This window comes from Pseudonocardia sp. ICBG1142, from assembly GCF_020496255.1.
Classification (GTDB): domain Bacteria; phylum Actinomycetota; class Actinomycetes; order Mycobacteriales; family Pseudonocardiaceae; genus Pseudonocardia.
Genome location: NZ_JAHLJC010000030.1, coordinates 1,577,458 through 1,633,060, shown reverse-complemented (window position 1 = coordinate 1,633,060; position 55,603 = coordinate 1,577,458). Strand labels below are relative to the sequence as shown.

The 55,603-nt window shown below is 71.8% G+C and carries 59 protein-coding genes and 2 pseudogenes (2 of these 61 running past the window's edge); 7 read left to right on the top strand and 54 right to left on the bottom strand.

Annotated features, from left to right (window positions below; translation table 11 throughout):
* From KPL59_RS22090 to eccCa, 8 genes and pseudogenes are all read right to left on the bottom strand, one after another.
* Positions 1 to 61 carry the start of a hypothetical protein gene (locus KPL59_RS22090; RefSeq protein ID WP_226351469.1) on the bottom strand. It extends 215 nt beyond the left edge of the window, so the window shows 61 of its 276 coding nt (coding positions 1-61); it begins with the start codon at positions 59 to 61; its stop codon lies beyond the left edge, outside the window.
* 146 nt (positions 62 to 207) lie between these two features.
* Entirely contained in the window at positions 208 to 1,545 is a 1,338-nt protein-coding gene (gene glmM / locus KPL59_RS22085) for a phosphoglucosamine mutase (protein WP_075310174.1), read from the bottom strand.
* An 11-nt stretch (positions 1,546 to 1,556) separates the two neighbouring features.
* The gene (gene rpsI, locus KPL59_RS22080) at positions 1,557 to 2,123 is read right to left on the bottom strand and encodes a 30S ribosomal protein S9 (protein WP_043277021.1); all 567 of its coding nucleotides are present in this window, start codon (positions 2,121 to 2,123) and stop codon (positions 1,557 to 1,559) included.
* A 29-nt stretch (positions 2,124 to 2,152) separates the two neighbouring features.
* Positions 2,153 to 2,596 carry a 50S ribosomal protein L13 gene (rplM, locus tag KPL59_RS22075; RefSeq protein WP_020622762.1) on the bottom strand — a complete coding sequence of 148 codons (444 nt, stop codon included), beginning with the start codon at positions 2,594 to 2,596 and terminating at the stop codon, positions 2,153 to 2,155.
* A 234-nt stretch (positions 2,597 to 2,830) separates the two neighbouring features.
* Complete coding sequence (locus tag KPL59_RS22070) at positions 2,831 to 3,121, bottom strand: WXG100 family type VII secretion target (protein WP_226361844.1); 291 nt, start codon at positions 3,119 to 3,121, stop codon at positions 2,831 to 2,833.
* 14 nt (positions 3,122 to 3,135) lie between these two features.
* On the bottom strand, positions 3,136 to 3,438 hold the full coding sequence (locus tag KPL59_RS22065) for a WXG100 family type VII secretion target (protein WP_226351467.1): 303 nt from the start codon (positions 3,436 to 3,438) through the stop codon (positions 3,136 to 3,138).
* A gap of 156 nt (positions 3,439 to 3,594) precedes the next feature.
* Positions 3,595 to 5,052, bottom strand: a complete 1,458-nt coding sequence (locus KPL59_RS37090; RefSeq protein WP_226361843.1) for a type VII secretion-associated protein — start codon at positions 5,050 to 5,052, stop codon at positions 3,595 to 3,597.
* Positions 5,049 to 8,914: pseudogene (gene eccCa / locus KPL59_RS22055) on the bottom strand (type VII secretion protein EccCa). The gene KPL59_RS37090 and the pseudogene eccCa overlap by 4 nt, the downstream one beginning before the upstream one ends.
* Positions 8,915 to 9,032: 118 nt before the next feature.
* On the opposite strand from eccCa, the gene eccD reads away from it, so the two are divergent.
* Together eccD and mycP are read left to right on the top strand one after the other, a co-directional pair.
* Positions 9,033 to 10,427: a type VII secretion integral membrane protein EccD gene (eccD, locus tag KPL59_RS22050; RefSeq protein WP_226361842.1), complete on the top strand. Its 1,395-nt coding sequence runs from the start codon at positions 9,033 to 9,035 to the stop codon at positions 10,425 to 10,427.
* Complete coding sequence (gene mycP / locus KPL59_RS22045) at positions 10,424 to 11,827, top strand: type VII secretion-associated serine protease mycosin (protein ID WP_226361841.1); 1,404 nt, start codon at positions 10,424 to 10,426, stop codon at positions 11,825 to 11,827. Before eccD ends, mycP begins: the two co-directional genes overlap by 4 nt.
* 179 nt (positions 11,828 to 12,006) lie before the next feature.
* On the opposite strand, the gene eccB is transcribed toward mycP, so the two are convergent.
* The gene (gene eccB / locus KPL59_RS22040) at positions 12,007 to 13,437 is read right to left on the bottom strand and encodes a type VII secretion protein EccB (protein WP_226361840.1); all 1,431 of its coding nucleotides are present in this window, start codon (positions 13,435 to 13,437) and stop codon (positions 12,007 to 12,009) included.
* Between the two features lie 117 nt (positions 13,438 to 13,554).
* A complete protein-coding gene (locus KPL59_RS22035) occupies positions 13,555 to 14,457 on the bottom strand; it encodes a metal-dependent hydrolase (RefSeq protein ID WP_226361839.1) in 903 nt (300 codons plus the stop codon).
* 133 nt (positions 14,458 to 14,590) lie between these two features.
* On the opposite strand from KPL59_RS22035, the gene KPL59_RS22030 reads away from it, so the two are divergent.
* Positions 14,591 to 15,244: a TetR/AcrR family transcriptional regulator gene (locus KPL59_RS22030; protein ID WP_226351461.1), complete on the top strand. Its 654-nt coding sequence runs from the start codon at positions 14,591 to 14,593 to the stop codon at positions 15,242 to 15,244.
* Between the two features lie 3 nt (positions 15,245 to 15,247).
* On the opposite strand, the gene KPL59_RS22025 is transcribed toward KPL59_RS22030, so the two are convergent.
* From KPL59_RS22025 to KPL59_RS22015, 3 genes are read right to left on the bottom strand one after another with little or no spacing between them, the layout of a single operon-like run.
* On the bottom strand, positions 15,248 to 15,691 hold the full coding sequence (locus KPL59_RS22025; protein ID WP_226351460.1) for a nucleoside deaminase: 444 nt from the start codon (positions 15,689 to 15,691) through the stop codon (positions 15,248 to 15,250).
* A 10-nt stretch (positions 15,692 to 15,701) separates the two neighbouring features.
* Positions 15,702 to 16,631, bottom strand: coding sequence for an isopenicillin N synthase family oxygenase (locus KPL59_RS22020; RefSeq protein WP_226351459.1), 930 nt, complete (start codon positions 16,629 to 16,631; stop codon positions 15,702 to 15,704).
* Positions 16,628 to 18,037: a cytosine permease gene (locus tag KPL59_RS22015; RefSeq protein ID WP_226351458.1), complete on the bottom strand. Its 1,410-nt coding sequence runs from the start codon at positions 18,035 to 18,037 to the stop codon at positions 16,628 to 16,630. Before KPL59_RS22015 ends, KPL59_RS22020 begins: the two co-directional genes overlap by 4 nt.
* Positions 18,038 to 18,164: 127 nt before the next feature.
* Between KPL59_RS22015 and KPL59_RS22010 the strand changes: the two genes are divergently transcribed.
* Positions 18,165 to 18,635 carry a hypothetical protein gene (locus KPL59_RS22010; RefSeq protein WP_226351457.1) on the top strand — a complete coding sequence of 157 codons (471 nt, stop codon included), beginning with the start codon at positions 18,165 to 18,167 and terminating at the stop codon, positions 18,633 to 18,635.
* 49 nt (positions 18,636 to 18,684) lie between these two features.
* Here KPL59_RS22010 and truA read toward each other — a convergent pair whose 3' ends face one another.
* The 36 genes and pseudogenes from truA to rpsL all read right to left on the bottom strand — a co-directional run bounded on the left by truA (position 18,685) and on the right by rpsL (position 41,373).
* Positions 18,685 to 19,491 carry a tRNA pseudouridine(38-40) synthase TruA gene (gene truA, locus KPL59_RS22005; protein ID WP_226362128.1) on the bottom strand — a complete coding sequence of 269 codons (807 nt, stop codon included), beginning with the start codon at positions 19,489 to 19,491 and terminating at the stop codon, positions 18,685 to 18,687.
* Between the two features lie 305 nt (positions 19,492 to 19,796).
* Positions 19,797 to 20,300, bottom strand: a pseudogene (gene rplQ, locus KPL59_RS22000) (50S ribosomal protein L17); the annotation flags it as partial.
* 2 nt (positions 20,301 to 20,302) lie between these two features.
* Positions 20,303 to 21,355 carry a DNA-directed RNA polymerase subunit alpha gene (locus KPL59_RS21995; protein ID WP_020622913.1) on the bottom strand — a complete coding sequence of 351 codons (1,053 nt, stop codon included), beginning with the start codon at positions 21,353 to 21,355 and terminating at the stop codon, positions 20,303 to 20,305.
* Positions 21,356 to 21,445: 90 nt separating this feature from the next.
* Positions 21,446 to 22,051: a 30S ribosomal protein S4 gene (rpsD, locus tag KPL59_RS21990; RefSeq protein ID WP_043277188.1), complete on the bottom strand. Its 606-nt coding sequence runs from the start codon at positions 22,049 to 22,051 to the stop codon at positions 21,446 to 21,448.
* Between the two features lie 17 nt (positions 22,052 to 22,068).
* Complete coding sequence (gene rpsK / locus KPL59_RS21985) at positions 22,069 to 22,476, bottom strand: 30S ribosomal protein S11 (RefSeq protein ID WP_020622915.1); 408 nt, start codon at positions 22,474 to 22,476, stop codon at positions 22,069 to 22,071.
* Positions 22,476 to 22,856, bottom strand: a complete 381-nt coding sequence (rpsM, locus tag KPL59_RS21980; RefSeq protein ID WP_020622916.1) for a 30S ribosomal protein S13 — start codon at positions 22,854 to 22,856, stop codon at positions 22,476 to 22,478. Before rpsM ends, rpsK begins: the two co-directional genes overlap by 1 nt.
* Before the next feature lie 175 nt (positions 22,857 to 23,031).
* Positions 23,032 to 23,145 (bottom strand): 50S ribosomal protein L36, encoded by a 114-nt coding sequence (gene rpmJ, locus KPL59_RS21975; protein ID WP_020622917.1) that lies wholly within the window; start codon positions 23,143 to 23,145, stop codon positions 23,032 to 23,034.
* Between the two features lie 61 nt (positions 23,146 to 23,206).
* On the bottom strand, positions 23,207 to 23,428 hold the full coding sequence (infA, locus tag KPL59_RS21970; RefSeq protein WP_010228514.1) for a translation initiation factor IF-1: 222 nt from the start codon (positions 23,426 to 23,428) through the stop codon (positions 23,207 to 23,209).
* Positions 23,429 to 23,714: 286 nt separating this feature from the next.
* On the bottom strand, positions 23,715 to 24,560 hold the full coding sequence (gene map / locus KPL59_RS21965) for a type I methionyl aminopeptidase (RefSeq protein ID WP_020622918.1): 846 nt from the start codon (positions 24,558 to 24,560) through the stop codon (positions 23,715 to 23,717).
* Positions 24,561 to 24,614: 54 nt separating this feature from the next.
* The gene (locus KPL59_RS21960; RefSeq protein WP_043277190.1) at positions 24,615 to 25,172 is read right to left on the bottom strand and encodes an adenylate kinase; all 558 of its coding nucleotides are present in this window, start codon (positions 25,170 to 25,172) and stop codon (positions 24,615 to 24,617) included.
* Between the two features lie 129 nt (positions 25,173 to 25,301).
* Entirely contained in the window at positions 25,302 to 26,612 is a 1,311-nt protein-coding gene (secY, locus tag KPL59_RS21955) for a preprotein translocase subunit SecY (RefSeq protein ID WP_075310158.1), read from the bottom strand.
* 280 nt (positions 26,613 to 26,892) lie between these two features.
* A complete protein-coding gene (gene rplO, locus KPL59_RS21950) occupies positions 26,893 to 27,333 on the bottom strand; it encodes a 50S ribosomal protein L15 (RefSeq protein WP_043277202.1) in 441 nt (146 codons plus the stop codon).
* 17 nt (positions 27,334 to 27,350) lie between these two features.
* Complete coding sequence (gene rpmD, locus KPL59_RS21945) at positions 27,351 to 27,536, bottom strand: 50S ribosomal protein L30 (protein ID WP_020622922.1); 186 nt, start codon at positions 27,534 to 27,536, stop codon at positions 27,351 to 27,353.
* A gap of 5 nt (positions 27,537 to 27,541) precedes the next feature.
* Positions 27,542 to 28,177, bottom strand: coding sequence for a 30S ribosomal protein S5 (gene rpsE, locus KPL59_RS21940; protein ID WP_020622923.1), 636 nt, complete (start codon positions 28,175 to 28,177; stop codon positions 27,542 to 27,544).
* Between the two features lie 34 nt (positions 28,178 to 28,211).
* Positions 28,212 to 28,580, bottom strand: a complete 369-nt coding sequence (rplR, locus tag KPL59_RS21935) for a 50S ribosomal protein L18 (RefSeq protein ID WP_164514875.1) — start codon at positions 28,578 to 28,580, stop codon at positions 28,212 to 28,214.
* Between the two features lie 44 nt (positions 28,581 to 28,624).
* On the bottom strand, positions 28,625 to 29,164 hold the full coding sequence (rplF, locus tag KPL59_RS21930) for a 50S ribosomal protein L6 (protein WP_020622925.1): 540 nt from the start codon (positions 29,162 to 29,164) through the stop codon (positions 28,625 to 28,627).
* 17 nt (positions 29,165 to 29,181) lie between these two features.
* The gene (gene rpsH, locus KPL59_RS21925; RefSeq protein ID WP_020622926.1) at positions 29,182 to 29,580 is read right to left on the bottom strand and encodes a 30S ribosomal protein S8; all 399 of its coding nucleotides are present in this window, start codon (positions 29,578 to 29,580) and stop codon (positions 29,182 to 29,184) included.
* 121 nt (positions 29,581 to 29,701) lie between these two features.
* A complete protein-coding gene (locus KPL59_RS21920) occupies positions 29,702 to 29,887 on the bottom strand; it encodes a type Z 30S ribosomal protein S14 (RefSeq protein WP_020622927.1) in 186 nt (61 codons plus the stop codon).
* Positions 29,888 to 29,891: 4 nt separating this feature from the next.
* A complete protein-coding gene (gene rplE / locus KPL59_RS21915) occupies positions 29,892 to 30,455 on the bottom strand; it encodes a 50S ribosomal protein L5 (RefSeq protein WP_020622928.1) in 564 nt (187 codons plus the stop codon).
* 1 nt (position 30,456) lies between these two features.
* On the bottom strand, positions 30,457 to 30,783 hold the full coding sequence (gene rplX / locus KPL59_RS21910) for a 50S ribosomal protein L24 (RefSeq protein ID WP_043277204.1): 327 nt from the start codon (positions 30,781 to 30,783) through the stop codon (positions 30,457 to 30,459).
* A gap of 13 nt (positions 30,784 to 30,796) precedes the next feature.
* Positions 30,797 to 31,165, bottom strand: coding sequence for a 50S ribosomal protein L14 (gene rplN / locus KPL59_RS21905; RefSeq protein ID WP_010228481.1), 369 nt, complete (start codon positions 31,163 to 31,165; stop codon positions 30,797 to 30,799).
* Between the two features lie 8 nt (positions 31,166 to 31,173).
* Positions 31,174 to 31,461 (bottom strand): 30S ribosomal protein S17, encoded by a 288-nt coding sequence (gene rpsQ, locus KPL59_RS21900; protein WP_020622930.1) that lies wholly within the window; start codon positions 31,459 to 31,461, stop codon positions 31,174 to 31,176.
* Positions 31,458 to 31,703, bottom strand: coding sequence for a 50S ribosomal protein L29 (rpmC, locus tag KPL59_RS21895; RefSeq protein ID WP_020622931.1), 246 nt, complete (start codon positions 31,701 to 31,703; stop codon positions 31,458 to 31,460). Before rpmC ends, rpsQ begins: the two co-directional genes overlap by 4 nt.
* The gene (rplP, locus tag KPL59_RS21890) at positions 31,703 to 32,122 is read right to left on the bottom strand and encodes a 50S ribosomal protein L16 (RefSeq protein WP_020622932.1); all 420 of its coding nucleotides are present in this window, start codon (positions 32,120 to 32,122) and stop codon (positions 31,703 to 31,705) included. Before rplP ends, rpmC begins: the two co-directional genes overlap by 1 nt.
* 3 nt (positions 32,123 to 32,125) lie before the next feature.
* The gene (gene rpsC, locus KPL59_RS21885) at positions 32,126 to 32,971 is read right to left on the bottom strand and encodes a 30S ribosomal protein S3 (RefSeq protein ID WP_020622933.1); all 846 of its coding nucleotides are present in this window, start codon (positions 32,969 to 32,971) and stop codon (positions 32,126 to 32,128) included.
* Complete coding sequence (gene rplV / locus KPL59_RS21880; protein ID WP_043277206.1) at positions 32,971 to 33,387, bottom strand: 50S ribosomal protein L22; 417 nt, start codon at positions 33,385 to 33,387, stop codon at positions 32,971 to 32,973. Before rplV ends, rpsC begins: the two co-directional genes overlap by 1 nt.
* A gap of 37 nt (positions 33,388 to 33,424) precedes the next feature.
* Positions 33,425 to 33,706 carry a 30S ribosomal protein S19 gene (gene rpsS, locus KPL59_RS21875; RefSeq protein ID WP_020622935.1) on the bottom strand — a complete coding sequence of 94 codons (282 nt, stop codon included), beginning with the start codon at positions 33,704 to 33,706 and terminating at the stop codon, positions 33,425 to 33,427.
* Between the two features lie 15 nt (positions 33,707 to 33,721).
* Complete coding sequence (rplB, locus tag KPL59_RS21870; protein WP_226361837.1) at positions 33,722 to 34,555, bottom strand: 50S ribosomal protein L2; 834 nt, start codon at positions 34,553 to 34,555, stop codon at positions 33,722 to 33,724.
* Between the two features lie 16 nt (positions 34,556 to 34,571).
* On the bottom strand, positions 34,572 to 34,871 hold the full coding sequence (gene rplW, locus KPL59_RS21865; RefSeq protein WP_020622937.1) for a 50S ribosomal protein L23: 300 nt from the start codon (positions 34,869 to 34,871) through the stop codon (positions 34,572 to 34,574).
* On the bottom strand, positions 34,868 to 35,542 hold the full coding sequence (gene rplD, locus KPL59_RS21860) for a 50S ribosomal protein L4 (RefSeq protein WP_020622938.1): 675 nt from the start codon (positions 35,540 to 35,542) through the stop codon (positions 34,868 to 34,870). Before rplD ends, rplW begins: the two co-directional genes overlap by 4 nt.
* A complete protein-coding gene (gene rplC, locus KPL59_RS21855) occupies positions 35,539 to 36,225 on the bottom strand; it encodes a 50S ribosomal protein L3 (RefSeq protein WP_051050086.1) in 687 nt (228 codons plus the stop codon). The genes rplD and rplC overlap by 4 nt, the downstream gene beginning before the upstream one ends.
* A gap of 16 nt (positions 36,226 to 36,241) precedes the next feature.
* On the bottom strand, positions 36,242 to 36,547 hold the full coding sequence (gene rpsJ, locus KPL59_RS21850; RefSeq protein WP_003938093.1) for a 30S ribosomal protein S10: 306 nt from the start codon (positions 36,545 to 36,547) through the stop codon (positions 36,242 to 36,244).
* A 490-nt stretch (positions 36,548 to 37,037) separates the two neighbouring features.
* Entirely contained in the window at positions 37,038 to 38,231 is a 1,194-nt protein-coding gene (tuf, locus tag KPL59_RS21845) for an elongation factor Tu (RefSeq protein ID WP_020622940.1), read from the bottom strand.
* A 146-nt stretch (positions 38,232 to 38,377) separates the two neighbouring features.
* The gene (gene fusA / locus KPL59_RS21840; protein WP_308187930.1) at positions 38,378 to 40,480 is read right to left on the bottom strand and encodes an elongation factor G; all 2,103 of its coding nucleotides are present in this window, start codon (positions 40,478 to 40,480) and stop codon (positions 38,378 to 38,380) included.
* A gap of 48 nt (positions 40,481 to 40,528) precedes the next feature.
* Positions 40,529 to 40,999, bottom strand: coding sequence for a 30S ribosomal protein S7 (rpsG, locus tag KPL59_RS21835; RefSeq protein ID WP_020622942.1), 471 nt, complete (start codon positions 40,997 to 40,999; stop codon positions 40,529 to 40,531).
* Complete coding sequence (rpsL, locus tag KPL59_RS21830) at positions 40,999 to 41,373, bottom strand: 30S ribosomal protein S12 (RefSeq protein WP_020622943.1); 375 nt, start codon at positions 41,371 to 41,373, stop codon at positions 40,999 to 41,001. The genes rpsG and rpsL overlap by 1 nt, the downstream gene beginning before the upstream one ends.
* Before the next feature lie 579 nt (positions 41,374 to 41,952).
* Here rpsL and KPL59_RS21825 point away from each other — a divergent pair.
* Positions 41,953 to 42,912 carry an alpha/beta hydrolase gene (locus KPL59_RS21825; RefSeq protein WP_226361836.1) on the top strand — a complete coding sequence of 320 codons (960 nt, stop codon included), beginning with the start codon at positions 41,953 to 41,955 and terminating at the stop codon, positions 42,910 to 42,912.
* A gap of 160 nt (positions 42,913 to 43,072) precedes the next feature.
* Here the strand turns inward: KPL59_RS21825 and KPL59_RS21820 are convergent, their stop codons facing one another.
* Positions 43,073 to 46,984: a DNA-directed RNA polymerase subunit beta' gene (locus KPL59_RS21820; RefSeq protein WP_020622235.1), complete on the bottom strand. Its 3,912-nt coding sequence runs from the start codon at positions 46,982 to 46,984 to the stop codon at positions 43,073 to 43,075.
* Between the two features lie 47 nt (positions 46,985 to 47,031).
* Entirely contained in the window at positions 47,032 to 50,541 is a 3,510-nt protein-coding gene (locus tag KPL59_RS21815) for a DNA-directed RNA polymerase subunit beta (protein ID WP_075310144.1), read from the bottom strand.
* Positions 50,542 to 51,055: 514 nt separating this feature from the next.
* Between KPL59_RS21815 and KPL59_RS21810 the strand changes: the two genes are divergently transcribed.
* Positions 51,056 to 52,027, top strand: coding sequence for a cyclase family protein (locus KPL59_RS21810; protein WP_226361835.1), 972 nt, complete (start codon positions 51,056 to 51,058; stop codon positions 52,025 to 52,027).
* Positions 52,027 to 53,694, top strand: coding sequence for an AMP-binding protein (locus KPL59_RS21805; protein WP_226361834.1), 1,668 nt, complete (start codon positions 52,027 to 52,029; stop codon positions 53,692 to 53,694). The genes KPL59_RS21810 and KPL59_RS21805 overlap by 1 nt, the downstream gene beginning before the upstream one ends.
* A 66-nt stretch (positions 53,695 to 53,760) precedes the next feature.
* On the opposite strand, the gene rplL is transcribed toward KPL59_RS21805, so the two are convergent.
* From rplL to KPL59_RS21790, 3 genes are all read right to left on the bottom strand, one after another.
* The gene (rplL, locus tag KPL59_RS21800; RefSeq protein ID WP_020622231.1) at positions 53,761 to 54,150 is read right to left on the bottom strand and encodes a 50S ribosomal protein L7/L12; all 390 of its coding nucleotides are present in this window, start codon (positions 54,148 to 54,150) and stop codon (positions 53,761 to 53,763) included.
* A gap of 40 nt (positions 54,151 to 54,190) precedes the next feature.
* Positions 54,191 to 54,757, bottom strand: coding sequence for a 50S ribosomal protein L10 (gene rplJ / locus KPL59_RS21795; protein ID WP_020622230.1), 567 nt, complete (start codon positions 54,755 to 54,757; stop codon positions 54,191 to 54,193).
* 321 nt (positions 54,758 to 55,078) lie between these two features.
* Positions 55,079 to 55,603 carry the 3' portion of a nuclear transport factor 2 family protein gene (locus KPL59_RS21790; protein WP_226361833.1) on the bottom strand. 297 nt of this gene lie beyond the right edge of the window, so the window shows 525 of its 822 coding nt (coding positions 298-822); its start codon lies off the right edge, out of view; its stop codon occupies positions 55,079 to 55,081.

Here is a 55,603-nt window from a genome sequence, read left to right as displayed (position 1 = left end):
CCGCCAGCCCGCGGGCCGCGCGGTCCAGCGCATCGGGGTCCCGCCGCACGTCCGGTCGCATCGCCCCAGCATGGCGACGGGCCCGCGCCGGCAGGCCCGGACGCGCGGATCCGGTTCGCCATCGCGAACCGGTGTCGCGGCAGGCCGCACGGACGACGTCGGGGCCGCCACCCGGTGTGGGTGACGGCCCCGATCGGCGTGCGTCGGTCAGCGCGCGGCGGCGACGATCTCGGCCAGCCGGCCCGCGACGGCATCGGCCTCGTCCTCGCTGGGCGCCTCGACCATCACGCGGACGAGCTGCTCGGTGCCCGACGGGCGCAGCAGCACCCGGCCGGTGTCGCCCAGCTCCGCCTCGGCCTTCGCGACGGCCTCGGCCACGTCCGCCGACGCGGCGACCGCGTCCTTGTCCGCGACGGGCACGTTGCGCAGCACCTGCGGCAGCACCGTGACCACCGAGGCCAGCTCGGCCAGCGGGGTGCCGGTCTGCGCGACCCGCGACATCAGCCGCAGGGCGGTGAGCAGACCGTCGCCGGTCGTGGCGTGGCCCGGCAGCACCACGTGCCCGGACTGCTCGCCGCCGAGGGTGAACCCGCCCTCGCGCAGCCGTTCCAGCACGTAGCGGTCGCCGACCTTGGTGGTGTCCAGGGTGATCCCGGCCTCGCGCATGGCGATGTGCAGGCCCAGATTGCTCATCACCGTGGCGACGAGCGTGTCGTGCGCGAGCTCGCCGGCCTCGCGCATGGCGAGTGCCAGCACCGCCATGATCCGGTCACCGTCGACGACCGCACCGGTCGCGTCCACGGCCAGGCAGCGGTCGGCGTCACCGTCGTGGGCGATGCCGAGATCGGCGCCGTGCTCCAGGACCGCGGACCGCAGCAGGTCCAGGTGGGTGGACCCGACGCCGTCGTTGATGTTGAGACCGTCCGGCTCGGCGTGCAGCGCGATCACGTCGGCGCCCGCCTGCCGGTAGGCCTCCGGCGCGGCCAGCGCCGCGGCGCCGTGCGCGCAGTCGACGACCACGCGCAGCCCGGACAGCGAGCCCGGTGCGGCGGACAGCAGGTGCGCGACGTAGACGTCGGTGGCGTCCGGCGCGTCCCAGACCCGGCCGATGCCGTCACCGGTCGGTCGGGCACCGAGACCCTCGGCGAACTGCTGCTCGATCGCGTCCTCGACGTCGTCGGGCAGCTTGTGACCGCCCGCGGCGAAGAGCTTGATGCCGTTGTCGGGCATCGGGTTGTGCGACGCGGAGATCATCACGCCGAGGTCGGCGCCGGTCTCGGCGACCAGGTGCGCGACGCCCGGGGTCGGCAGCACGCCGACCCGGATCGCGTCCGCACCGGCCGAGGTGAGCCCGGCGACGACCGCGGCCTCGAGCATCTCGCCGCTCGCGCGGGGGTCGCGTCCGACGACCGCGAGGGGCCGGCGGCCGGAGCCGTTCGAGAGCGTGCGGGCGGCCGAGGCACAGACACCAACGGCGAACTCCGGAGTGAGGAGTTCGCCGTTGGCCAGGCCCCGGACGCCGTCGGTTCCGAAGAGACGAGGCATCCGGTGTGCGATCAGCGCTTGGAGTACTGGGGCGCCTTACGGGCCTTCTTGAGGCCGTACTTCTTGCGCTCGACGGCGCGGGCGTCACGGGTCAGCCAGCCGGCCTTCTTCAGGGGCGGGCGGTCCTCGGAGTCCAGCTCGACCAGCGCACGGGCGATCGCCAGACGCAGAGCGCCGGCCTGACCCGCGGTGCCGCCACCCTTGAGGTTGGCGAAGATGTCGAAGCGCTCGGTCTTCTCGACGAGGACCAGCGGCTCCTTCACGATCTGCTGGTGCAGCTTGTTCGGGAAGTACACCTCGAGCGGCTTGCCGTTCAGGGTGAACCCGCCGGTGCCCGGCAGCAGCCGGACGCGGACGACGGCCTCCTTGCGGCGGCCGACGGTCTGGACCGGGCGGTCGCCCAGCACGGGGGCCTCGGCGGCGAACTCGTCGGCGTCGAAGTCGGCGGCGTCACCGATGGTGTAGTCGACGTCGGCGACCTCGGTGTCGGCGGCCTCGGTCTCGGTCGCCTCGGCGGCCGCACCCTCGGTCTCGACCGCGTCGACGACCTCGTCGGGTCCGTTCTCGGGGCTGGTCACGGGCTGTCCCTCTTCGTTGCTCGGGGTGGTCACTGGCTGACCTGCTTGATCTCGAACGGCTGCGGCTTCTGGGCCTCGTGCGGGTGCGCCGGGCCGGCGTAGACCTTCAGCTTCTTGGCCATGGCGCGGCCGAGGCGGTTCTTCGGCAGCATGCCCTTGATCGCCTTCTCGACGAGGCGGTCGGGCTGGCTGTCGATCATCTCGCCGACGGAGCGCTGGCGGAGGCCACCCGGGAAGCCGGAGTGGCGGTAGACGAACTTGTCGGCCCGCTTGTTGCCGGACACCGAGATCTTCTCCGCGTTCACGATGACCACGAAGTCGCCGTTGTCGACGTGCGGGGCGTAGGTCGGCTTGTGCTTCCCGCGCAGCAGCGTGGCAGCGTGGGTGGCGAGCCGACCGAGGCGCACGTCCTCGGCGTCGATCACGTGCCAGGCGTGCTGGATGTCGCCGGGCTTGGGGCTGTACGTGGGCACGGATCTACCTCGTCGTCGTTCTCGGCTGGTGGGCCGTCCGCACGGGTTCCGGCCCACTCTCTAGTCTCTGGTTCCTCAGCGTGCTGCTGGTGGACGCCGGAGGGACGCTCGATCCCGCCGCTGTCGCCGGAGGACGGCGCCCGCGGGTCTCCACCGCTGCACAACGAGAGCCAAGCGTACCCGCCGGTTCCGGGGGCGGACGCAAGGGGGTCGTCCGGGCCCCCGGACCGGGGGTCAGGCGAACCGGGCCCGGTTCGCCTGCTCGGTGTCGCGGTAGTTCTGACCGGCCTGGCCGACCAGCTTCCCGATGGTGCCCAGCGTGGTGGTCAGCTCGGCCGCCGAGGTGTCCCACTTCTGCTGCGACGCCTGGTAGGTGCTGGCCGCGTCGCCGGTCCAGGCCCCGACCATCGGCGCCAGGTAGCGCCGCAGGTCCTCGAGCTGGGAGTTGATGCGCGCGGTCGTCGCGACGGTGTCGGCCGACGCCCGCTCGAGCGCGCTGAAGGTGACCTTGATCTCGGATCCCACGGTGTAGCTCCCCCTCACCCGAGCACCGACGTGATGGCGGTGCGGTTCTGGTCCTCCTGCTGCTGGTACGTCGTCGCCGTGCCGCTGAGCTGCTCACCGATCGCGCCCAGCGCCTCGTTCAGCCGCCGCGCCTCGGTGTCCCACTTGGCCATCAGCTGGGCGAACGCCGTCGCCGCGCTGCCGGACCACTGGCCCTGCAGCGGCCCCAGCTGGCTGCGCAGGCGGGCGAGCTCGCCGTTGACGGCGTCGCTCACCGCCCGCACCTGGCCCGCCGCGCGCACCATCTCCTCGGTCGTCGTACCGAACCCGTCGGCCATGGACCCCACCTCGTCCCCGTCCCGTCGCCCGGCCGGTCGGGTGTCCGGCGACCGGGCCCGGGGACGCGGTGTCCCCGGCCCGCGCACAGTGGCAGGGCGGCCGGGCCGCCGTGGCCGAACGGCGCGGACCGTTCGCGACCGGGAACGCCGCCCGGGTCACCGCACCCGGTGCAGCGAGGCGACGACCTCGACGCAGGCGGGCGCGACCGGGGCGGCGGCGGGCCTGCGGCACCCGGCGACGAGCTGGTCGGAGCCGTCGAACACGACGTGCCAGTCGACGACGGTCCCGTCGCCGGGGTCCTCGCTCCACCGCAGGACCGGCCGCCCGCCGACCGTCGCGCTCGCCGGGCCCTCCCCGTCGACCAGCGCGGCGAGCTCGCGACGGGCACGGTCGGGCTCGCGTCCGGCGTCGTAGCCGAGCGGGCTGCGCTCCAGCACGAGCAGGTCGGCACCGTCGGGGCCGCCGACCGGGGTGAGCAGCACCCGTCGACGCTGCGGGTCGCCGCCGGTGTGCTCCCAGCCGGTGGGCAGGGTGGCGGCGTAGCCGTACTGGACGACCGTCGCCCCGGCCGGTGGCGCCGGGTGCGGGCCCGCCAGGAGCAGCCCGGCGCCGAGCAGGACCGCGCCCAGCGCCCCGGCGACGACGATCGCCGCCCGGGCCCGGTCCGGGCCGTCCGCGAGCGGGGTGGCGGGGACGGGCGCCCCGGCCGGTCCCGGCTCCGCCGGGCCCGCTCCCGCGCCGGGGTCACCGGGCCAGGGGGCGGTACGCCCGGCGCCCGGGCCAGGACCGGGGCCGCCGCCGGGGGCCGGTCCGGGCTCGGTGCCCGGCCCGAGGCCCGGCTCGGTGACCGGCCGTGAGCCCGGCCAGGTGTCCGGCCCGGTGTCGGTGGACACACCGGCCCCGAGCACGGCCGCCCCGACCACCGCCGCCACCTCCGGACCCCAGGGCTCGCCGCCGGCGGGACGCAGCCCGGCGACACGCACCGGGCAGGGCAGCACCGGGCGGGGCAGCCGGGATCCGGCACGATCCGCGGGCCGCGCCGGGTCCCGGCCGTCCGCGCACCCGGCCGTCCCGGGGCCCGGCCCACGGTCGTCCCCCCGACGGTCCGGGCAGGCACCGGACCCGGCGCGCCGATCCGGGGCGTCCGCCACGAGGAGCGGGCCGACCGTCCCCGCGACCACGACCAGCTCCGCACCGGTCGCCCGCACGAGCGACGCGAGACCCCCGGGGTCAGCGAGGTCCGAGAGGTCAGCGAGGTCCGAGAGGTCGGTGCCCGGCTCCCCCACCGGCTCCGGCACCCCGTCGCGCACGAGGGTCGCGCCGTCGTCGTCGACGACCAGGACCGGCCCGTCCGGCAGCTCCGGTTCGGCCGCGAGCACCGCGACCGAGGCCGGGACCACCAGCACCCGCGGACCTCCGGGGAAGGCACCGCCCGCCGTCGTCCCGACCCGGACGACTACGCCGGGCGGATCGTCGCCGAAGAAGTCCGCGACGGCCGTCGCCGGGGGTGTGCCGGGTGGAGCCGCGGCGACCAGGCGCAGCCCGCCGGCGTCGGCGGCGGCGAGCAGCACCGCGTCGCGGCAGTCGTGCACGGCGACCGCGACGCCGCTCACCCCGGCTCGGTCCAGGCCAGCTGCACCCGGCGCGCCCCGGCCCGCCGGTCGACCAGCACGGCCCGTCCGGGCGGCATCGGCCCGGGGCGGACCTTCTCCAGCAGCGCACCTTCGTCGGGGCTGCCGGAGCCGACCAGGCCGGGGGCGCCGAGCTCGCGCAGCCGCCCGAGGACCGGGTCGAAGAGCGCCCGCCCGGCGCCGCCGGTGCGCCGCGCGAGGACGACGTGCAGCCCGACGTCGCGGGCCTGCGGCAGGTACTCGGCGAGCGCGAGCAGCGGGTGCGTCCCGGTCGACCCGGCCGCGGGGACGACGAGGTCGTAGTCGTCGACGAGCAGCCACACGTCCGGTCCGCTCCACCAGGACCGTTCCCGCAGCTGGGCCGGGGTGACGTCCGGACCGGGCAGCCGCCGTCCGAGGGAGCCCGCGATCTCGGCGCAGGCGTCGGTGGTGGCCTGCGCGGTGGAGGTGTGCGCGAGCAGGTGGCTCTGCGGGATCCCGCCGAGCAGCGTCCGCCGGTGGTCGACGACGACGATCCGCGCCCGGTCGGGCGTCCACCGCGCGGCGATGCCCTGGGCGAGGGTCCGCAGCAGCGTCGTCTTGCCGCCACCGGAGTCGGCGAAGCAGAGCAGGTGCGGCTCGTCCGGGTCGAGCTCGACGGTGGCGAGCCGGTCCTCGTCGACGCCGAGCGCGGGCCCGCGGCCCGGTCCGGGCGGGAGCTCGGCGACCTCGATCCGGGCGGGCAGCAGCCGCACCGGGCCGACCGACGGGCCGTCCCAGGCGTCGTCGATCGCCCGGGCGGGGTCGGTGCCGGGTACCAGGCAGGGCGCGGCGAGGACGGTGGCCTCGCCGTCGGCGGACAGGCCCTGCCCGGGCAGCGCCGGCACGGCCGCGGCACGACGCCGGTCCACCTCGGAGTCCGACGGGTCACCCAGCCGCAGCTCGACGCGGCTGCCGAGCTGGTCCTTGAGCGCCGGCCGGATCTCGGCCCAGCGGGCCGCGGACAGCGCGAGGTGCACGCCGTAGGCGAGCCCGCGGGCGGCGAGCGCGGTCAGCTTCTCGTCCAGGTCCTCGAACCCGGCGCGCAGCGCCGCGTAGCCGTCGACGACCAGCAACAGGTCGGTGGCGGGCACCTCGGCGAAGCCGCCCGCGGCGCGCCGGGCCCGGAACTCCTCGATCCCGGCGACGCCGTGCGCGGCGAACAGCTGCTCGCGCTCGTCGACGGCGGAGACGGTCTCGGCCACCACCCGACGCACCAGGTCGGTGCCGCGACGGTCGGCGACGGTCCCGACGTGCGGCAGCCCGGCCAGCGGTGCCAGGGTCCCGCCACCCAGGTCGAGCACGTGCACGCCCAGCTCGGCCGGGGTGTGGGTGAGCGCGAGCGCGGTGACGACGGTGCGCAGCGCGGTCGACTTCCCCGACCGCGGCCCCCGACGACGGCGAGGTGCCCGGCCGCGCCGGACAGGTCCAGCACCAGCGGGTCGCGCCGCTGGGCGTAGGGCCGGTCGACCAGACCGATCGGCGCGGCGAGCCGTCCCACCGGCCCCGGCGCGCACAGCCCCCGCCCGGTCCGGACCAGCGGGTCGCCCAGCACCACCGGCAGCGGCGGCGGCTCCGCGAGCGGCGGCAGCCACACCCGGTGCGCGCGCGGGCCGGGCCCGGACACCGCCTCGGCGATGCGGTCGAGAACGGTGCCGGTGGGGGCCGGCGCGGGGTCCGGCGCCGGGAGCTGCACCGAGGCGGGCAGCGCCACCGGGCCCGCGCGGAACGGCAGCGCGACCCGCGGCGCCCCCGGGGCCCGCCGGCGCGCGGGGCGCGGGGTGTCCGGGCCGGAGACGTAGGCGGCCCGGAAGCGCACGAGCTCGTCGGTGCCCGCGGACAGGTACGCGGCGCCGGGCGTCGGCGGGAGCAGGTGCGCGTCGGGCACGCCCAGCACCGCGCGGGACTCCGCGGCGGAAAACGTGCGCAGCGCGATCCGGTAGGACAGGTGCGACTCCAGGCCGCGCAGCCGGCCCTCCTCCAGGCGCTGCGAGGCCAGCAGCAGGTGGATCCCGAGAGAACGGCCGAGCCGGCCGATCGTCACCATCAGGTCGATCATCTCCGGCCGCTGGGCGAGCAGCTCGGAGAACTCGTCGACGACGACCAGCAGCGACGGCAGCGGGTCCAGCGGCGCCCCGTCCCGACGCAGCGCGTCGTGCTCGGCCAGCGACGACAGGTTCCCCGCGGCGCGCAGTACCTCCTGGCGACGGGTGATCTCCCCGGCGAGCGCGTCGGCCATCCGGTCGACCAGGGTCAGCTCCTCGGCCAGGTTGGTGATCACCGCGGAGGTGTGCGGCAGCCCGGCGAGCCCGAGGAACGTCGCGCCGCCCTTGAAGTCGACGAGCACCAGGTTGAGCTCCTCGGCGGTGTGCGTCGCGACCAGCCCGAGGACCAGCGTGCGCAGCAGCTCGCTCTTGCCGGAGCCGGTCGCGCCGATGCACAGCCCGTGCGGCCCCGCACCGCCCTGTGCGGACTCCTTGAGGTCGAGCAGCACCGGTCGGCCGCCGCCGTCGGTGCCCAGCGGGACCCGCAGCCGCTCCGCGGGGCCCCGTCGCGACCGCAGCACCGCGACGCCGCCGGGGTCCGTCGTGGACAGACTGAGCAGCGACGGCAGCCCGGCCGCCGAACTATCCACACCGGACGCGACGACGTCGGCGGTACCGTCCGGGCGGTAGCGCGCGAGCCGCCGCGCCAGCGCCAGTGCCTCGGCGACGACGAGCCCGTCGGGGACACCGACCTCCCGGCCGCCCGGCCCGCCGCGGCGCAGCGTGCGCACGCCGTCGGGCCCGGTGCCGGCGGCCAGACGCAGCACCGACGCCGCGGGTCTGCGCCCGCCCGCGGGCCCCAGCCGCAGCACCGTGACGCCGGGCAGCCCGGCCCAGGCACCGGGGGTGTCGGCCGCCCCGTCCAGCACGACGAGCAGGTGCTGCTGGGCCGCGGACGGCTCGTCCACCCACCAGCGCCGCACCCGGTCCGGGTCGTCGGTGATCATCCGGACCGGCCCGACGGCGTCGGTGCGCCGCGGATGCGCCACGTGCGGCAGCCACTTCGCCCACTCCCAGCGCGCAGCCGCACCCCCCGGTGCGACGACGGCGAGCCGCGCGTCGTCGGGACCGTGCCAGGTGACGTACTGGGCGACCAGCGCCCTGGCGAGGTCGAGCACCGGTGCGGCGTCCGGGTCCGGCTCGAGCCAGATCGTCGCCGACGCGCGGGTGTCGACGGCCACCGGGAGATCGTCCACCGTGGACCAACGGCGCAGGAACCGGCGCAGCGCCAGTGCGGACAGCGGTTCGAGTGTCTCCATCGGACCGGTGTGCGGCGCGGTGAGCCGGGTGGCGAGCCGCTGCGTGCCGCGCCCGGCCCGCAGGCGGCCGAAGTCGTCGTCGCCGGGGCGGCGCTCCCACAGCCGATCCGCGGCGAGCACGTCCGGCCAGGCTGCCGGGTCGGGGTGCACGGTCTCCAGCGCGTGCCGCTGCTCGGCGGCGATCGCGCGGGCCCGCCCGCCGAGGACGTCGAGGTAGCGCAGGTAGTCGCGGCGGTCCTCGTCCATCGTCGCGGTGCGTGCTCCGGCGCCGCGGCCACCGCCGGCCAGCATGCCCAGCGCGGACAACGCGAACATCCCGCCGAACAGCCACGTGCTCGTGTCCCCGCGCCCCAGCACGACGAACAGCAGCGCGCCGCCGACCATCGCCAGCGGCAGCAGCCGTTGCACGAGGCCGCCGGGGACCGGGCGCTCCGGCTCGGGCGGCGGTTCGAGCACCAGCTCGCCGCCGGGCAGCTCGGGCACCGAGCGCCGCGGACGTCGCATCCCGACGGTTCCCGCCATCGCCTGCCTCCCGTTCACGGTTCTCCCGAACGCCCACGGCGGCACCGCGGCCGTCGGATACTCGCAGCCGCCCCGGGCCCGCCGGGGCCGTTCGGAGAGATCCGTCAGGGAGCCGCTCGTGACCTCCGTCCTGCCCGTACCGGCCGCGACCGACCCCGGCGACGCGACGTCCGCCGACACGGCCGGGCCCGTGCCCGGCCGTTGGACCCGGGTCGGGGTGCACACCCCACGCGGGCGCCTCGACGTGGCGCTGCCCGCCGACGTCGCCGTCGCCGAGCTGGTCCCGATGGTGCGTGAGCTGCTGGGCCGCGCCACCGCGGACATCCCGCAGGCGTGGCGGTTCACCGGGCCCGCGGGCGGACCGCTGCCCGCGGCCGCCACCCTCGACGAGCTCGGCGGCCGCGAGGGCGAGCTGCTGCACCTGGGCCCGCCGCGCCCGGCACCCGCGCCGCCCGTCCTCGACGACGCCGCCGAGACCGTCGCCGGCGCGGTGCGCGAGGCGGCCGACGCCGCCGGGACGGCGCGCTGGTCCGGCACCGCCGCGGCGGCCCTGGCGACGGCCGCCGCGGGCGCCGTGCTGTCCACCGTGGACGGACCGTGGCGGCCGTGGGCGTGCGCACTCGCCGCCGCGGGCGCCGTCGGTGCGCTGATGGTCGCCCACCGCGGCCGCTACGACGACCGGCTCACGACCGCCGCCGCACTCTGCGCGGTTCCCGCCGCGGCGACGGCCGGGCTCACCGCGCTGCCCGGACCGGCCGGGGCGGGAGCGCTGCTGCTCGCCGCGGCCGGGGCCGGACTGGCCGCCGCCGCGGGCCAGGCGATCGCCCGGGCGGTGTCCCCGGTCCTGCTCGCGGTGGCCCTGGCCGCGTCCGGGACCGCCGTGGCGGCGCTGGCCCGGCTCCTGCTGGAGGCCCCGGTGACGGCCGTCGCCGCCGGTCTCGCGGCCCCGGCACTCGCCGCCGGACCGCTGCTGCCGCGGCTGGCGCTGCGTCTGGCCGGGATCCCGGCCCCGGCCGTCCCGACCGACGCCGACTCCGTCGCGGGCGCCGAGCAGGTGCTGCCCGGCGCGGAGCTGACCGCCCGGGCCGGGCTGGCCCGCGGGCTGCACACCGGGACGCTGGCCGGCACCGCGGTCGTCGCCGCCGGGGCGGGCGCCGTCGCCGCGACGGGGGGCTGGACCGGTGGCCTGCTGCTGGTGGTGACGGCGGCGGTGCTGCTCCTGCGGGCCCGTGCGCTCGTCGAGCCCGCGCCGGCCCGCATCCTGACCGGGTCCGCGGTGGTCGCGGTCGCCACCGCCGCCGTCCCGGCGGCGCTCGCGCTGGACCCCGCGCCGCGGCTCGCCGTGGCGGCCGGGCTGCTGCTCGCCGTCGGGCTGGGGGCCGCGGCGGCACGGGCAACGCCGTCGCCGCCGGCCCGCCGGGCGCTCGACGTGTGCGAGCTCGTCCTCACCGCCGCCGCCGTGCCCGCCGCGCTGGCCGCGATGGGCCTGTTCTCCCTGGTCCGCACCCTGTGACCGGACCGGCCCGGCACCCCACTGCCGCCCCACCGACGGCAGCACCGCGGATCGCGCCGCTGCTGGCGGTGCCGCTGCTGGCCGCGTCGGTCCTCGCGCTGCCCACCCCGCCCCCGACGCCCGGTCCCGTCGCCCCCGCCATGTCCTGCGCCGTCCACACCCCCTGTGGGGTCGCCACACCCCGCGCAGCAGGTGTGGGAGCAGGCGAAGGGGTGTGGACGCGGCCGGCCGTCGCGGCGGCCGATCCCGGGCCGCCGGGACCGGCCGACGGGTTGCGGCAGACCCGCGCCTGCACCCCGCCCGGCGACGACGGCCCGGGCGCCGCCCGCGGTGCGGTCCCGCAGCCGCCACCGGGGCTCGCGACCGGCGCGGGGCAGCTCGTCGCCGTCGTCGACACCGGGGTCGCACCGCTGCCCCGGCTGGCCGGACGGCTCGTCGGCGGCGGGGACTACCTCACCGGCGGCGACGGTCTCACCGACTGCGACGGCCACGGCTCCGACGTCGCGCTGCTCCTCGCCGGGGCCGCCGACCCGGTCACCGGGCTCGGCGCGGGCATGGCACCCGGCGCGCGGATCCTGTCGCTGCGCCAGTCCTCTGGGCGGTTCGCCGTGCGCGGCACCGCCGGCGCCGAGCGACCCGCCGGCGAGATCCGCACCCTGGCCGCGGCGATCGACCGGGCCGTCGCACTCGGTGCGAGCGTCGTCAACGTGTCCGAGGTGGTGTGCGTGCCGTCCGCGCAGGTCGACTCCGCGGGGGGCGCACTGCGCGAGGCCGTCGACGACGCCGAGCGGGCCGGGGTGCTGGTCGTCGCCGCCGCCGGGAACATCGACGAGGCGGGCACCTGCACCGGCGACCCGGACCTGCGGCCGCTGCCCGCGTCCTACGACTCGGTCCTCGCCGTCGGGGCGGTCGACGGCGACGACGTCCCCGGCGACTTCTCCGTGCCCGGTCCCTGGGTGGACCTCGCCGCCCCGGGCCAGGACCTGCCCCGCCCGTCCGGACCGGACGGCGCGGTGGTCCGCGGGACGTCGTACTCGGCACCGCTGGTCGCGGGGACCGCGGCGCTGCTGCGCGAGCGGTTCCCGATGCTCACCCCGCGCCAGGTCGCCGACCGGTTGCGTGCCACGGCCCGCCCCACCGCGGGCGACGGCCGCACCGGCCACGGCGTGCTCGACCCCGGGGCCGCGCTGACCGCCGAGCCGCTGCTCCTGACCCCGGACGGTCCCGCCGGTCCCGGCGACCGCGCCGGCTCACCCGGGGCGGGACGGGCGCCGCTGCCGCTCGCGACGACCCCGCCGCCGGACCTGCCGGCGGTGGCCGGGGTCGGGGCGGTCGCGGCGGTCGGCGGGGCGCTCGTCGCGGCGCTGGCGGGGCTGCGGCGCCGCCCCCGGCGCCCCTGACCTCCGGCCTCCGACACTCCTTGCCCTGCACAGCCGCTCGCCCAGCAGCCGCCCGCAGCCCGCCGGTGTCGCCGCCGCCCCCGTGCGCGGCCGCCCCCCTGTGGGGCCGACCCGTGTGGGGGCCGATCCGTGTGGGGGCCGACCTGTATGGGGGCCGATCCGTGCGCGGCGGCGCACGGTCAGCCCGGCAGGTCCGCCACCTCCCTCGCGGCCGCGACGCTCAGCACGCCCGCCCGCGGCAGCAGCCGCACCATCTCCGCCGGAGCGTCCCCCGCCACCCCGATCCCCAGCGCCCGCCCGGTCTCGGCGTCCGCGACGCCGTGCACCGCGCCGGAGGCGGCGAGCAGCAGGCGCGTCCCGCCGTCGCCGTCGCCGGTGTCGGCAGGCCCGGTCCGCAGCGGCCCCGGACCGGTCACCGGCAGCACCACGGTGTCGAGGGCGGGCCCAGCGTCGTCGGCACCGGCCAGGCGCACCCGGACCGCGCCGGGCGCGACCGGCTCCTCGGTCCCCGCGACGAGTGCGCGCCGCCCCTCCCGCCAGGTCCCGCACAACACCGGCGGCACCTCGGTCACGGCGGACACCTCGGCCCGGGCGGCGGGCCACGCCTCGGCACCGGGCACCCGGGTCTGCGGGACGTCGTCGACCAGGCCGGGCGGCAGCGTCGCCGGCTCGGCCTGCCCGGTCCGGGAGCGGACTGCGTCGGCGAGGGTGACCGGGATCCGGGCGAGCCCGCCGTCGACCACCAGGAAGTACGTCGACCCGGCGCCGAGCGACTGGCTGCGCACGACCTCCCCGCTCCGCCCCAGCCCCGCGACGGGAGTCGGCTCCGGCGTGGGCACCTGCAGCGGCGCGCCCTCCGGGATCGCGGAGAGCAGGCCGTCGCCGACCCGGCGGACGGGCGCGCCGAGCAGGCCGAGGCCGTCGAGGGCGTTCCGGTCGGCTGGGTCGAGCCGGTGCCGGGCGCCGTCGTGGACGAGGTAGGTGGCGCTGCCCTCGGCGGTCAGCAGGACGACCGGTTCCGGACCGGCCGGCGCGGGGTCGAGCGACCCCGCCAGCACCGTCGTGGTGCCGGTGCCGGTGCCCTCACCGCGGGTGTCGCAGACCGCCCACGCGGGCGGGACCGGGACCCCGTCGAGCGGGACGCCGACGGTGCCGGGCACCGCGGCGGGTGCGGTGCGCGGCGCCGCGGCCAGCGCGTCGTCGGGCACCGGGACGGGCACGGCGTTGGCGCCGTCGTCGCGTCCGTGCGCGGCCAGGACCAGCCGCCCGGCGACCGGGTCGGGCACCGGCACGAGCAGCTCGGACCGGTCGGGGGCACGGACCACGGCGTAGAGCACACCGCTGCGCTCCCCCTGCACCAGCGCCCGGGAACGCCAGTCGGTGGCCGGGTCGACCCGGGCCAGCAACGCCGCCACCCCGAGCGCGAGCAGCCCGACCAGCACCCCGGCGAACACCGCGCGATGCTGGGACCGGATCTGTTCGTGCCGCGGCACCGGGTCCGCGCGCACCAGGGCGGCCTCCATCCGGCGCACACCGAAGCGGTGGGCGTCGACCTGGTCGCGGGTCGCCGGGGCGCGCTGCACGCGCGCGGGGGCGGAATCGGTGCGCACCGCACGGACGGTAGGACCGCCGCGGCCCGACCGGACCCTATCCGCGGACGCTGCGTAGAAGTACGCCACCTGACCGCTGCGCGCGGCCCGGGCCGGTGCCGCGGCCGTGGGGCCGGGTCAGGCCTCGCGGAGGGGACGGCGCAACTGCTCGGCCAGGGCGCCGTCCTCGCCGAAGAGGGCGTCGCGCCAGCGCTGCTCCAGCTCACGGGTGTCGTGCCGGTCGGGGTGGAAGCGCGGGTGCCCGAAGACGGGCATCCGGCCCAGCACGCGGCGCAGGAACTGGCCACGGCCGAACAACAGGCGGTAGCCCTCGCGCAGGTCCCGCGGCCGTCGCCAGACGCCCTGCTGCACGAGCAGGTACACCCACCCGAACACGACCGCGGGCAGCACGGTGGCGACGACCAGCGGTGCGGCCCGGCCGCGCTCGGGGCCGTCGGTGCCGATGAGCTCGTAGACGTCCCAGGTCACGGACTTGTGCTCGAGCTCCTCGAGCGCATGCCAGTGCCACAGCTCGCGGATGTCGGCGTGCACCCGCTCGGCGAACTCGTCGCTGCCGAGGATGTCCTCGGCCATCACCGCGGTGAAGTGCTCCATCAGCGCGGTGCAGGCGAGCTGCTGACGCGGGGAGGTGCGGTCGAGGACCTTCAGGGCGAGCGCGACCGCGGCCTCCGGCACGTGCACCGGGAAACCGCGGGAGCGGAACGCCTCGTTGAGCCGGTCGTGCTCGCGGCTGTGGATGACCTCCTGCGCGGTGAACCCGGCGACCCTGGCGCGCAGCTCGGGCTCGGTCACCCGGTCCCGGAAGTGGATCACCGAGCGGACGAAGAAGTCCTCCCCCGGCGGGAAGATCGCCGAGAGCATCGCGAGGAACAGCGTCGCGGTCGCGTTGTCGGCGTAGGCCCAGCGGGCCATCTGCTCGGGCAGCCGGAAGTCCAGGTGGCGCGGCGGGATGCCGACGTCGCCGCCGGTCAGCCTGCGCGGACGTGCGCCGGTTCCGTCATTGGTCGCCGTCTCGGTCACGTCGGTCCTCCGGTCGTCGTCGACGAGCGGGTCGCATCTGGTACAGAAAGTATCCCGTACATCGCGTACCCCTTACTGGCCGATCATGGGTGGCGCCGGGCGCGGTGTCAACCAGGAGCGGGATGATGGCCGGGTGAACGGATCCGTGACCCCCGGCGACGGCCGCGCCCGCCGCTGGGCCGGGCAGCGGGCGGCCCGGCGGGCCGAGGTCGTCGAGGCCGCGATGGCCGCGATCGCCGAGCACGGACCGGAGGCCACGACCGAGCAGATCGCCGGTCGTGCCGGGGTCCCCCGGCCCGCGCTGTACCGGCACTTCGACGGCCTGGAGGACCTGCAGGGCGCGATCGCCGAGGCCGCGCTGGGCCTCTACTCCGAGGCGCTCGCACCGGTGTGGAGCCCGCGCGGGACGCCGCGGGAGATGCTCGTCGCCGCCATCGCGGCGCACGTGCGGTGGCTGGCCGCGCACACCGAGCTCTACCGCTACGTGCTGCGCGCCGCCGGGGTCACGACGGCCGTCACCGACATCCGGCACCGCATCGCCGACCGGATGACCGGTCTGCTGACCGGGGGCTACCCCGGGCTGCCCGCGACCGTCGCGGCGCCGCTGGCCGCGGGCGCGGTCGGACTGGTCGACGGGGCGACCGAGCGCTGGCTCTCCTCGACGGACCCGCTGCCGCTCGACGAGCTCGCCGAGCACCTCGCCCGGTGGGTCTGGTCGGTGCTCGACGCGGCGTTGCGCGAGGTCGCGATCGAGCTCGACCCGGACGTCCCGCTCACGGCGGGCTGAGCACTACTCCGCGACGCCGATGTCCTCGTTCCACAGGTCGGGGCGCTCGGCGACGAACGCGGTCATCATGTCCACGCAACGCGCGTCGTCGAGCACCTGCACGCGCACCCCGTGCTCGGCCAGCCAGTCGTGGCCGCCGTGGAAGGTCCGGGCCTCCCCCACGAGCACCGCGCCGATCCCGAACTGCCGGATCAGCCCCGAGCAGTACCAGCAGGGCGAGAGCGTGGTGACCATCGTCGTGGACCGGTAGTCGCGACGGCGGCCCGCGTCGCGGAACGCCGCGGTCTCGCCGTGCACCGTCGGGTCGCCGTCCTGCACGCGACGGTTGTGGCCGCGCCCGAGCACCTCCCCGTCCGGTCCGACGAGTGCGGCGCCGATCGGGATGCCCCCCGAGGCCAGCCCGGCCATGGCCTGTTCCACCGCGACGTCCAGCCAGCTCGGATCCATGCGCGCGAACCTATACCGAGATCGCGTCGAGGCGTTCGCGCAGGAACGGCGCGGACACCACCGGCTCCAGCGCCGTGCGCCCGAGCGGCGGCGCCAGCGGCGTGACGACGGCGTCGTGGTCCAGCTCGAAGAAGAACACCAACGACACCAGGTCCTCGGTCGGCGCGTGGGTCTGCGGCGGCAGCACCCGGTGCCGCCCGGCCCGCCAGCGGTGCCCGGTCCAGTGCGCGAGCAGGTCGCCGACGTTCACCGTCAGCGCACCCGGGGTGTACGGCGCGTCGGTCCAACCGTGCCCCTCGACGTCGACCTGCAGCCCACCCGCCCCGGGCTCCCGGTCGAGCAGGGTGACGGTGCCGAAGTCGGTGTGCGGGCCGATCCGGAACTGACCGGGCAGCGGTGTCCCGGTCTCGGTCATCGGCGGGTAGCGGTTGATGTTGAACGTCCACGTCGGGTGGGTCGCGAGGTCGCGCAGCGTCGACGGCTCCTGCCCGAGCGCTCCCGCACACAGCTCCAGCAGCGCGCCGGCGACGCGGGTCATCGCCGTGCAGTAGGCGGTCACCGCCTCCCGCAGCGCCGGGACCTGCTCCGGCCAGACGTTCGGCGGGAACCACACCGCGTCGACGTCCGGGTCACCGGTCGGCGCGAAGGGCCCCACCGCGAAGGACTCCTTGAGGTCGGGCGGGGAGTCGCCGCCCTCGACGCGGTCGTTGGCCTCGACACCGGGGGGCAGCCATCCCCGTCCGCCGACGCCGACCGCGTAGCCGTGCTTGACCGGCTCGGGCAGCGCGAAGAACTCGCGCGCCGCGGCCCGCACCGCCTGCGCCGCGGCGTCCGGCACACCGTGCCCGACGACCTGCAGGAACCCGGCCCGTTGCAACGCGATGTCCACCGCGGCCGGGGCCGGCGCGGCCAGGTCCACGGTCGGGATGAGCGCGGTCACCGCGTCCCCCCGTGCGTCGCGACGGCGGTGCGGCGCACCAGCAGCGCGTAGAGCCCGGCCGAGAGCACCAGCCCGACCAGGAAGGTCACGTCGCCGATCCCGGGCAGCAATCGCGGCACCAGCCCGGTGAACAGCTCCTGGTTGGCGAACAGCAGCACCGACACGACGACGCCGACGCCGAGCGCGATCGGGCCCGCGTGGTTGCGGTACGTGCGGTCGTAGAGCAGATCGAGGTCGGTCGGGCGCAGCCACTGGTCGGTGAGCACCACGCCGAGCCACGGCCCGACCCAGTACACGACGACCAGCAGGAACGCCTCGTACCCGGCCGCGGCGTCGCCGAGCGCGACCAGCGCGATCACGAACCCGACCGCCCCGAACGCCAGCGCGACGACGGCACGCGCCCGCGCCAGCGGCACGTCGATGCCGAGGGCTAGGAACGCCATCGCCCCCGAGTAGACGTTGAGGACGTTCGCCGCGACCGCCCCGACCGCGATGGCGACCAGGGTCAGCACGGCCAGCCAGCCGGGCAGCAGGCCGGTGTAGTTCGCGACGGGGTTGTCCGAGTCGAGCCCGGCCGCGGCCGCCGCCCCGACCGACGCCGCGCCGACGGACATGAACACCGTGGTGGACAGGAACAGGCCGCCGCCCGCGGCGAGACCGGTGGCGCGCGCCGACACCGAGCGGGGCAGGTAGCGGGAGTAGTCGGCGGCGTACGGGCTCCAGCCCGCCGAGTACCCGACCACGGCGCCGACGGTCAGCAGGAACCCGCCGACCCCGCCCACCCCGTCCGGCGACGCGGCCGCCCCCGGGTCCGACCCGAGGAGCACCAGCACCGCCCCGACCCCGAGCACGAGCGCGAGCAGCGGGAACGCGAGCCGCTCGAAGGCCTGCACCAGGTTGTGCCCGAAGAACGCGACGGCGACCTGGACGACGACCACCGCCACCAGCCACGCGACCGTCCCGCCGCCGGTGATCGCCGACAGCGCGAACGCGGCGCTGACGCTGTTCACCGCGAACCAGCCGAAGCCCGAGGTGATCGTCATCAGGGCGGCGGGCAGCGCGTTGCCGCGGTGACCGAAGGCGAGCCGCCCCAGCACCATCTGCGGCACCCCGGCGGCCGGTCCGCGGGCGGACAGGATCCCGTGGGCGATCGCGGCGAGCAGGTTCCCGACGACGATCGCCGCGATCGCCGCGATCGCCGTCTGCCCGAACGCCGTCACCGACAGCACGCCGACGAAGATCGTCGCGAACTCCAGGTTCGGCGAGGTCCACGTCCAGAACAGCTGGCGCGGCCTGCCGTGCCGCTCGGAGTCCGGTACGGGCTCGGTGGAGCCCGGTTCGACGGCGACGATGCGGTCGCCGTACCCGCGGTCCGCGGCCACGCCGACGGTGTTCTCGGTGGTCATCGGGTCACTCTGACTCCCGGGACACCCGGGACGGAACCTCGGTAACCGACTGTTGACACGGGTTGGGCCGTCCGGTCGGTAGTCCTGCGGATTCCGCCGGCGGGCCCGGTCCGCCACGATCGTCGGCATGCGGACGTACCTGAACGTGGCCCTGCAGGCCAGCGCCCTCCTGGCCTTCGTGGCCCTGCGGTTCACCGCACCGGGCTGGTTCCTCATCATCCTGATCATGACCCTGGTGGGTCCGGCCCTGCTGACGGTGCCGACGGTCCTGTCGCTGACCGTGATCCGACGCCGCGTCCTCACCCCGGCGGTGACCGCCCCGTTCCTCGCCTGCGCCGGCTTCCTGCTCGCCGGCGGGCTGCTGATGCCCGACTTCGGCGACAGCGAGGACTCCGAGCGCGCCCCGCTGTCGGTGCTGCTCGAGTCCGCCGGGCTGTCCGCCGGGCCGACCGAGCCGCTGTACGTCCTCGGCTCGCTGGCCCTGCTCGGCTGGTCGGTGTCGCTGGTGTGGCTGGGCGTGGCCCTGGCGCTCGACGCCCGCCGGACCCACCGCGTCGCCGGGCCGCCGCACCCGGCGTGGGTGCGGCCGATCGGCTGAGGCCGCACGCCCCCGTCCGCGCATCCGGGCCGGTCGCGACGGGGCCTGCTCAGCCCTCGCCCGGCACCCGGATCCGCCGGGTCCGCTCGGCGCGGGCGGCGAGCTCGTCGTCGGCGGGGTAGTCGACGCCGGTCAGCGACAGGCCGTGCGGCGGCGCGACGGTCACCTCGGAGGCGCGCACCTCGCGGCGCAGCAGCCCCGCGGGCCAGTCGACGGGCCTGCGACCACGGCCGACCTCGAACACCGCGCCGACCAGGCTGCGGACCATCGAGTGGCAGAACGCGTCCGCCGAGACCGCCGCGACGAGCACACCCGGCTCACCCGGCGCCGGCGACCAGTCGAAGCGCTGCAGCGCGCGCACGGTCGTCGCGCCCTCGCGGCGCTTGCAGAACGCGGCGAAGTCGTGCTCGCCCAGCAGCAGCGCCGAGGCGGCGTTCATCGGCTCCGGGTCCAGTGGGTACGGCCAGGCGACGGTCTCCCGCGCCCGCAGCGGCTCGGCACCGAACGGGGCCGTGGTGACCCGGTAGCGGTAGTGGCGGCGCAGCGCGGAGAAGCGGGCGTCGAAGGTGTCGGGCACCTGCCCGAGGTCGTGCACCCGCACGTCCGGCGGCAGCAGCCGGTTCAACCGCCGCAGCAGACCGTCGATCTGCGGGGCGAGGGTCGCCGGGAGGTCGACGTGACAGACCTGCCCTGAGGCGTGCACCCCGGCGTCGGTACGTCCGGCGACGGTGAGCCGCAGCGGGGTGCGCAGCACGGTCGACAGTGCCTCGGTGAGCACGCCCTGCACGGTGCGCCGGGTCGGCTGCTGCGCCCACCCGGAGAAGTCGGCGCCGTCGTAGGCGACGTCGAGTCGCAGCCGCACGGTGCCCGGACCCGGAACACCGGAAACGCCGATGAGCCCGCCGTCGGTGACGGCGGGCTCATCGGAGTGGTGCGGACCGATCAGGAGTCGGAACCCTGCTGGGACGCCGGCTTCGCGAAGCCGGCCGCCTCGGCGGCCTCCTCGGTGGCGAACCAGACCTCGGCCACGGTGCGGTCGTAGAACGCCGAGCCGGGGACGTGGTAGAGCTTCGAGTCCTCGTTGCCCTTGATCTCGAAGCCCTCGGGGGCCTCGGCCGGGTCCTCCAGCGGGGCGTGCGAGCCCTCGCCGTAGGGCGCCTCGGACGTCTCGGACGCCTTCAGCTCCTCGGCGGCCGCGGTCGAGTCGGCCTGCGCCTGCTCGATCTTGGCCTCGGTCACCTCGGCCGCGGCCGGGGCTTCCTGCGAGGCGGCCGCGCGACGGGCACGGTTGGCCTCGTCGGTGACCGTCTTCTGCTGGACCAGCTCGATGACCGCCATCGGGGCGTTGTCGCCCTTGCGCGGCATCGTCTTGGTGATCCGGGTGTAGCCACCGTTGCGGTCCGCGAAGAACGGGCCGATCTCGGTGACGAGGCGGTGCACGACCGACTTGTCGCGGATCACCTTCATGATCTCGCGCCGGTTGTGCAGGTCGCCGGCCTTGGCCTTGGTGATCAGCCGCTCCGCGTACGGACGCAGCCTCCGGGCCTTGGCCTCGGTGGTGGTGATCCGGCCGTGTTCGAACAGCGAGGTCGCCAGGTTGGCCAGGATCAGCCGCTGGTGCGCGGGTGACCCGCCGAGGCGGGCACCCTTGGTGGGCTGGGGCATGGCTACAACTGCTCCGTTTCTGCGTAGTCCTGACCGTCGTCACCGAAGGTGTCCGGGTCGAACCCGCTCCCACCGTCGACGCCGTAGTCGCTCGCCGCCGCCGACGGGTCGAACCCGGGCGGGCTGTCCTTGAGGGCCAGGCCGAGGCCGACGAGCTTCATCTTGACCTCGTCGATCGACTTGGCGCCGAAGTTGCGGATGTCGAGCAGGTCCGCCTCGCTGCGGCCGACGAGCTCGCCGACCGTGTGGATGCCCTCGCGCTTGAGGCAGTTGTAGGACCGGACCGTGAGGTCCAGCTCCTCGATCGGCATCGCGAACGCCGCGATGGTGTCCGCCTCCTGCGGGGAGGGGCCGATCTCGATGCCTTCGGCGTCCACGTTCAGCTCGCGGGCCAGGCCGAACAGCTCGACCAGGGTCTTGCCGGCCGAGGCCAGCGCGTCCCGCGGGGTGATGGACGGCTTCGACTCGACGTCGAGGATGAGCTTGTCGAAGTCGGTGCGCTGCTCGACTCGCGTGGCCTCGACCTTGTAGGTCACCTTCAGCACCGGCGAGTAGATCGAGTCGACCGGGATCCGGCCGATCTCGGCACCGGTGGCCTTGTTCTGCATCGCCGGGACGTACCCGCGGCCGCGCTCGACGACGAGCTCGACCTCGAGCCGGCCCTTGTCGTTGAGCGAGGCGATGTGCAGGTCCGGGTTGTGCACGGTGACACCGGCGGGCGGGACGATGTCCCCCGCGGTGACCGCACCCGGGCCCTGCTTGCGCAGGTACATCGTCACCGGCTCGTCCTCCTCGGAGCTCACGACGAGCTCCTTGAGGTTGAGGATGATGTCGGTGACGTCCTCCTTGACCCCCGGCACGGTGGTGAACTCGTGCAGGACGCCGTCGATCCGGATGGACGTGACGGCGGCGCCGGGGATCGACGACAGCAGCGTCCGGCGCAGGGAGTTCCCGAGGGTGTAGCCGAAGCCCGGCTCGAGCGGCTCGATGACGAACCGCGACCGGGTCTCGGTGACGACGTCCTCGGACAGTGAGGGTCGCTGAGAGATCAGCATGGGTGTGTGCCTCCTTCGCACCTGCGACAACCGCTATTTGATGTCGCAGAGGAACCGCCGCCCCTCCCTGCGGGGCGGCGGCGTGTCGAGCTACTTCGAGTAGAACTCGACGATGAGCTGCTCGGTGACCTGGGTGTCGATCTGAGCGCGCTCGGGCAGCTGGTGGACGAGGATCCGCAGGGTCGACGGGACGACCTGCAGCCACGCCGGGACCGGGCGGTCGCCCTGGGTCTCCTTGGCGATGACGAACGGGTCGGTGTTCCGCGACTTGTCCCGGACATCGATGATGTCGTAGCGCGACACCCGGTAGCTGGGGATGTCGACCTTCTTCCCGTTGACCAGGAAGTGGCCGTGGTTCACCAGCTGACGGGCCATGCGCCGGGTGCGGGCGAGGCCCGCGCGGTACACGACGTTGTCGAGGCGCGACTCAAGGATCTGCAGCAGCTCGTCGCCGGTCTTGCCCTCCCGGCGGTGCGCCTCCTCGTAGTAGGCGCGGAGCTGCTTCTCCTGCAGGCCGTAGCCGAAGCGGGCCTTCTGCTTCTCCTGCAGCTGCAGGAGGTACTCGGTCTCCTTGATCCGGATCCGGCCGTGCTGGCCGGGCGGGTAAGGACGACGCTCGAACGCCTGGTCGCCGCCGACGAGGTCGGTCTTCAGTCGGCGGGACTTGCGGGTCATGGGGCCGGTGTAACGAGCCATGGTGGTTCTCCCTTCCCCTAGACCCGGCGCCGCTTGGGCGGGCGGCAGCCGTTGTGCGGCTGCGGGGTCACGTCGGAAATGGTGCCGACCTCGAGGCCGGCTGCCTGCAGCGAGCGGATCGCCGTCTCACGGCCCGAGCCCGGGCCCTTGACGAAGACGTCGCACTTCTTCATGCCGTGGTCCATCGCCTTGCGGGCGGCGTTCTCGGCGGCCAGCTGCGCGGCGAACGGCGTCGACTTGCGCGACCCCTTGAGGCCGACGTGCCCGGACGAGGCCCAGGCGATGACGGCACCGGTCGGGTCGGTGATCGACACGATCGTGTTGTTGAACGTGGACTTGATGTGGGCGTGACCGTGCGCGACGTTCTTCTTCTCGCGACGGCGGACCTTCTTGGGTCCGGCACCCTGACGTGCGCGGGGCGGCATTACTTCTTACCTGCCTTCTTCTTACCGGCGACGGTCTTCTTCGGACCCTTGCGGCCGCGCGCGTTGGTCTTCGTGCGCTGACCGCGGACCGGAAGGCCGCGACGGTGACGGATGCCCTGGTACGAACCGATCTCGATCTTCCGGCGGATGTCCGCCTGGATCTCACGGCGCAGGTCACCCTCGACCTGCAGGTTCGCCTCGATGTACTCGCGGAGCTTGCTGACGTCCTCGTCGGTCAGGTCCTTAGACCGGAGGTCGGGGCTCAGCGCCGTGGCCTCGAGGATCTCCTTGGACCGGGTCCGTCCGACCCCGAAGATGTAGGTGAGCGCGATCTCCAACCGCTTTTCGCGGGGGAGGTCGACGCCGGCAACACGTGCCATGCGGCGTTGTCTCCTTGTTTGTCGTCCCAGGTCTTCCCGATGCCCGTCCCGTTCCGCCGCTGAGCTGAACGGGCCCCGGCCTGGTTCCGGGGGTGCTACCGGGCCCGTGTGGCCCGGCAGGTGCATCGGGGGCTTCTGCTGCGCGATCAGAGGATCGCGACCGGTACCGCTCTGCTCAGCCCTGGCGCTGCTTGTGGCGCAGGTTCGAGCAGATCACGATGATCCGGCCGTGACGGCGGATCACCTGGCACTTGTCGCAGATCTTCTTGACGCTCGGCTTGACCTTCACGTCGTCTGCCTCTGTGTGTCGTTCTTGTGGGTCTCGCGACCGACCGTGGTGGAGCTGGTCGTCACTTGTAGCGGTAGACGATGCGGCCGCGGCTCAGGTCGTAGGGCGACAGCTCGACGACCACCCGGTCCTCCGGAAGGATCCGGATGTAGTGCTGGCGCATCTTCCCGCTGATGTGTGCGAGCACCCGGTGGCCGTTCTCCAGCTCCACCCGGAACATCGCGTTCGGCAGGGGTTCGACGACCCGGCCCTCGACCTCGATCGCCCCGTCCTTCTTGGCCATGTCCTCCGCTATCCGTGACAGGTGTCGGTTGCCCCGATCGACAGCGGTGCCGACGACCGGTTCGGCGCGCGCGGACGGAGCCGGACCGGGAACACTGTGGGATACACGGAGCACACGGAGCGGACGTCACACGACGCGCCGAAGGTCCAGTGTACGGAGGCCGTGCGAGGCCGGCGCAGGCGGGGGTGACCGGCGTGGTAGACGTCCGGGTCGCCGACGGTAACGGACCGGCCCGGTCACGGACCAGTACCCGCGCGGAGCGCGTCGGGCTCCGGTGGGGCGGCGCTCAGGCGCCGGGGCGGTCCGGTGCTCCGGCGGGCGCGGTCAGCAGCCACGGCCCGTCCTCGGTGACGGCGACGGTGTGCTCCCAGTGCACGGCGCGGCCGCCGGCCGCGGTGACGACCGTCCAGCCGTCCTCCAGCTCCAGGGTGTCCGGATCCCCCGCGACGAGCATCGGCTCGACGGCGAGGGCCATGCCGGGGCGCAGCCGCGGGCCCTTGCCCGGCTCGCCGTGGTTGGGCAGGAACGGGTCCATGTGCATCGAGGTCCCGATGCCGTGGCCGCCGTACTCGGCGACGATCCCGTAGTCGGCGCGGTCGGCCTCGGCGGCGGCCCGGCACGCCTCCTGGATGGCGTAGGAGACGTCGGTCAGCCGGGCCCCGTCGCGGACGGCGAGGATGCCGGCGTCCATGGCGCCGCGGCAGGCGGCTGACAGCGCCAGGTCGGCGGGTGCGACGTCGCCGACGGCGATGGTCACGGCGGAGTCGCCGTGCCAGCCGTCGACGATCGCGCCGCAGTCCACCGAGATGAGGTCGCCGTCGGCGAGCACCTGCTTCGGCGACGGGATCCCGTGGACGATCTGCTCGTTCACCGAGGCGCAGATGCTCGCCGGGAAGCCGTGGTAGCCGAGGAACGAGGGGACACCGTTGCCGTCGCGGATCGTCTGCTCGGCCAGCGCGTCGAGCTCCGCCGTGCTCACCCCGGGCTTCGCGTGCTCGGTGACCGCGGCCAGCGTGGCCGCGACCAGCGCGCCCGCCACCCGCATCGCCTCGAGCTGCCCGTGGGTCTTGAGCTCGATGTCCCGACCCCGGTAACGGGCGATCGCCCCGCGGATGCCGCCGCGACCGTTCATGTGCTCTTCCCTCGGTTCCCGTCGTGGTGCCGGTTCCGGCACCCCTCCGGGTCCTCAGCCGTCGTTGCGGTTCTGCAGCGCCGAGAAGACCCGGTCGGTGATCTCGTCGATCTCGCCGACGGCGTCGATCGTGACCAGCCGGTCACGGTAGTGGTCCAGCAGCGGAGCGGTCTCCTCGCGGTAGACCCGCTGCCGGTTGCGGATGGTGTCCTCGTTGTCGTCGCTGCGGCCGCGGCCGAGCAGCCGCTGGACCACGACCTCGTCGTCGACGTCGAACTGGACGACGGCGTCGAGCTCCAGCCCCTTCTCGGACAGGATCTTCTCCAGGGAGTCCGCCTGCGCCACGTTGCGCGGGAAGCCGTCGAGGATGAAGCCGTTGGCGGTGTCGGCGTCGCCGAGCCGGTCGCGCACCATCCCGACGGTCACCTCGTCGGGGACGAGGTCCCCGGCGTCCATGTAGCGCTTCGCCTCACGACCGAGCTCGGTCTCGTCCCGCAGGTTCGCCCGGAACAGGTCCCCGGTCGAGATGTGCGGGACGTCGAGCCGCTTGGCCATCTGCTCAGCCTGGGTCCCCTTGCCGGCACCGGGCGGTCCCACCAGAACGAGTCGCACGAGAACCCGACCTCCTGAAGTCTTGTCGTCCATGGCGCCGGCGTCCTCGCCGGCACACGATGCCCGAGGCACCACGATCGGGGCCGGGGCCCCGCACCGGGGTTCCCGCTCGGCCACGTTGCGGCGAGCCTAACGCAGGAAACCTTCGTAGTTACGCTGCATGAGCTGGCTCTCGATCTGCTTCAGGGTGTCGAGGCCCACGGTGACCATGATCAGCACGGCCGTGCCGCCGAACGGGAAGTTCTGGTTCTGGCCGCTGCCGGTGATCCCGAGGAAGAAGTTCGGGAGCACCGCGATGACACCGAGGTACAACGATCCCGGCAGCGTGATGCGGCTGAGCACGAAGTTCAGGTACTCCGCGGTGGGCCGGCCCGGGCGGATGCCCGGGATGAACCCGCCGTACTTCTTCATGTCCTCGGCGCGCTCGTCGGGGTTGAACGTGATGCCGACGTAGAAGTACGTGAAGAAGATGATCAGTGCTACGTACAACACGATGTGCACGGGATTGGACTGATCGACGAGATAGGTCTGCACGAACTGCTGGAACCAGCCGCCGTCGTTCCCGGCGAGCCGGGCGACCAGGTCGGGCAGGTAGAGCAGCGAGCTGCCGAAGATCACCGGCACGACGCCGGCCTGGTTGACCTTCAGCGGCAGGTAGGTCGATGTGCCGCCGTACATGCGCCGACCGACCATGCGCTTGGCGTACTGCACCGGGATCCGGCGCTGGCCGTTCTCCACGAACACGACGCTCGCGATGATCGCGAGGCCGAAGACGCAGACACCGGCGAAGACCAGACCGCCCGAGTTCTCCAGGATCAGCCGGCCCTCGGCCGGGATGCGGTGCGCGATCGAGGCGAAGATGAGCAGCGACATGCCGTTGCCGATGCCGCGCTCGGTGACCTGCTCGCCCAGCCACATCACCACCGTCGTCCCGGCGACCATCACGATCACGATGACGATCAGGGTGAAGACCGACGAGTCCGGGATGATCGGCAGCGCACAGCCCTGGAACAGCTGACCGCGCTCGGCCAGCGCCACGAAGCCGGTGGCCTGCAGCACGGCGATGCCGATCGTCAGGTACCGCGTGTACTGCGTGAGCTTGGCCTGGCCGGACTGGCCTTCCTTCTTCAGCTGCTCGAACCGCGGGATGACGACCTGCAGCAGCTGCACGATGATGCTCGCGGTGATGTAGGGCATGATGCCCAGCGCGAAGATCGACAGCTGGAGCAGCGCCCCACCGGAGAACAGGTTGATCAGGGAGTAGACGCTGGCGTTGTCGCCGCCCTCGACCTGACGGACACATTCCTGGATGTTGGGGTACGACACCCCCGGCGAGGGGATGTTCGCCCCGAGCCGGTACACCGCCACGATCGCCAGCGTGAAGAGGATCTTCTTGCGGAGATCCGGCGTGGTCAGGGCCGCCCGGACTGCGCTGAGCACTCGGTGATCCTCCTACGACGTCGGCGGCCCGACACCGCCTGCGCCGGCCCCTGAGGGGTCGGCCGGGTTGGTCGACGCGCGTTCCGCGCCTCGCGGGACACCCGGGCCGGTGTGTACCGGCGGGGGCTGCGCGCCTCGAGGCGCGCCAGGTAATCGGTGGACACTCGGTCCGGACGTGACTGTAACAGCGGCCCGGGAACGCCTCGGCGCCGCCCACGGGCCGGGTCCACCTGGGGTGGACCCGGCGCCACGGACGGCGCCGGGGGACGTGCGGTGGGGCCTACAGCTCGGAGACGGAGCCGCCCGCCGCCGAGATCTTCTCGCGCGCGGACGCGGAGAACTTGTGGGCCTTCACGGTCAGGGCGACGCCCGAGAGCTCGCCCTCGCCGAGGACCTTCACGAGCTGGTTCTTGCGCACCGCGCCCGCCTCGACCAGCTCGGCCGGGCCGACCTCGCCCCCCTGCGGGAACAGGACGGCCAGCTCGCCGACGTTCACGACCTGGTACTCGACCTTGAAGCGGTTCTTGAAGCCCTTGAGCTTCGGGAGCCGCATGTGCAGCGGCATCTGCCCGCCCTCGAAGCGCGGGGACACCGTCTTGCGGGCCTTGGTGCCCTTGGTACCGCGACCGGCGGTCTTGCCCTTGGAGCCCTCACCGCGACCCACACGGGTCCGCGCCTTCTTCGAGCCCGGGGCCGGCCGCAGGTCGTGCAGCTTGATCACGGAGTTCTCGTTCTCGCTCACGGCTGCACCTCCTCCACCGTCACGAGGTGGCGCACGGTGTGGACGTAACCGCGGGTCTGCGGGTCCGCCTCACGCACCACCGACTGCCGGATCTTGCGCAGACCGAGCGAACGCAGCGTGTCGCGCTGGTTCTGCTTGGTCCCGATCCGGCTCTTCACCTGGGTGATCTTCCATGTGGCCATGTCGCTCACACCTTCGCCGCGTCGGCCTCGGCGCGCTGGCGCATCATGCTCGCCGGGGCGACGTCCTCCAGCGGCAGACCGCGGCGGGCCGCGACCTCCTCCGGACGCTGCACCGACTGAAGCGCCGCCACCGTGGCGTGCACGATGTTGATGGCGTTGTCGGAGCCGAGGGACTTGGACAGGATGTCCGAGATCCCCGCGCACTCCAGCACCGCGCGGACCGGGCCGCCGGCGATGACACCGGTACCCGGGGAGGCCGGGCGCAGCATGACGACGCCGGCGGCGGCCTCACCCTGCACACGGTGCACGATCGTGCCGCCGATGCGGGGGACGCGGAAGAAGTTCTTCTTCGCCTCCTCCACGCCCTTGGCGATCGCGGCCGGCACCTCCTTGGCCTTGCCGTAGCCGACGCCCACCAGGCCGTCACCGTCGCCGACGATCATCAGCGCGGTGAAGCTGAACCGGCGGCCGCCCTTGACGACCTTGGCCACGCGGTTGATCGTGACCAGCCGCTCGATGTACGGGGTCTTGTCCTGGGCCGCCCCGCCACGGCCACCGTCCCGGCGGTCCCGGTTGTTGCGGTTGTCGTTCCCACCGCTGCCACCCGGGGCTCCGCCGTCACGCCGCGTACGTCCCGGCATCAGACAGTCCCTTCGATCTTCTCGGTCTGGTTCATCAGAACTCCAGGCCTCCCTCGCGGGCGGCGTCGGCCAGGGCCGCGATCCGGCCGTGGTAGGCCAGCCCGCCGCGGTCGAACACGACCGCGGAGATGCCCGCTTCCTTGGCCCGAGCGGCGATGAGCTCGCCGACCTTGGCAGCCTTGGCCTTCTTGTCGCCCTCGACGCCACGCACCTCGGCGTCCAGGGAGGACGCGAAGGCCAGCGTGTGGCCCGCCAGGTCGTCGATCAGCTGGACGGTGATGTGCCGCGAGGAGCGGTTGACCGCCAGCCGCGGACGCACCGGCGTCCCGGAGATCTTCTTCCGGAGCCGGGCGTGCCGGCGGATGCGCGAGTCGCGGCGCTTGCGCGCCACCTGGGACGCCATCCGGCGGCGGGCGGCACCCGACACCGTCTCGTTCGTCTCGGCCATCACTTACCCGTCTTTCCGACCTTGCGGCGGACCTGCTCGCCGGCGTACCGCACACCCTTGCCCTTGTACGGGTCGGGGCGGCGCAGCTTCCGGATGTTGGCAGCGGTCTCGCCGACCAGCTGCTTGTCGATGCCGGAGACCGAGAACCGGGTCGGCGACTCGACCGCGAAGGTGATGCCCTCCGCCGGCTCGATGACGACCGGGTGCGAGTAGCCCAGGGCGAACTCGAGGTTCTTGCCCTTCAGCTGCACGCGGTAACCCACGCCGTGGATCTCCAGCTTCTTCTCGTAGCCGGCGCTGACGCCGACCACGATGTTGTTGACGAGGGAGCGGGTCAGGCCGTGGTAGGCCCGCACCTCACGCTCCTCGTTCGGGCGCTTCACCAGCACCGTGCCGTCGTCGTCACGCTCGATCGTGATCGGCTCGACAGCGGTGTGCGAGAGGGTGCCCTTGGGGCCCTTCGCGGTGACCGTGCGGCCGTCGATGGTGATCTCCACGCCCGACGGGACGGTGATGGGCAGCTTTCCGATGCGCGACATCGTTCGTTACCCCTCTCTCACCAGACGTAGGCGAGGACTTCCCCGCCCACGCCGCTCCGGTAGGCCTGCTGGTCGGTCATCAGACCCCGAGAGGTCGAGATGATCGCGATGCCGAGGCCACCCAGGACCCGCGGCAGATTCGTCGACTTCGCGTACACACGCAGACCGGGCTTGGAGACCCGGCGCAGACCGGCGATGCTGCGCTCACGGTTGCGGCCGTACTTCAGCTCGACGACCAGGGACTTGCCGACCTCGGCGTCCTCGGTGTGGTGTGCCGCGATGTAGCCCTCCTTCTGAAGGATCTCCGCAATGGCGACCTTCAGCTTCGAGTGGGGCATCACGACGCGGTCGTGGTAGGCCGAGTTCGCGTTCCGCAGACGGGTCAACATGTCTGCGATCGGATCGGTCATCGTCATGGTGTATATCTCTTTCCCGCCGTGGTTCCTCGTACCGGCGCGGTGCCCCTGTGCGGGGCACCGCGCCGATGCGGGCCTGCGGCGATCGGATCCGCTGCCCCGCGGACGCGGGGCGGTCGGATCACCAGCTGGACTTGCTCACACCCGGCAGCTCGCCGGCGTGCGCCATGTCTCGCAGGCACACGCGGCAGAGGCCGAACTTGCGGAACACGGCACGCGGCCGACCGCACTTGTTGCAACGGGTGTAACCCCGCACGGCGAACTTCGGCTTCGCGTTCGCCTTGTTGATGAGCGCCTTCTTCGCCATTCGCTCAGCTCTCCTTGAACGGGAAGCCCAGGTGGCGCAGCAGCGCCCGGCCCTCGGCGTTCGTGGTCGCGGTGGTCACGACCGTGATGTCCATGCCCCGCGGCCGGTCGATGGAGTCCGGGTCGATCTCGTGGAACATCGACTGCTCGTTCAGGCCGAACGTGTAGTTGCCACGCCCGTCGAACTGGTTGCTCTCGAGGCCGCGGAAGTCGCGGATACGGGGCAGCGCGATGGTCAGCAGCCGGTCGAGGAACTCCCACATCCGGTCGTTGCGAAGGGTCACCTTCGCACCGATCGGCATGCCCTCACGCAGCTTGAACTGCGCGATGGACTTGGTGGCGCGACGCAGCTGGGGCTTCTGGCCGGTGATGGTGGCCAGGTCGCGCAGCGCACCGTCGATCAGCTTCGAGTCGCGGGCGGCGTCACCGACACCCATGTTCACCACGACCTTGGTCAGGCCGGGGATCTGCATGACGTTGGTGTAGCCGAACTCCTCGCGGAGCTTGTCGAGGATCTCGTCGCGGTAACGCTGCTTGAGCCTCGGCAGGGTCTTCTCAGCCGTGGTCATCTCAGATCTCCTTCCCGTTGCGCCTGGAGATCCGGACGCGGCGGGTGGTGCCGTCCTCGCCCTCGACGGTCTTCTTGCCGATGCGGGTCGGCTTGCCGTCGGAGTCGCACACCATCACGTTCGAGACGTGGATGGCGGCCTCCTGGGTGACGATCCCGCCGCTCTCGGCCCCGCGCTGGTTCTGGCTGATCCGGGTGTGCTTCTTGATCCGGTTCACGCCCTCGACCAGCACGCGCTGGCGCTCCGGGTAGGCCGCGATGACCTTGCCCCGTGCACCCTTGTCCTTGCCGGCGATCACCAGAACGGTGTCGCCCTTCTTGACCTTCATCTTCGCCTTCATGTCAGAGCACCTCCGGGGCCAGGGAGATGATCCTCATGAACTTGCGGTCGCGCAGCTCGCGCCCGACCGGGCCGAAGATACGGGTCCCCCGAGGTCCGTTGTCCGCCTTGATCAGGACGGCGGCGTTCTCGTCGAAACGGATGTAGCTGCCGTCGGGACGGCGCTTCTCCTTCTTGGTGCGCACGATGACCGCCTTGACGACGTCACCACGCTTCACGCCGGCGCCGGGGATGGCCTCCTTGACCGTGGCGACGATGACGTCGCCGATCCCGGCGTAGCGCCGCGCGGAGCCGCCCAGCACCCGGATGCACAGGATCTCCTTGGCACCGGTGTTGTCGGCGACGCGCAGCCGCGACTCCTGCTGGATCACTTCGACTCCTACTTGGCCTTCTCGAGGATCTCCACCAGCCGCCAGCGCTTGGTCGCCGACAGCGGGCGGGTCTCCATGAGGCGGACACGGTCGCCGATACCGGCGGTGTTCCCCTCATCGTGCGCCTTGACCTTGCTGGTCCGGCGGATGACCTTGCCGTACAGGGGGTGCTTCACCCGGTCCTCGAGGGAGACGACGATCGTCTTCTCCATCTTGTCGGACACGACCAGGCCCTCGCGGACCTTGCGCTCCCCGCGCTCCTCGTTCTTCGTCTCAGCCGAGTTATCGCTGCTCACGCCGCGCCCTCACTCTCGGTCGGTGCGGCGGAAAGGCCGAGCTCACGCTCGCGCATGACGGTGTAGCACCGCGCGATGTCGTGACGGACGGCCCGCAGCCGCCGGTTGTTGTCCAGCTGCCCGGTGGCCATCTGGAAGCGGAGGTTGAACAGCTCCTCCTTGGCCTCCCGGACACGCACGACCAGCTCCTCGTCGGAGAGCTCGCGCAGCTCGGCGGCCTTGGTGTTGCCACTGCTCGCCATCAGATGTCACCACCCTCACGGGACACGATCCGGCACTTCATGGGCAGCTTGTGGATCGCACGGGTCAGAGCCTCGTGCGCCACCTCGCGGTTCGGGAAGCTCATCTCGAAGAGCACCCGGCCCGGCTTGACGTTCGTGACCCACTTCTCGGGCGAACCCTTACCGGAACCCATGCGGACCTCGGCCGGCTTCTTGGTCATCGGGATGTCCGGGAAGACGTTGATCCAGATCTTCCCGCCACGACGGATGTGCCGGTTGATCGCGATACGCGCCGACTCGATCTGTCGGTTCGACACGTAGGCCGGCTCCAGCGCCTGGATGCCCCAGTCGCCGAAGGTGACCGCGGTACCACCGCTGGCCATGCCCTTGCGCTTGGGACGGTGCTGCTTGCGGTGCTTGACCTTGCGTGGGATCAGCATCGGTCAGCTCTCCCCACCGTTGCTCTGGTTCTCACCGGAGGCCGGGGCCTCGGCGGTCGCCGTCGCGGCGCCGCCGGCCTGGCCCGCGCTCTGCGCGGCACGCCCGGCCTCGGTGCTGGTCGCAGTGGTGCCCGAGGCACCGGAACGGCGCCGGGCCGGACGCTCGCGACGCGGACCGCGGCCCGGGGCCTCGGCAGCGGCCGGAACGCCCTCGCGGCGGCCGCCGACGACGTCGCCCTTGTAGATCCAGACCTTCACGCCGATGCGGCCGAAGGAGGTCCGGGCCTCGAACAGGCCGTAGTCGATGTCGGCACGCAGCGTGTGCAGCGGGACCCGACCCTCGCGGTAGAACTCCGACCGCGACATCTCGGCACCGCCGAGGCGGCCCGAGCACTGGACCCGGATGCCCTTGACCTGCGGGCTACGCATGGCCGACTGGATGGCCTTGCGCATCGCACGCCGGAAGGCGACCCGGTTCGACAGCTGCTCGGCGACGCCCTGGGCGACGAGCTGCGCGTCGGACTCGGAGTTCTTGACCTCGAGGATGTTCAGCTGGACCTGCTTCTTGGTCAGCTTCTCGAGGTTGCCCCGGATCCGGTCGGCCTCCGCGCCACGGCGGCCGATCACGATGCCCGGACGCGCGGTGTGGATGTCCACCCGCACGCGGTCCCGGGTCCGCTCGATCTCGACCTTGGAGATGCCGGCCCGCTCCATGCCCTTGGAGAGCATGCGGCGGATCTCGACGTCCTCCTTGACGTACTCGGAGTACTGCTTGTCGGCGTACCAGCGCGACTTCCAGTCCGTGGTGATGCCCAGGCGGAAGCCGTGCGGGTTGATCTTCTGCCCCATCAGCGGGCCCTCCCCTTCGCACCACGACGGCCGGCCTTCTGCGGAACCGACTCGACCTCGATGGTGATGTGGCTCGTCCGCTTGCGGATGCGGTACGCACGCCCCTGGGCGCGCGGCCGGATCCGCTTCAGCGTCGGGCCCTCGTCGACCATCGCCACGGCGACCACGAGGGTCTCCGGGTCCAGGTCCAGGTTGTTCTCGGCGTTGGCCGCAGCGCTCGCCACGACCTTCGCGACGGGCTCCGCCGCGGCCTGCGGCGAGAACCGCAGGATCGCCAGCGCCTCGTCGACCGGCAGGCCGCGGACCAGGTCCACGACGCGGCGGGTCTTCATCGGCGAGCTACGGACGAACCGTGCCACGGCGCGCGCACGAGTCGGCTCGAGCGCAGCGCCGGTGGTCTCGGCAGTGTCTGCCATCTTCTCCACCTCTCCTTGTCGCTACTCGGGCCGGCTTCTAGCGCCGACGCGCCTTGCGGTCGTCCTTGATGTGACCCCGGAACGTGCGGGTCGGGGCGAACTCGCCCAGCTTGTGCCCGACCATCGAGTCGGAGACGAAGACCGGGACGTGCTTGCGGCCGTCGTGCACCGCGATGGTGTGACCGATCATGTCCGGGATGATCGTGGACCGACGGGACCACGTGCGGATCACGGTCTTCTTGCCGGACTCGTTGAGGGCGTCCACCTTCTTGAGCAGGTGGTCGTCCACGAAGGGGCCCTTCTTCAGGCTGCGCGGCATGTCTTACCTCCCTGCTCAGCGCTTCTTGCCGGTACGGCGCCGGCGGACGATCAACTTGTCGGACGGCTTGTTCTTGCGGGTACGGCCCTCGGGCGTGCCCACCGGGTTCACCGGGTGGCGGCCACCGGAGGTCTTGCCCTCACCACCACCGTGCGGGTGGTCCACCGGGTTCATGACGACACCACGGACGGTCGGGCGCTTGCCCTTCCACCGCATACGGCCGGCCTTGCCCCAGTTGATGTTGGCGTGCTCCGAGTTGCCCACCTCGCCGACGGTGGCGCGGCAGCGCACGTCGACGTAGCGGATCTCGCCGGAGGGCATCCGCAGCTGCGCGTAGGGCCCGTCCTTGGCGACCAGCTGGACGCCGACACCGGCCGAGCGCGCGATCTTCGCGCCGCCACCGGGGCGGAGCTCGATCGCGTGCACGACGGTGCCCGTCGGGATGTTGCGCAGCGGCAGGTTGTTACCCACCTTGATGTCGGCCCGGGGACCGTTCTCGATCTTGTCGCCCTGCTTGAGCTTCGCCGGCGCGATGATGTAGCGCTTCTCGCCGTCGGCGTAGTGCAGCAGTGCGATCCGCGAGGTGCGGTTCGGGTCGTACTCGATGTGCGCGACCTTCGCCGGCACGCCGTCCTTGTCGTGACGACGGAAGTCGATCAGACGGTAGGCGCGCTTGTGCCCGCCACCCTGGTGACGGGTGGTGATCCGCCCGTGCGCGTTGCGGCCGCCCTTGTTGTGCAGCGGACGCAGCAGCGACTTCTCGGGGGTGTCGCGGGTGATCTCGGCGAAGTCCGACACGCTCGAGCCACGACGGCCCGGGGTGGTCGGCTTGTACTTACGAATGGCCATGGGTCAGCTCGCTCCCTCAGCTCGCCGGGCCACCGAAGACGTCGATCGCCTTGCTCTCCTCGGAGAGCGTGACGATCGCGCGCTTGGTGTCCTTGCGCTTGCCGTAGCCGGTGCGGGAGCGCTTGCGCTTGCCCGGGCGGTTCAGCGTGTTCACGCTGGTCACCTTGACCCCGAACACCTTCTCCACGGCGATCTTGATCTGGGTCTTGTTCGCGTCCGGTGCCACGACGAAGGTGTACTGGCGCTCGTCGAGCAGCCCGTAGCTCTTCTCCGAGACGACCGGCGCGAGCAGCACGTCCCGCGGGTCCGTGATCACTTGTCGGCCTCCTCAGCGCGGCGGCCGGCAGCCTTCGGCTTCGCGATCGGGCCGGCCAGGAACTCGTCCAGCGCCGCCTGCGTGAACAGCACGACGTCGTTGACGAGCACGTCGTGGGTGTTCAGCTGGTCGGGCGCGATCAGGTGGACCTGCGGCAGGTTGCGCAGGCTCAGCAGGGCGTTCTCGGCAGAACGCTCGACGACCGCGAGCACCCGGCGGGCGTCGGGCACGACGGCCTCGATCACCTTGCGGGCGGACTTGGTCGACGGCGCGTCACCCTCGGCGAAGGCGGACACGACGTGCACGGCTCCGGCGCGGGCCCGGTCGGAGAGGGCGCCACGCAGGGCGGCGGCCTTCATCTTCTTCGGGGTCCGCTGCGAGTAGTCGCGCGGCGTCGGGCCGTGGACGATGCCACCACCGGCGAACTGCGGCGCGCGGATCGAGCCCTGACGGGCGCGACCGGTGCCCTTCTGCCGGTACGGCTTCTTGCCACCGCCGCGGACCTCGCCGCGGCCCTTCACGTCGTGCGTGCCCTGACGCGCGGCGTTGAGCTGCGCGGTCACCACCTGGTGCATGAGGGCGATGTTCGCCGTCACGTCGAAGACGTGGTCCGGGAGCTCGACGCTGCCGGAGGCGGAACCCTCGGGGGTCTTGATCTGCACGGTGCTCACTTGCCATCACCCTTCGCGGGGGTCTTCACCACGACGAGGCCACCGCGCGGACCGGGGACGGCGCCCTTGACGAGCAGCAGCCCGCGCTCGGCGTCCACCCGGTGGACCTTCAGGTTCTGCGTGGTCTGGCGGTCGGAACCCATCCGGCCGGCCATCCGCACACCCTTGAACACGCGGCCCGGGGTGGCGCAGCCGCCGATGGAGCCCGGCGAACGGTGCTTGCGCTGCGTGCCGTGCGAGGCGCCCAGGCCCTTGAACCCGTGGCGCTTCATGACACCGGCGAAGCCCTTGCCCTTGGTAACGCCCACCACGTCGACCTCGGCCACCTCGGCGAACGCCTCGACGGTGACCTCCTGGCCGGTGGTGTACTCGGCGGCGTCGGAGGTGCGGAGCTCCAGGACGTGGCGACGGGGGGTGACGCCGGCCTTGGCGAAGTGGCCGGACTCCGGCTTGTTCACCTTGCGCGGGTCGATGGCCCCGTAGGCCAGCTGGACGGCGGTGTAGCCGTCGGTCTCCTGCGAGCGCACCTGCGTCACGACGTTCGGTCCGAGCTGGACCACGGTGACCGGCACGATGCGGTTGTTCTCGTCGAACAACTGGGTCATCCCGAGCTTGGTGCCCAGGAGGCCGGTGACCTTCTTCGTCTGCTTGGTGGCAGTCGTCTTCTTGAATGCAGCAGTCATCGTCTCCACCCCGCCGTCACTGAATGTTGACGTCGACGCTCGCCGGCAGGTCGATGCGCATGAGCGCGTCGACCGTCTTGGGCGTCGGGTCGAGGATGTCGATGAGTCGCTTGTGCGTGCGCATCTCGAAGTGCTCGCGCGAGTCCTTGTACTTGTGCGGCGAGCGGATGACGCAGTACACGTTCTTCTCGGTAGGCAGCGGCACGGGGCCGACGACCCGGGCACCGGTACGCGTCACGGTCTCCACGATCTTGCGAGCAGACGCGTCGATTGCCTCGTGGTCATAGGCCTTGAGCCTGATGCGGATCTTCTGTCCCGCCATGGTCGTCGGTCGTCCTCTTCTTCCTGCCGCGGGGGTGTCGCGGTTCGGCCCCGTAAGAACTCGCGCCGTGCTGCCACCGGATGTCCGGCGGGCCGGCTGCGGCCCGTGCTCTGTTCAGGTCTCTGTCGGCCCGGAGTCGCGCGTCCAGTTCCCTGGAGCACTCGTCCTGCCGGGGCTCTCCGGTCCACGAGGTCGGGCGTGTCGCGCCCTACCCGCATGGTTCTGCCCGGGTCACCGCGTCCCACCCCCATCTGGGGCGGGCATGTCGCTCGGAATCTCCCCGGCCTCACAGCGGACCGTGGTACCGGGGCTGACAACGAACATGGCGCGTGGTTCGCGACCTCTGAACTACCGGGAACCGGGAACAGGGGCGGCGCTCCCACGCGCCATGCTCATCGTGCAACCCGTCAAGGATGACACACCGCTGTGCGGCACCCTCGACCGGGGGGGTGGGTAACGGGGCCGCCCCTGGTGGGACGACCCCGTCACGTCACGCGTTGATCTTGGTGACCTGGCCGGCGCCCACGGTGCGGCCACCCTCACGGATGGCGAACTGCAGGCCCTCCTCCATGGCGATCGGCTGGATCAGCTGAACGCTCATGGTGGTGTTGTCACCCGGCATGACCATCTCGGTGCCCTGCGGGAGGGTCACGACGCCGGTCACGTCGGTCGTCCGGAAGTAGAACTGCGGACGGTAGTTGTTGAAGAACGGGGTGTGACGGCCGCCCTCGTCCTTGCCCAGGATGTACACCTGGCCCTCGAACTCGGTGTGCGGGGTGATCGAACCCGGCTTCACGACGACCTGGCCGCGCTCCACGTCCTCACGCTTGATACCGCGCAGGAGCAGACCGACGTTCTCGCCGGCGCGACCCTCGTCGAGGATCTTGCGGAACATCTCGACACCGGTGACGGTGGTCGAGGTCTTGTTCGGCCGGATCCCGACGATGTCGACGGTCTCGTTGACCTTGACGATGCCGCGCTCGATACGGCCGGTGACGACCGTGCCGCGACCGGTGATCGTGAAGACGTCCTCGACGGGCATGAGGAACGGCTTCTCGACGTCGCGCTCGGGCTCCGGGATGGCCTCGTCGACCGCGTCCATGAGCTCGACGATGGCCTCGGCCCACTTGTCGTCGCCCTCGAGCGCCTTCAGCGCCGAGACGCGCACGATCGGGAGGTCGTCGCCCGGGTAGTCCTGAGCCGACAGCAGCTCGCGGACCTCCATCTCGACGAGCTCCATGATCTCCTCGTCGTCGACCATGTCCGCCTTGTTCAGGGCGACGACGATGTACGGCACGCCGACCTGACGCGCGAGCAGCACGTGCTCACGGGTCTGGGGCATCGGGCCGTCGGTCGCGGCGACCACCAGGATCGCGCCGTCCATCTGGGCGGCACCGGTGATCATGTTCTTCACGTAGTCGGCGTGCCCGGGGCAGTCGACGTGCGCGTAGTGCCGCTTCTCGGTCTGGTACTCGACGTGCGCGATCGAGATCGTGATACCGCGCTGGCGCTCTTCGGGCGCCTTGTCGATCATGTCGAACGCCGACGCCTCGTTGAGGGTCGGGAACTTGTCGTGCAGAACCTTGGTGATGGCCGCCGTCAGCGTGGTCTTGCCGTGGTCGATGTGACCGATGGTGCCGATGTTGACGTGCGGCTTGGTCCGCTCGAACTTCGCCTTCGCCACTGCTGGGTCCTCCTGGACTCGTGTCTGTACTCCGCCGTGCTGACGGCAGGTCTGTCGGTGTCGGGTGGTGCGGGCCGCGGACCTTACCGATCCGCGGACCGCACCCTCCGAGCAGGTCGGGCACTGGGGCCCGCCCCGGGGAGCTCTTACTCGCCCGTGGCCTTCGCGATGATCTCCTTCGCCACGTTCGCCGGAACCTCGGCGTAGGAGTCGAAGACCATCGTGTAGTTCGCCCGGCCCTGGGTCCGCGACCGCAGGTCGCCGACGTAGCCGAACATCTCGGACAGCGGCACGGTCGCCTTGACGACACGGGCACCGGCCCGCTCCTCCATGGCCTGGATCTGGCCGCGGCGGGAGTTCAGGTCACCGATGACGTCGCCCATGTAGTCCTCGGGCGTCATCACCTCGACGGCCATCATCGGCTCGAGGATGGCGGGGCTCGCCTTGCGGGCCGCCTCCTTGAACGCCATGGAACCGGCGACCTTGAAGGCCATCTCCGAGGAGTCGACCTCGTGGTGCTGACCGTCCAGCAGCGTGAGCTTCACCCCGACCACGGGGTAGCCGGCCTGGATGCCGTACTGCATGGCGTCCTGGGCACCGGCGTCGACCGACGGGATGTACTCCCGCGGGACACGGCCACCGGTGACCTTGTTCTCGAACTCGTACAGCGCACCGTCGCCGCTGGTGAGCGGCTCGAGCTTGATGATGACGCGGGCGAACTGGCCCGAACCACCGGTCTGCTTCTTGTGCGTGTACTCGAACTTCTCGACGGCCTTCTTGATGGTCTCCCGGTAGGCCACCTGCGGCTTGCCGATGTTGGCCTCGACCTTGTAGTCGGACTTCATCCGGTTGACCAGCACCTCGAGGTGCAGCTCGCCCATACCGGCGATGATGGTCTGGCCGGTCTCGTCGTCCAGGGAGACCTGGAACGTCGGGTCCTCCTCGGCCAGCTTCTGGATCGCCAGGGAGAGCTTCTCCTGGTCCGCCTTCGACTTGGGCTCGACGGCGACCTGGATGACCGGGTCCGGGAAGGTCATCGACTCGAGGACGATCGGGTTCTGCGGGTCGCAGAGCGTGTCACCGGTGGTCGTGTCCTTCAGACCGATGACCGCGTAGATGTGGCCGGCCACGGCCTCGTCGACCGGGTTCTCCTTGTTGGAGTGCATCTGGAAGAGCTTCCCGATGCGCTCCTTCCGGTCCTTGGTCGAGTTGATGACCTGGGCGCCGGCGGCGACCTGACCCGAGTAGACCCGGATGTAGGTCAGCTTGCCGAAGAACGGGTGCGCGGCGATCTTGAAGGCCAGCGCCGAGAACGGCTCGTCCTTCGACGGCTTGCGGCTCGCCGGCGTCTCACCGTCGGTGAGGAAACCCTCGACCGGCGGCACGTCGTACGGCGACGGCAGGTAGTCGATCACCGCGTCCAGCATCGGCTGGACACCCTTGTTCTTGAACGCCGAGCCGCAGAGGACCGGGTACGCGGCGCGGTCGTTGACCAGCCGGCGCACGCCGTTCTTGATCTGCTCGACGGTCAGGTCCTCGCCACCGAGGTAGAGCTCCATGAGCTCGTCGTCGGTCTCGGCGACCGCCTCGATGAGCTGGGTGCGGTACTCCTCGGCCTTGGCCTGGAGCTCCGTCGGGATCTCCTCGACGGTGTAGTCCTCACCCTTGGCGACCTCGCCGCGCCAGGTGAGCGCACGCATCTCGACCAGGTCGACGACACCGATGAAGTCGTTCTCGGAGCCGATCGGGATCTGCAGCGGGAGCGGCGTCGCGTTCAGCCGGTCCTTGATGGTCTGGATGGTGAAGTAGAAGTCCGCGCCCAGCTTGTCCATCTTGTTGACGAAGCAGATGCGGGGGACGTCGTACTTGGTGGCCTGCCGCCAGACCTGCTCGGACTGCGGCTCGACCCCCTCCTTGCCGTCGAAGACCGCGACCGCACCGTCGAGCACCCGCAGCGACCGCTCCACCTCGACGGTGAAGTCGACGTGCCCGGGGGTGTCGATGATGTTGATCTGGTGGTTCTTCCAGAAGCAGGTCGTCGCGGCGGACGTGATCGTGATGCCGCGCTTCTGCTCCTCCTCCATCCAGTCCATCGTGGCGCCGCCGTCGTGGACCTCACCGATCTTGTAGTTGATCCCGGTGTAGAACAGGATCCGCTCGGTGGTGGTCGTCTTACCGGCGTCGATGTGGGCCATGATGCCGATGTTGCGGACCTTGGTCAGGTCCGTCAGCACGTCCTGTGCTGCCACTAGCTCAGCTCTCCCTCGATCGCGAGATGGCGCCCGACGGTCGGCCGGTCACCAGCGGTAGTGGGCGAAGGCGCGGTTCGACTCCGCCATCTTGTGCATGTCCTCGCGCCGCTTGACGCTGGCGCCGAGGCCGTTGCTGGCGTCGAGCAGCTCGTTCATGAGGCGCTCGACCATGGTCTTCTCGCGGCGCTGACCGGAGTAGGTGACCAGCCAACGCAGCCCCAGGGTGGTCTGCCGGACGGCACGGACCTCGACGGGGACCTGGTAGGTCGCGCCACCGACGCGGCGGCTGCGGACCTCGAGGGCCGGCTTCACGTTGTCGAGAGCGCGCTTCAGCGTGACGACCGGGTCGGTGCCGGTCTTGTCACGGGTGCCCTCGAGGGCGGCGTAGACGATGCGCTCGGCGAGCGACCGCTTTCCGTCCTTGAGGACCTTGTTCACCAGCTGGGTGACCAGCGGCGAGCCGTAGACCGGGTCCGAGACCAGCGGACGCTTCGGGGCGGGGCCCTTGCGGGGCATCAGCTCTTCTCCTTCTTCGCGCCGTAGCGGCTGCGGGACTGCTTGCGGTTCTTCACGCCCTGGGTGTCCAGCGACCCCCGGATGACCTTGTAGCGCACGCCGGGGAGGTCCTTCACACGACCACCACGCACGAGCACGATGCTGTGCTCCTGCAGGTTGTGGCCCTCACCGGGGATGTACGCGGTGACCTCGATGCCGCTGGACAGGCGCACACGGGCGACCTTGCGCAGGGCCGAGTTCGGCTTCTTGGGCGTGGTGGTGTACACGCGGGTGCAGACCCCGCGGCGCTGGGGGCTTCCCTTCAGCGCGGCGGTCTTGGTCTTGGAGACCTTGTCCTCGCGGCCCTTGCGGACCAGCTGCTGGATCGTGGGCATGAACCGTCTACTTCTTCCCGTCGACGTGGCTCGACTGTCTTGCTCGCCGTGACACTGGTGATCGTGGTTCGGTGTCCCGGACTCCGGGCGCCGGCGTGGCTGCCGGCTCTCACCGGACTCCGCCACCGTCGCGCCGGACCCCGAGGTCGGGCGTGTCGTCCCGGGCACGCTCGGGGCCGGAAGGGCCCCGCGGAGGCTGCCGGGACGTCCGGCGTGCCCTGCTCCGGGGCGCAACCACAGACCTGAGGGTCGGAACCATCGGATCGGTGCACACCACGGGACACGCGGACCTGCCCGACCGGAGCCGAGCACAGAACACGAGAGTACCCGGCCCTCTTCAAGGCGGTCAAAGCGGGTCCGTTCCGGGCGTTCGCCTCGGACCTGCCTTCGGGTCCATCGGGGGCTTCGATGGTCCTCGGATCCCCCGGGATGACACTCCGGAGGAGACCTGTGGTGACCCGACGATGCCGTACGACGCCGCCTCTGGCAAGCGGACTCACCCGCTCGTCGCAGATCGACGGCCGCTCGTCGCGGTCGGATCGGTGGTGGGCGATGACTGTGTCCCAACGGGATCCCGCCGTGTCGATCACGGTGTGGATCACCCTGTGGACGACGGCGACGGAGGGACGGTTACGGTCCGGTATGCACCTGCCGACGGCCGTCAACCGCCTCGCCACGCGAGCACTCATCGCGCCCTTGCTCGGTCCCACACTACCCGTCGCCCTCCGGCGGCGTGGACTCGACCTCGTCGGCGCGTCCCTCCCGCTCCCCCGCGGCACCCGCCGGGGCCTCGGGACGCTCGGCGGGGTGCCCACCGCGGTGGTCGCACCGCCCGGGCCGCTCGCCCCGCACCGGGTGCTCTACCTGCACGGCGGCGGGTACCTGGTGGGGTCGTCGTCGTCGCACCGGCCGCTGCTCGCGGGGCTCGCGCACGCCACCGGGAGCGCCGTCCTCGCACCGCACTACCGGCTCGCGCCGGAGCACCCGTTCCCGGCCGCCCTCGACGACGCGTACGCCGTCTGGACCGCCCTGCGCGCCGCGGGGATCCCGGCTCGGCACATCGCGGTGGCCGGCGACTCGGCGGGCGGCGGGCTGACGATGTCGCTGCTGCTGCGGCTGCGCGCCGCCGGTGAGGACCTCCCGGGCTCGATCGGGCTGATCTCGCCGTGGCTGGACCTGTCCTGCACCGCCGACGCGCTCACCCGCAACGTCGCCTCCGACGCGATGCTGGACCCGTCGTGGCTGCCCGACGCCGTCGCCGACTACGCGGGCCCGCACACCGGGGCCCCCGAGCTCCTGCCGCTGGACGCCGACCTGGCGGGGCTGCCGCCGCTGCACGTCGTCGCCGGCGCCGACGAGATCCTCGTCGACGACGCCGACACCCTCGTCGAGCGTGCCCGCGCGGCCGGGACCCCGGTCACCTACGAGCGCGCACCCGGCATGTGGCACGCCTTCCCGACCCTGGCCGGGCTGCTCGCCGAGGCCGACGCCTCGCTGCGCGCGCTGGGCTCCGCCCTGCGCGCGGACTGCCTGCGCTGAGGCCCGCACCGGGGCACAGGCCCCGGACGCACGAACGGGGCCGGTCACCGCCACGGGAGAGCGGTGTCCGGCCCCGTCCGGGACCTCCTCGGTCACGGTCCGGACCCACCGTCGCGGGTCCGGACCGAGCGGCTACCTCAGCGCTGATGCGCGCTGCGCGCTAGCGGTAGTCGCGACCGAAGTCGTAGTCGTCCAGCGGCACCGCGGCACCGGTGCCCGTGCCGAAGACGTCCGGGCTGTAGTAGCCGTCGTCGTAGCTCGGCAGCGCGTAGGCGGCCGCGCGGGCCTCCTCGGTCGGCTGGACCTGGATGTTGCGGTACCGGTTGATGCCGGTACCGGCCGGGATCAGCTTACCGATGATCACGTTCTCCTTGAGCCCGACGAGCTTGTCGCGCTTTCCGTTGATCGCGGCATCGGTGAGGATGCGGGTGGTCTCCTGGAACGACGCCGCGGACAGCCACGACTCCGTCGCCAGCGAGGCCTTGGTGATCCCCATCAGGACCGGACGGCCCGACGCCGGCTCCAGCCCCTCGGCGACGACCCGGCGGTTCTCGGACTCGAACTCGCCCCGCTCGGCCAGTGCGCCGGGCAGGAACTCGGTCGCACCCGAGTCGATGATCGTGACCCGGCGCAGCATCTGCCGGACGATGACCTCGATGTGCTTGTCGTGGATGTCCACGCTCTGCGTGCGGTACACCTTCTGCACCTCACGCACGAGGTGCAGCTGCACCTCACGCGGGCCCATGACACGCAGCACCTCGTGCGGGTCCGCCATGCCCTCGAGGAGCAGCTGGCCGACCGTCACGTGGTCGCCGTCCGCGAGCGGACGCTCGGTGCCGTCGACGGTGGTCATCCCGAGCCACTGCCGCTTGGACAGCTTCTCGTAGACGATCTCCTCGCCGCCGTCGTCCGGGATCAGCGTGATCTTCCAGAACCGGTCGCCGTCCTCGATGCGGATGCGGCCGTCGACGTCGGCGATCGGCGCCTTGCCGCGCGGGACCCGGGCCTCGAACAGCTCGGTGACACGCGGCAGACCGGTCGTGATGTCGTCGCCCGCGACGCCACCCTGCTTGAACGTACGCATCGTCAGCTGGGTGCCGGGCTCACCGATGGACTGCGCGGCGACGATGCCGACGGCCTCGCCGACGTCCACCAGCTTGCCGGTGGCCATCGAGCGGCCGTAGCACATCGCGCAGATACCGGTGGCCGAGGCGCAGGTCAGCGCGGACCGGACCCGGACCGTCTTGACACCGGCCGCCACGAGCGCGTCGAGCACGGTGTCGCCGAGGTCGTCGCCCTTGCGGACGAGCACCGTGCCGTCCGGTCCGGTGATCTCCTCGCCGGAGGTCCGGGCGTACACCGAGGTGCGCAGGTAACGGTGCGGGATGAACCGACCGTCGCTCGTCTCCTCGGTGACCGCCATCGGGATGGCGCGCTCGGTGCCGCAGTCGACCTCGCGGACGATGACGTCCTGCGACACGTCGACCAGACGACGGGTCAGGTACCCGGAGTCCGCGGTCCGCAGCGCGGTGTCCGCCAGACCCTTACGGGTGCCGTGCGTGGAGATGAAGTACTCCAGCACCGACAGACCCTCGCGGTACGAGGCCTTGATCGGACGCGGGATGAACTCGCCCTTGGGGTTCGCGACCAGACCCTTCATACCCGCCAGCTGGCGGATCTGGGTCATGTTGCCCGCGGCCCCGGACTGCACGATCGTCGGGATCGGGTTGTCCTCGGGGAAGTTCTGCTCCATCGCCTTGGCGACCTCCTCGGTCGCCCGGCTCCAGATCTTGACCATCTCGTCGTTGCGCTCCTGGTGCGACAGGGCACCACGCTGGTAGCGCTTGTTGATCTGGTCGGCCTTCGCCTCGTACTCCTCGAGGATGCCCGCCTTGGCCGGCGGGACCAGCACGTCCGCGATCGAGATCGTGACGCCGGAGCGCGTGGCCCAGTAGAAGCCCGCGTCCTTCAGCCGGTCCAGGACCTGCGCGACCTCGGTCATCGAGTAGCGCTCGGCCAGCTCGTTGACGATCGTGGCCTGACGCTTCTTCGGCAGCGGCTCGTTGACGAACGGGTAGTCCGCCGGCAGGAGCTCGTTGAACAGCACCCGCCCGAGCGTGGTCTCCGCGGTCCAGACGCCGTCCTCGGTCACGGTCTCGGCCGCGGCGCCCGGGGTCGGCGTGACGTGCGGGAGCCGGATCTTGATCGGCGCCTGCAGGTGGAGGACCTTGCGGTCGTAGGCCATGATCGCCTCGGCCGCGGAGCCGTAGTGGTTCCCGGCGCCGTGGGCGTCCTCGCGGAGACGGGTCAGGTGGTACAGACCCGTGACCATGTCCAGACGCGGCATCGCCAGCGGGCGACCCGACGCCGGGGACAGGATGTTGTTCGACGACAGCATCAGGACCCGGGCCTCGGACTGCGCCTCGGCCGACAGCGGCAGGTGCACCGCCATCTGGTCACCGTCGAAGTCCGCGTTGAACGCCTCGCAGACCAGCGGGTGCAGCTGGATGGCCTTGCCCTCCACCAGCTGCGGCTCGAAGGCCTGGATGCCGAGACGGTGCAGCGTGGGCGCACGGTTCAGCAGCACGGGGTGCTCGGAGATGACCTCCTCGAGCACGTCCCACACCTGCGAGCGGCCGCGCTCGACCATCCGCTTGGCCGACTTGATGTTCTGCGCGTGGTTGAGGTCCACCAGGCGCTTCATCACGAACGGCTTGAACAGCTCCAGCGCCATCTGCTTGGGCAGACCGCACTGGTGCAGCTTCAGCTGCGGGCCGACGACGATGACCGAACGGCCCGAGTAGTCGACGCGCTTGCCGAGCAGGTTCTGGCGGAACCGGCCCTGCTTGCCCTTGAGCAGGTCGGACAGCGACTTGAGCGGGCGGTTGCCCGGCCCGGTCACCGGCCGGCCGCGACGGCCGTTGTCGAACAGCGCGTCGACGGACTCCTGGAGCATCCGCTTCTCGTTGTTGACGATGATCTCGGGCGCGCCGAGGTCGATCAGTCGCTTGAGGCGGTTGTTCCGGTTGATGACCCGGCGGTACAGGTCGTTCAGGTCCGAGGTCGCGAAGCGGCCACCGTCGAGCTGCACCATCGGGCGCAGGTCCGGCGGGATGACCGGGACGCAGTCGAGCACCATGCCCATCGGCGAGTTGCCGGTGGTCTGGAACGCCGCGACGACCTTGAGGCGCTTGAGCGCACGCAGCTTCTTCTGGCCCTTGCCGGACCGGATGATCTCGCGCAGCTTCTCGGCCTCGGCCGGGATGTCGAAGTTCTCCAGCAGCTTCTGGATCGCCTCGGCACCCATGGCACCGGTGAAGTAGTCGCCGTAGCGGTCGTAGAGCTCGCGGTAGATGGACTCGTCCGCGATGAGCTGCTGGACGTCGAGCTTGGTGAACGTCGTCCAGATCTCGTCGAGCCGGTCCAGCTCGCGCTGGGCGCGGTCGCGCAGCTGGCGCATCTCGCGCTCGCCGCCGTCCTTGACCTTGCGGCGGACGTCGCCCTTGGCACCCTCGGCCTCGAGCTCGGCGAGGTCCTGCTCGAGCTTCTGGGCGCGGGCCTCGAGGTCGGCGTCGCGGGTCTGCTCGACCCGGCGGCGCTCCACGCTCATCTCGTTCTCGAGCGTGGACATGTCGTTGTGCCGCAGCTCGGTGTTCACCGAGGTGATCACGTACGCCGCGAAGTAGATGATCTTCTCGAGGTCCTTGGGAGCCAGGTCGAGCAGGTAGCCCAGCCGGCTCGGGACGCCCTTGAAGTACCAGATGTGCGTGACCGGGGCGGCCAGCTCGATGTGGCCCATCCGCTCACGACGCACCTTGGCGCGCGTGACCTCCACGCCGCAGCGCTCGCAGATGATGCCCTTGAACCGGACGCGCTTGTACTTGCCGCAGTAGCACTCCCAGTCCCGGGTCGGACCGAAGATCTTCTCGCAGAAGAGCCCGTCCTTCTCCGGCTTCAGGGTGCGGTAGTTGATGGTCTCGGGCTTCTTGACCTCACCGTGCGACCACTGGCGGATGCCCTCGGCGGTGGCCAGGCCGATGCGCAGTTCGTCGAAGAAGTTGACGTCGAGCACGTATGTCCTCTGTTTCTTCGTTTAAAGGGCGGCTGGTCGGACGGGGGTCAGTTGACGACGTCGTCGACGGTCATCGACTCCGAGCCCGGGCGGCTGGACAGGTTGATGCCCAGGTTCGCCGCGGCACGCTCGAGGTCTTCGTCGTCGGCGTCCCGCATCTCGATCGCCGCACCGTCGCTGGAGAGCACCTCGACGTTCAGGCAGAGCGACTGCAGCTCCTTGAGGAGCACCTTGAACGACTCGGGGATCCCCGGCTCCGGGATGTTCTCGCCCTTGACGATCGCCTCGTAGACCTTCACGCGGCCCACGACGTCGTCGGACTTGATCGTCAGCAGCTCCTGCAGGGTGTAGGCCGCGCCGTACGCCTGCATCGCCCAGCACTCCATCTCACCGAAGCGCTGGCCACCGAACTGCGCCTTACCGCCCAGCGGCTGCTGGGTGATCATCGAGTAGGGGCCGGTCGACCGGGCGTGGATCTTGTCGTCCACCAGGTGGGCCAGCTTCAGGATGTACATGTAGCCGACCGCGACCGGGAACGGGTACGGCTCACCGGAGCGGCCGTCGAGCAGCTGCGCCTTGCCGTCCGGACCGACCATCCGCTCGCCGTCCCGGTTGGGGCGGGTCGAGCCGAGCAGACCCGTGATCTCGTGCTCGCGCGCACCGTCGAACACCGGCGTCGCGGTGTTCGTGTCGGCGGGCACCGAGTAGAGCTCCTCGGGCATCTGCGCCGCCCACTCGGGCTTGCCCTCGATCTCCCAGCCGGACTTGGCGATCCACCCGAGGTGGGTCTCCAGGATCTGGCCGATGTTCATACGACGCGGCACACCGTGGGTGTTCAGGATGATGTCGACCGGCGTGCCGTCCGGGAGGAACGGCATGTCCTCCTGCGGGAGGATCTTGCCGATGACGCCCTTGTTGCCGTGCCGGCCGGCGAGCTTGTCGCCGTCGGAGATCTTGCGCTTCTGGGCCACGTAGACGCGGACCAGCTCGTTGACGCCCGGGGCCAGCTCGTCGTCGTCGTCGCGGGAGAAGACCCGGATGCCGATGACCTTGCCGTTCTCGCCGTGCGGGACCTTCAGCGAGGTGTCGCGGACCTCGCGCGCCTTCTCACCGAAGATCGCGCGGAGCAGGCGCTCCTCCGGGGTCAGCTCGGTCTCGCCCTTGGGCGTGACCTTGCCGACCAGGATGTCGCCGGGCTGGACCTCGGCGCCGATCCGGATGATGCCGCGCTCGTCGAGGTCGGCCAGCACGTCCTCGGAGACGTTCGGGATGTCCCGGGTGATCTCCTCGGCGCCCAGCTTCGTGTCGCGCGCGTCGATCTCGTGCTCCTCGATGTGGATCGAGGTGAGCACGTCGTCCTGCACGAGGCGCTGCGACAGGATGATCGCGTCCTCGTAGTTGTGGCCCTCCCACGGCATGATCGCCACGAGCAGGTTCTTGCCCAGCGCCATCTCACCGTTCTCGGTGCAGGGACCGTCGGCGAGCACCTGGCCCACCTCGACCCGCTGCCCCTCGTCGACGATGGGCTTCTGGTTGTTGCAGGTGCCCTGGTTCGAGCGGCGGAACTTGTTCAGACGGTAGGTCTGACGCTGGCCCTCGTCGTCCATGACGGTGATGTAGTCGGCGCACAGCTCCTCGACGACACCGGCGGACTCGGCGGTGACGACGTCACCGGCGTCGACGGCGGCACGCAGCTCCATGCCGGTACCGACCAGCGGCGACTCCGAGCGCAGCAGCGGCACGGACTGGCGCTGCATGTTCGCGCCCATCAGCGCGCGGTTCGCGTCGTCGTGCTCGAGGAACGGGATCATCGCCGTCGCGACCGACACCATCTGGCGCGGCGAGACGTCGATGTACTCCACGCCCGAGGGCGAGATCAGGTCGACCTCGCCGCCCTTGCGGCGGACCAGCACGCGCTCGTCGGCGAAGGAACCGTCCTCGTTGAGCTGGGCGTTCGCCTGGGCGACGACGAAGCGGTCCTCCTCGTCGGCGGTCAGGTAGTCGATCTGCGAGGTGACGACACCGTCGACGACCTTGCGGTACGGCGTCTCGATGAAGCCGAACGGGTTGACCCGCGCGAAGGAGGCCAGCGAGCCGATCAGACCGATGTTCGGACCCTCGGGGGTCTCGATCGGGCACATGCGGCCGTAGTGCGACGGGTGGACGTCGCGGACCTCCATGCCGGCGCGCTCACGGGACAGACCGCCCGGGCCAAGCGCCGACAGACGACGCTTGTGGGTCAGTCCGGCCAGTGGGTTGTGCTGGTCCATGAACTGTGACAGCTGCGAGGTGCCGAAGAACTCCCGGATCGCGGCCGTGATCGGCCGGGTGTTGATCAGGGTCTGCGGCGTGATGGCCTCGACGTCCTGGGTGGTCATCCGCTCGCGGACGACCCGCTCGGTGCGGGACAGACCGACCCGGACCTGGTTCTGGATCAGCTCGCCGACGGTGCGCAGGCGCCGGTTGCCGAAGTGGTCGATGTCGTCGGTCTCGACCGGGATCTCCCGCGCGGAGTCACCGGAACCCACGGTCATCGTGGTCTCGCCGGCGTGCAGCCGGACGAGGTACTCGATGGTGGTGGCGACATCCTCCTCGGTCAGCGTGCCGACCGAGTTGTCGATGTCGAGACCGAGCTTCTTGTTGGCCTTGTAGCGACCGACCTTGGCCATGTCGTAGCGCTTGTCCTTGAAGAACAGGTTCTCCAGGAGCGCCTGGGCCGACTCGCGCGTCGGCGGCTCGCCGGGGCGCAGCTTGCGGTAGATGTCGAGCAGCGCCTCGTCCTGGCCCGCGGTGTTGTCCTTCTCGAGCGTCGTCATGATCGTCTCGGAGAACCCGAAACGCTCACCGATCTGCTCGGCGGTCCAGCCCAGGGCCTTCAGCAGCACGGTGACCGGCTGGCGGCGCTTGCGGTCGATACGGACACCGACGGTGTCGCGCTTGTCGACGTCGAACTCCAGCCACGCGCCCCGGCTCGGGATGATCTTGACCGAGTAGACGTCCTTCTCGGTCGTCTTGTCGATCGCGTGGTCGAAGTAGACACCCGGCGAACGGACGAGCTGCGACACGACGACGCGCTCGGTGCCGTTGATGATGAACGTGCCCTTGTCGGTCATCACGGGGAACTCGCCCATGAAGACCGTCTGGGACTTGATCTCACCGGTGGTGTTGTTGGTGAACTCCGCCGTCACGAACAGCGGGGCACCGTAGGTCATGTCCTTGTCCCGGCACTCCTCGACGGAGGCCTTGACCTCGTCGAAGCGAGGGTCGGAGAAGGACAGCGACATCGACCCGGAGAAGTCCTCGATCGGCGAGATCTCGGTGAGGATCTCCTCCAGACCGCTCACCGGAAGCTCGTCACCGGCCTCGATCCGGCGCTGGAACCAGGCCTCGCTGCCGACCAGCCACTCGTAGGACTGGATCTGCAGGTCGAGAAGATCGGGGACCTCCAACGGCTGGGCGATCTTCGCGAAGGTGACCCGGGTGGGTGCGCCGGGGTAGTTCGGGTTCGCCGAAGCGGAGAGGGTCGAGGTGGTCGCGGCGGCGCGGGAGACAGCCAAGATGCGTCCTTCCGAGAACTGCGCTTCTCGTCTGGCGTGCGCCGGTGGCGGGCGCTACCGTCTCCCTCGATCCGATCGGGGTCCCCCCGGATCGCGAGCCGGTAGCCGGCCACGTCGCACGCCGTCTGTTGTCGGGCACTGACGGACGACCGAACCCCCGTACCCATGTCCGCCGAACCCTCTCCGGCGGCCGACGGATCGGTCCGGAAGTCTTCCCCGGTCATGAGCGCGTGAGCCTGGACGCAGACAGCGCAAAGAATGACTATAGACGCTGCGAGCGCAGCTGTCGAGACAGGTCGCCGATTCCAGCATGCAGGCAACCACCGTTGCCCAAGGGTGACCTGCACGCCGCACCGAGTCAAGTCCCACTTCGTCGACGAGCGGTCACCCTGCCGGGACGACCGGTCCACCGACGACCGTTCAGGTCGATCCGCGTGACGGTTGACACGGTGTCGTCGGGACGCCAACGATCGGTCACAGGTCGGTGACGGCCGACGGCGACGAAAGGACGACGATGTCCGACAGCACTCCTCCCATGCGCGAGGTCCTCGGCGACGACGCCCCCAGCAACTGGGGCAAGTGGGGTCCCGACGACGAGCTCGGCTGCCTGAACTACCTGGACGCGGGCGAGGTCCTCCGCGGCGTGCGGCACGTCCGCTCGGGCGAGGTGTTCACCCTGCAGATCCACATGGGACGCACCGAGTCGCCGGGCGACCCGCTGTGGCCGGGCCGCGAGGGCATCAAGCGGCAGAACGTCATGGACGAGGCCACCTGGGACTCGGCCGACGCGCCGCAGTTCCCCGGCGGGCTGCACTACGCCGACGACACCGCGCTCATCTTCCTGCAGGGCTCCACGCAGTACGACGCGCTCGGCCACGTCTGGTACGACGGCAAGCTCTGGAACGGCTACGACGCGCGCTCCACCGTCGAGGCGATGGACCGGGCGTCGGTGCTGCCCATCGCGGAGAAGGGCGTCGTCGGGCGGGGGGTGCTCATCGACATGGCCCGGCACCGCGGCAAGGAGTGGCTGGACAAGGGCGAGACCTTCGACCACACCGACCTCGAGGCCGCGGCACGGGCGCAGGGCGTCACGATCGAGCCGCACGACGTGCTCGTCATCCGCACCGGATGGATGAAGTACTGGTACGAGCTGAACGACCCGGCGACCTTCTACACCGACTTCACCGAGCCGGGGCTCACCTACTCGCGCGAGCTCGTGGAGTGGTTCCAGCGCAAGGAGATCCCGAACCTCGTCACCGACACCATCGCCAACGAGGTGACCAGCGAGCCGCACACCGGCGTCGCGCTCCCGCTGCACTGCGCGCTGATGCGCAATCTCGGCGTCGCCCTCACCGAGATCGCCTGGCTCGACGACCTCGCCGACGCCTGCGCCGCCGACGGCCGGTGGAGCTTCCTCTACGCCGCCGCCCCGCTGAAGGTCGTCAACGGCACGGGGGCACCGGTCAACCCGATCGTGATCCGCTGATGTCCTACGCCGACCGCCCCTGGCTGGCCCGCTACGCCGAGGGCATGCCGCACGACATCACCCCGGACCACACCGACGCGCTGTCGATGTTCCGTGCCGCGGTGGCGCGCAACCCCGACGGCGACGCGCTGCGCTACTTCGACGGCGCGCTCACCTACCGCGAGCTCGACGAGCTCAGCGACGCCTTCGCCGCCGGGCTGCTCGCCGGCGGGTTCACCGCGGGCGAGCGGGTGGCGATGTACCTGCAGAACGTGCCGCAGTTCGTCCTGGGCCTGGTCGGCACCTGGAAGGCGGGCGGGATCGCGGTGTCGATCAACCCGATGAACCGCGAACGCGAGCTGGAGCTGCTGCTGCGCGACTCCGGGTCGTCGGTGCTGGTCTGTCTGGAGTCGCTCTACGACGGCGTCGCGCGGACCGTGCTGGCCGGGCTGCCCGGCGTGCGCACCGTGCTCACCACCTCCGAGCGCGAGTTCCAGACCCGCGACGACCCTCGGGCGCTGCCCGCCGCCGCGCGTCCGGACCTGTCCGGCGACGACGTCACCGACCTCGGCGCGTTCCTGGACGCGCACCGGGGCACCGCTCCCCCGCCGGTGTCGTTCAGCGCCGGGGACACCGCGTTCCTCACCTACACCTCGGGGACCACCGGGCCGCCCAAGGGCGCGATGAACACCCATGGCAACGTCGTCTTCACCAGCCAGGCCTACGCCACCTGGTGCGGCCTCGGCGACGACGAGGTCGTCCTCGGCATCGCCCCGCTGTTCCACATCACCGGGCTGATCGCGCACGTCACGGTGGCCCAGTACCTCGCGGCACCGCTCGTGCTGTTCCACCGGTTCGAGCCCTCGCTCGGCGTCGACCTGATCCGCGAGCAGCGTCCGACCTTCACCGTCGGGGCGATCACGGTGTTCATCGCGCTGATGAACGCCCCGAACGCCGACCGGGAGGCGCTCGCGTCGCTGCGCACGATCTGCTCGGGCGGGGCGCCGATCCCGCCGTCGACGGTCACCGCGTTCCACGAGGCGTTCGGGCTGTGGATCCACAACATCTACGGGCTGACCGAGACCACCTCGCCGTCGCACGCCACGCCGATCGGCACCCAGGGGCCGGTGGACTCCGCGTCCGGGGCGCTGTCGGTCGGTGTCCCGATCTACGGCACCGTGGTCCGCATCCTCGACGACGACGGCGCGGAGCTCCCGCCCGGCGAGATCGGGGAGATCTGCACGTCCGGGCCGCAGGTCGTCGCGGGCTACTGGAACAAGCCCGAGGAGACGGCGGGGGCGATCCCGGGTGGAGAGCTCCGTACCGGGGACGTCGGCTACATGGACGCCGACGGCTGGTTCTACATCGTCGACCGGAAGAAGGACCAGATCAACGCGGGCGGCTACAAGGTCTGGCCGCGCGAGGTGGAGGACGTCCTCTACGAGCACCCCGCCGTGCGGGAGGCCGCGGTGGTCGGCGTCGCCGACGAGTACCGGGGCGAGACGGTGAAGGCCTTCGTGTCCCTGCGGGCGGGTGCCTCGGTCACCCCGGAGGAGCTGATCTCCTTCACCAGGGAGCGGATGGCGGCCTACAAGTACCCGCGGCAGGTGGAGCTGCTCGACGAGGTGCCCAAGACCGTCACGGGCAAGGTGCTGCGTCGCGAGCTGCGGGCCCGCGAACGGACCTGACCGCCGGAACGACGACGGGGCGCCGACCCGGTGGGTCGGCGCCCCGTCGTGCGAGCGGTGCTCAGGTCACTTGAGCGAGACCTTGGCGCCGGCCTCCTCGAGCTTCGTCTTGGCGGCCTCGGCGGCCTCCTTGGCGACACCCTCGAGCAGCGGCTTCGGCGCGGACTCGACGAGGTCCTTCGCCTCCTTCAGGCCCAGGCCCGAGACGACCTCGCGGACGACCTTGATGACCTGGATCTTCTTGTCACCGGCGGCCTCGAGGACGACGTCGAACTCGTCCTTCTCCTCCTCGGCGGGGGCGGCACCGGCGGCGGGGGCACCCGCGGCGGCGACGGCGACCGGGGCGGCCGCGGTGACCTCGAAGGTGTCCTCGAACTTCTTCACGAAGTCCGAGAGCTCCAACAGGGTGAGCTCCTTGAAGGCGTCGAGCAGCTCGTCGGTGGACAGCTTCGCCATGGTGGCGGTCCTTTCTACGAAAGACAGATGGGGGTGGTGGTCAGCTCTCGGCGGAGTCGCCGTCGGCCTCGGCCGGAGCGGCGGACTCGCCGGACTCGGCCTTCTTGTCGGCCAGCGCCTGCGCGAGGCGGGCGACCTGCGAGGCCGGGGCGTTGAACAGCCCGGCGGCCTTCGACAGGTTGGCCTTCATCGCGCCGGCCAGCTTGGCCAGCAGGACCTCACGGGTCTCGAGGTCCGCCAGCTGCTCGACCTCGGCGGTGGACAGGGCGCGCCCGTCCATGTACCCGCCCTTGATCGTCAGACCGGGGTTGTCCTTCGCGAACTGCTTGATCGCCTTCGCGGCCTCGACGGGCTCACCCTTGATGAAGGTGATGGCCGTCGGGCCGGCGAGCAGGTCGTCCAGGCCCTGGACCCCGGCCTCCGCCGCCGCGCGCTTGACCAGGGTGTTCTTCGCGACGCGGAAGTTCGCGTCCGAACCCAGGTCCCGGCGCAGCTGGGTCAGCTTGGCGACGCTGAGCCCGCGGTACTCGGTCACGACCGAGGCGTCCGACTCGCGGAAGCGGTTGGTGATCTCCTCGACCGCTGCGACCTTCTCAGGTGCTGCCATCGCTGCCCTCCTCTCGGGGGTCGGTCTCGTGCACGTGGGACGTGCTTGGGGGTGCCACCGACGCAGTTCCCACTCCGACCCCGGAGACGACGAACGCCCCGTGCGCAGCAGCACGGGGCGTCGGAAGTTCGTGGGGCGCCCGCGCGCCCGGTGTCGCCTCGTCCTCCTGCGCGGGCCGTCCGGCTGTTCCCGGAACCTTCGTGCACCCGGAACCCGGGCGCGGACCTGCGGTCTTCGGTGGATCGTGGACCACCATACGCCGGTGCCCCGCACCCCCGTCGACCGGGGGTACGGGGCACCGTGGCGGGCGCGTGGGCCGGGTCAGGCCGGCGTCATCGCGGAGATCTTCCAGCGGCCGTCGACGAACTGGGCGTCGACCCGCAGCCGGGCCGCCGCGGCCCCCTCCTGCGGGGCACCGCCGTCGGCCTGGCGCCGGATGACCTGGTTGACGAAGGCGTAGACGGTCGCGCGGTCCCCGTCGATGCTGGCCACGGCGAGCTTCGGGATCGTCGCGGTGACCACGGCCTTCTGCTGCGGGGCGAGGTCCTTCACGCTGCCGAAGATCTTGTCGAACTCCGGCTGGAAGCCCGGGGTGATGACGGCGCGGGCATCGCCCTCGGCCTGCTGGAGGCGGGCGTAGTCGAACGAGTAGACCTTCGTGATCGCCTCGCCGACCTGCTCGCTGACCTGCGTGGTGGTGCCGACGTCGCTCAGCGCGGTGTTGGCCGCCGAGCCGGTGAAGGTCGTGCGGTACCACTCGGCGCCGAAGAACGCGGCGGCCGCGACGAGCAGCACCGTGACGGCGAGCAGCAGCCCGGTCGCGCGCCGGGTCGTCGGGGCGGACAG

Coding starts and splice junctions, on each gene's coding strand:
- KPL59_RS21920 (WP_020622927.1), bottom strand. CDS start 29,887: ATGGCGAAGAAGGCGCTCATCAACAAGGCGAACGCGAAGCCGAAGTTC.
- KPL59_RS21805 (WP_226361834.1), top strand. CDS start 52,027: ATGTCCTACGCCGACCGCCCCTGGCTGGCCCGCTACGCCGAGGGCATG.
- rplF (WP_020622925.1), bottom strand. CDS start 29,164: ATGTCGCGCATCGGAAAGCTGCCCATCACCGTCCCGTCGGGCGTGGAG.
- rpsK (WP_020622915.1), bottom strand. CDS start 22,476: ATGCCGCCCCGCGCACGTCAGGGTGCCGGACCCAAGAAGGTCCGCCGT.
- rplC (WP_051050086.1), bottom strand. CDS start 36,225: ATGACTGCTGCATTCAAGAAGACGACTGCCACCAAGCAGACGAAGAAG.
- rpsE (WP_020622923.1), bottom strand. CDS start 28,177: ATGCCGGGACGTACGCGGCGTGACGGCGGAGCCCCGGGTGGCAGCGGT.
- map (WP_020622918.1), bottom strand. CDS start 24,560: ATGAACGGTCGCGGCGGCATCCGCGGGGCGATCGCCCGTTACCGGGGT.
- KPL59_RS22015 (WP_226351458.1), bottom strand. CDS start 18,037: ATGACCACCGAGAACACCGTCGGCGTGGCCGCGGACCGCGGGTACGGC.
- rplP (WP_020622932.1), bottom strand. CDS start 32,122: ATGCTGATCCCACGCAAGGTCAAGCACCGCAAGCAGCACCGTCCCAAG.
- KPL59_RS22065 (WP_226351467.1), bottom strand. CDS start 3,438: ATGGCCGACGGGTTCGGTACGACGACCGAGGAGATGGTGCGCGCGGCG.
- glmM (WP_075310174.1), bottom strand. CDS start 1,545: ATGCCTCGTCTCTTCGGAACCGACGGCGTCCGGGGCCTGGCCAACGGC.
- rpsD (WP_043277188.1), bottom strand. CDS start 22,051: ATGGCTCGTTACACCGGCCCCATGACCCGCAAGTCCCGCCGACTGAAG.
- KPL59_RS21995 (WP_020622913.1), bottom strand. CDS start 21,355: ATGCTGATCTCTCAGCGACCCTCACTGTCCGAGGACGTCGTCACCGAG.
- rplE (WP_020622928.1), bottom strand. CDS start 30,455: ATGACCACGGCTGAGAAGACCCTGCCGAGGCTCAAGCAGCGTTACCGC.
- rplB (WP_226361837.1), bottom strand. CDS start 34,555: ATGGCCATTCGTAAGTACAAGCCGACCACCCCGGGCCGTCGTGGCTCG.
- rpsJ (WP_003938093.1), bottom strand. CDS start 36,547: ATGGCGGGACAGAAGATCCGCATCAGGCTCAAGGCCTATGACCACGAG.
- rpmC (WP_020622931.1), bottom strand. CDS start 31,703: ATGGCGAGCAGTGGCAACACCAAGGCCGCCGAGCTGCGCGAGCTCTCC.
- infA (WP_010228514.1), bottom strand. CDS start 23,428: ATGGCCAAGAAGGACGGGGCGATCGAGGTCGAGGGCCGGGTCGTCGAA.
- rpsG (WP_020622942.1), bottom strand. CDS start 40,999: ATGCCCCGCAAGGGCCCCGCCCCGAAGCGTCCGCTGGTCTCGGACCCG.
- rpsC (WP_020622933.1), bottom strand. CDS start 32,971: ATGGGGCAGAAGATCAACCCGCACGGCTTCCGCCTGGGCATCACCACG.
- rplX (WP_043277204.1), bottom strand. CDS start 30,783: ATGAAGGTCAAGAAGGGCGACACCGTTCTGGTGATCGCCGGCAAGGAC.
- rplJ (WP_020622230.1), bottom strand. CDS start 54,757: ATGGCAGCACCTGAGAAGGTCGCAGCGGTCGAGGAGATCACCAACCGC.
- rplR (WP_164514875.1), bottom strand. CDS start 28,580: ATGGCGTCCCAGGTGGCGCGCAAGCGCCGCGACTCGCGCATCCGCCGG.
- rpsM (WP_020622916.1), bottom strand. CDS start 22,856: ATGGCACGTGTTGCCGGCGTCGACCTCCCCCGCGAAAAGCGGTTGGAG.
- KPL59_RS22010 (WP_226351457.1), top strand. CDS start 18,165: ATGCGGACGTACCTGAACGTGGCCCTGCAGGCCAGCGCCCTCCTGGCC.
- rpsS (WP_020622935.1), bottom strand. CDS start 33,706: ATGCCGCGCAGCCTGAAGAAGGGCCCCTTCGTGGACGACCACCTGCTC.
- rplL (WP_020622231.1), bottom strand. CDS start 54,150: ATGGCGAAGCTGTCCACCGACGAGCTGCTCGACGCCTTCAAGGAGCTC.
- rpsH (WP_020622926.1), bottom strand. CDS start 29,580: ATGACGATGACCGATCCGATCGCAGACATGTTGACCCGTCTGCGGAAC.
- KPL59_RS22025 (WP_226351460.1), bottom strand. CDS start 15,691: ATGGATCCGAGCTGGCTGGACGTCGCGGTGGAACAGGCCATGGCCGGG.
- rpsL (WP_020622943.1), bottom strand. CDS start 41,373: ATGCCCACGATCCAGCAGCTGGTCCGCAAGGGCCGCGAGGACAAGGTC.
- rplV (WP_043277206.1), bottom strand. CDS start 33,387: ATGGCAGACACTGCCGAGACCACCGGCGCTGCGCTCGAGCCGACTCGT.
- KPL59_RS21810 (WP_226361835.1), top strand. CDS start 51,056: ATGTCCGACAGCACTCCTCCCATGCGCGAGGTCCTCGGCGACGACGCC.
- rpmD (WP_020622922.1), bottom strand. CDS start 27,536: ATGGCCACATGGAAGATCACCCAGGTGAAGAGCCGGATCGGGACCAAG.